The organism is Nocardioides oceani (assembly GCF_030412965.1).
GTDB lineage: Bacteria > Actinomycetota > Actinomycetes > Propionibacteriales > Nocardioidaceae > Nocardioides > Nocardioides oceani.
In genome coordinates, this window is the sequence record NZ_JAUHJQ010000005.1 from 54,136 (window position 1) to 107,583 (window position 53,448).

The window sequence follows — 53,448 nt, forward strand, 5'->3', positions numbered from 1 at the left end:
GGGACGAGGTGGGGGTGGTGTTGGTGGGGGGGGTCCAGGACGTCTCTGCGACCTCGTCCCCCCGAAGGGAGGGGGACGAGGGACGAGGTCGGCTGCTGAGGTCGTCCCCGGCGGCGGGACGAGGTCGGGACGAGGTGGGACGAGGTGGGTTCGGGGTGGTGTGTGAGGGGTGCATCAGGAGGCCTCTCCGGGGTCGGTGGAGGTGGTGTTCGCGGGGCCGTCTGTGGCGTCGTCGGTGTGGTCGTCGACGGTGTCGAGGGAGGGGTCGCCGTCGGCGTAGAACGGCTTGAGGTGGTAGTGCGCGACCTTGCCGCGGGACTCGGCCTTGGCGTGGATGTAGCCGCGGGCGACGAGGAGCTCGAGGGCGAGGCGGATGGTGGTGGCCTTGCCGTTCATGGCGCCTTCGACGGACTTCTTCGACATGCCGGGGTTGGCCTGGACGTAGCGGCTGATGCGTTCCATGACGATGGTCGGTTCGAAGGTGTCGCCCTTGCGGCCGGAGTCTTCGCCGGGTGGAAGGAGGTGGGCGACCAGGACGACGTCGGAGGCGGTGGCATCGAGGGTGAACTCGGCGATCTTGTTGCCGAACGCGGAGCCGCGGACGTGGCCGGGGCGGTCCTTGGCGACCTGGACGGAGGCGAGTCCCCGCTTGCCGCGGCCGAAAGGCTGGAGCATCTTGACGATGTAGGCGGCGCCGTCGATGCCGGCGAGCTTGTGCTGGGCGCCGAGGGCGAAGCGGTCTTGCTTCTCCTTGTCCTTGACGACGTGGTCGATCATCACGACGGCGGGGCCGTGGTCGGCGATCCAGCGGGGGAGGAGGCCTTGGAAGTGGGCGGAGTCCTCGTTGGAGTTGAGGTCGAAGCCGTGGAGGGTCATGGCTTCGGTGACGCCGTCGAGGACGACGAGGCGGGCGTTGGTGATGGCGGGTTCGAACTGGGTGCGGCCGCCGTCGTCGAGGGGGCGGTCGGGGCGGACGTAGGTGAAGTGGTTGCGGATCTGGTCGGGGGTGGCGCCGAGGGCGAGGAGGCGTCCGATGACGCGGTCGGCGCGGTCTTCGAAGTCGAGGAAGGTGACGTTCTCGCTGGCGGCCATGAGCTGGGTGGCGGCGAGGAGGGTGAGCCAGGTCTTGCCGGACTCGGATTCGCCGGAGACGGTGTGGACGGCGCCGTCGTAGAAGAGGAACACGCCGTCGGAGCGCATGAGCATGGTGGGCGGGGGGTCGAGGTACTCGCCGGCGAGGACCTGCTCGAGGTCGACGGGTGACCAGGTGGTGGGGGTGGTGATGGAGGTGCGGGACCCGAAGCGGACGACGGTCTCGTCGAGGCGTTGGAGGGCTTCGCCGAGGTAGTGGTCGATGTCGTCAACGCGGCCGGTGGTGGCGATCTGGGTGAGGCCTTGGCCGAGGTCGCCGACGACGCGGAGGCGGCTGGTGTCGCGGACGATGTTGGCGTGGTGCTCGGCGAGGGCGGGGTTGGTGGGGAGGCCGATGAGGTCGGCGAGCGCCCGGGCGGCGTCGGTGTCGCGGTTGGCGACGAGGCGGGCGTTGAGGGTGACGAGGTCGGGTGGGACGGCGTGCTGCTGGTGGAGCTGGTGCCAGGTGTCCCAGAGGCGTTGGTGGATGGGCCAGTAGAAGTCGTTGGTCTCGAGGATGGTGGCGAGGCGTTCGCCGGGGTGGCCGCCGTCGGGGTCGGGGGTGGCGAGGAGGGCTGCGAGGACGGCCTGCTCGGCGGCTCGGTCTCCGGGTGCTGGGCGGCCACCGGTGGTGGGTGGTCGGTCGTACTCGGGGTCGAAGGGAGGCTCGACCGGGTGGAGGTGACGGGATGGTGGTCCGTCGTGCGTCACGTGGCTGGTTCCCTCGGGGTTGTGCTTCCCGGCCGCTGGTGCGGTGGTCGGGTGGTTCTGTGGTGCTGGGGTGCGCCCGGGGAGCAGGTACGCCTCGCTGCGGGCCGCGTTGACTCCCCGGGCGCGGTCTCAGGCGACTGGGTCGCTGGGGGTGGCGAACGGGGACCCGATGCGGGGGATGTCGGGCCGGTCGTCCGGGTCGGCGTCGTCGGCTTCCTCAAGGGCGAGCTGCTGCTCGGCGGCCTCGAGGTCAGCGTCGGTGAGGAGGCGGACCTCGCCGTCGTCGTCGGTGCCGACGATGGTGTTGCCGCGGGCGAGGACGTCCTTGACGGTGGGCTCGGGGCCGTCGCCGGGCTCGAGGAGCTGGGGGCCGTCCTCGGCGAGCTTGCGCTCGTAGTGGAAGGCGCGGGCGAGGTCGCGGAGGTGGTCCTCGGTGGCGGAGTTGGGGGCGGGCTCGATGGTGAGGATGGAGAGGGAGACCTTCTCGGATCCGTCGAGCTTCTCGGCGCGGCCGGCGGAGACGAGTTCGACGACTGCGACGACCTTCCTGCCGAGGTTGTCGTGGAGGCGCTTGGCGAGGTCCTCGGTGATGCCGGTGCTGTTGCAGCCCTTGGCTGCGATCTGGGCGGTGGTGTCGCTCATGCGGCGGTGTCTCCTGTCGAGGTGGTGATGGGGTGGACGTTGGTGGGGAGGGGTGGGGCGGTGAGGCTGGCCTCGTGTACGGGCGCGAGGACGTAGTGGGGGCTGAGGTCGCAGCGGCCGGTGTCGAGGAGTTCGCGGGCGACGTGGGCGGCGCGGGGCATGGGGATGCCGGCCTTGGTGAGGCGGGAGAGCTGGATGGCGAGGGCGACCTGGTGGTGGTCGTAGAGGCGGGGTGTGTTGCCGGATCCGGGGAAGCGGTCGCCGGTGGGGTTGAGATGGCCGGTGCGGGTCCAGTAGTCGACCTGGCGGTAGGTCAGGTCGGCGACGACGCAGAGCTCGTGGGCGCCGATCATGCTGCGGTCTCCTGTCCGTGGTCGGGGGTGAGGTAGCGGTCGACGCGCCAGCCGGTGAGGCGTTCGAGGTCGGCGTAGGGGCGGCCGGTGGTGGGCCAGCGGCGGACTACCTCGATGCGTTCGGCTCGGGTGGCGTGGGTGTCGACGCCGGAGAGGATCCGGTCGACGACGACGGGGTCGATGTCGGTCTTGCTGCGGCCGCGCTTGTCGTGGCCGTGCTGGGGGTTGGGGTCGCGGTCGATGTCGTCCCAGGCGGCGGGTGAGGCGTAGCCGCGGGCGAGTGCGCGGCGGCGTGCGGTGGCTGAGGGGCCGGGTGTGGTGGCGAGCTGGCGGTAGGCGTTGGCGATGGCGTCGTGGGTGGAGCGACGTACGCGGGGGCGGGCCTTGGCCATGAGCGCGCCGGTCTGGATGCCGGTGAGGTCCTCGAGGTGGCGGTGGGACCAGCCGAGGACGAGGAGTGCCTGGATGCGGCGGAAGGTCCCCGTGTGGGGGATCAGGGGGTCGTCGCCGCGGTAGGTGGTGGTGGGGAGGGTGTTGGGGTCGATCGCTTCGATGCGGTCGCGTACTGCGGTGAGGCAGCGGGTGTTGCCGCCGGCAATCTTGAGGATGAGGGTGTCGCTGAGGCCGGCGTGGGCGGCGATCGAGCGGAGCGACCAGCCGGCTGTCTGGAGGCGGGCGATGTGCTCGCGGGCTGGTGTGGCGTCGGTGGTCCAGGGCTGGTCGGTCACGCCTGGGCCTCCTGCCGGGTGGTGTCGCACAAGACGCAGCGGCCGCGGTGGTTGGACTGCTGGTGGAGGTGCTCGCGCTCGTCGGCGCGGATGACGGACTCCCAGCACTCGCCGCAGGCGACACCGCCGACGGAGTTCCGGCCGCCGGCCTTGTGCTTGAGGCGGCGGCATCGTGCGCGGGCGCGGGCGGCGAGGTCGTGCTCGACGCCGAGGTGGGGGTGGCCGGTGGAACCGGGCTGGCGGACGCGGCCGGATGCGACGCGGCCGCGGCGTACGGCGTCGCCGAGGTTCATCTGGCCGGCGCGGAGTTGCTCCTGCTCCTCGGTGGGGAGAGCGAGGAGCGCGAGGCGGGAGGAGACGTAGACCTGCGTGCGGCCGATGAGGTGGGCGAGCTCGGCGTGGCTGGAGATGCCGTGGTCGTCGCGGAGCTTCGCGAGGGCTCGGCCTTCCTCGACGGGGTCGAGGCCGGCGCGCTGTCCGTTCTCGATGAGCATCGCGGCGAGGACGCGGTCGGGCGCCATGTCGCGGCGTACGACGGTGGGGACGCGGCCCCACTTCAGCTGCTGGGCGGCCGCGAGGCGGCGGTGGCCAGCGACGACGATGAGCCGGCCGGTGTCGGTGTCGCGGCGGGCGATGATGGGCTGGAGCAAGCCCGCGGCGGCCATGGACTTGGCGAGCTCGGTGACGTCGCCGACGTCCTCGCGGGGGTTGTTCGGGTCGGGGTGGAGGTCGGTCACCAGAGCGTCGACGAGCTGTGGTCGCGCGGATGGTGTGGAAGGTGCCGGGCGGGGCGCCGTCGGGGCGGCTCCGAGGGCGGTGTCGAGGGCTTGGTCGAGGCTCATGAGGCGGCGCTCCTGCGGATGTAGTTGTTGACGGTCTGGTTGGACACGCCGACGGCCCGGGCGACGTCGGCGGGGGTCTCGCCGCGGCGAAGGAGTTGCGCGATCTCCTCCTCGCGTGCGGCGGCGTCGGTGGTGTGGACGGGCTCGGCGGCGATGCCGTGCTGACGTCGGATGCGGGCCCGCTCGTTCTCGGTGGTGCCGCCCCAGACGCCGGAGACGTCGTGGGTCAGGGCGTAGGCGAGGCACGCGCGGCGGAAGGGGCAGGGCTTGCAGACGTCGAGCGCGCGGGGGAGCTGGAAGTAGTTCCCCATGGAGCTGCTGCTGACGAAGAACAGCTCGGGGTCCTCGGCTGCGCAGGGCTGGGTGCCGTCGGTGGGCGGATACGGCGCGACGGTGTGTTCGGTGCTCATCGGCTGCCGTCCTGGCGGGCGATGGCTGCGTCGACGTCGTGAGCGTCGATGGAGACGGCGAGCTGGAGGGGCTTGGCGGCGCGCTCGGTGAGGTAGGCGACGGACTCGCGGATCTGCTCCGGGGTGCCGGCGTGCTGACCGGTGGCGAAGCGGAGCAGGCGGACGGTGTGGTTGGCCTCTGTGATGGTCATCGCAGCCCCAGCCCTTCGTGCTGTCGGGCGGCGCTGGGGGCGACGTGCGACCGCTGGTGGTCAGCGGCGTGGGCGTCGGCCGCGCGGCGGTCGGGGCGGATGGTGCGGTCGCCGCAGCTGCAGGTGATGAGGAAGCCGAGGCCGGCCTCGATGCGGGTGACGCGGACCTGGGGGATGGTGGTGGCCATCAGGCGATCTCCTCGATGACGATGTCGACGCCGGCCTCGTCGAGCGCGAGCTCGTGGCCGTGGGCGTAGAACTTGCGGGCGCGGACGTCGACGACCAGGCCGTCGTCGGCCCAGACGGCGGCTGCGGTGAGCGCGTCGAACACGGCGCGCTGGAGCTTGTCGATGTCCTTCTTGTAGGTCGGCTGGGCGTGGAGGAAGCGCTCCTTGATGACCTCGCTGTTGCGGCCGGTGCCGTAGTGCTCACGCGGGCGGTCGAAGGTGAACCGCACCCAGATCCGGACGGGGCCAGTGATGGTCTCGTGGTAGCGGCAGGTGTCCTTCGCGACGGCCTCGACGTGGTTGCGCCACGGCTTGAGGGTCTTGGCGTTGTCGTCGCGGACGCCCCCGCCGAACCGGTTGGCGGTCTTGCTTCCCTGGGTGATCGGGGTGCCGTAGACGCGGATGCCGATGCGCCCGGGCAGGGCGGTGGTGGTCATGGGTGGCTCCGCTTCAGGTGACGGGCGAGGGTGCGGTGGCCGCGGGCGCGGTGGTCGCAGGCCGGGTAGGGGCAGCCGGGGCCGGTGAGGACGTCGGCGAGCCAGGCGAGGAGGGACGTCACGCGATCGCCGCCTCGAGGAGCTGGGCGGCGGTGTTGAGGGCGTCGGCGGCGGTGGGGTAGCCGGCCTTGAGGCAGAGGAGGTCGGCCACGACGGCGGCCAGGACGAGGCCGCGCATCAGCCCTCACCGCCTCGGGTGCTTCCGGGCGGACTGATGTGGTCGCCGAACGCCGCGGCGTTCGCCCACTCGTGCATGACGGTGGCCTCTCGGTAGCCCTTGTGGGGTCCGTCGTGCCCTCGGATCGCGGTACAGACCCAGCCCTCATCCGTGGCCTCGCACGCTGCGAGCCAGGACGGGAGCCGCGCCGCTCCTGCGGTGCTCGGCACTTTCTCGCCCGAGTGAGCCGCTTCCAGGCCGGTCACCGACCCACCCCCAGCACGGCCGCGGCCTGCTCGACCTGGTCCCAGATCGTGTGGTCCCCGCCGTTGTGGTCGGGATGCGCAGCGCGGCGGGCGTGCTTCACGAGCTCGTGTGCGCCCATCACGGCCGCTACGTCGGGGGAGACCCTGCGAGTGGCCTGCTGGCGGAGCAGCGACCACGCGGCCTCGCTGGTCATGTGGCTGGCCGGCATGGCGTGCCCGGCCGGAAGTGCCTTGAACCCGGCGTACTGCTGGCCGGTCTCCACGGCGCCCCACCGGTCCATGTCGCGCAGCGCCTCGAGGGTCAGTGCGATCGCGCGGACGTTGTGCTGCCAGTCGACCTGGCCGTGCCACTTCGCCACGAACTTGTCGCACCGGTGCAGCTGCGGCCCGTGCTTCGACTCGAACGCGACCACCACCGCCGGCGACTCGGCGCGGGCCTTCGCACGGAGCGTGCCGTCGAGGCGGAGGTCCTGCTCGCGGACGTCGACCTCGATGACGACGTCGCGGCCGTCGAGCAGGTCGATCTCCCGCTCGAGCAGCTGCAGCGTCTGCGTCCAGGTCGAGTCGAACCGCGATCCGACGCGGGCGGCGGCCGGCCGGAGCCATGTGCGGTCCGAGAGGGGGCGGGTCGTGTACTTCACGCCGCCACCCCCAGGCCCAGCGCGCGAGCGACGGAGTCCTGCACCGGCCACCCGGCCGACGCCTCGACGTCCGCGGCCTCCTCGACCTTCCCGACCTTCCGGAAGAACGACGCCAGCGACGCCTGCTGCTCCCGCCGCCAGTCCGCCTGGTAGCGGTGCAGCGTCGGCAGCTTCCACCGCGCGATCTCCGGCCAGTCCGCCGCGAGCCGACCCAGCAGCCGGATGCACGCCAGCGCGTCAGCGGCGGCGTCGTGCGCGCCGGTGTGCACGATCCGGTAGTGCGCGCAAAGCGACGTCAGGGTGCGGTCGGTCGACCCGCACCCGCCGCACTTCGTCTTCCCGCCCCGGCAGCCACCGCAGGCGTGGACCCGGTTCTCCGGGTCGCAGCCGGGGTCCTTGTAGCACTGCTTGCGGTAGGGGTCGTACTGCTTCTCGATGACCATGGGGTCGACGACCCCGCGGACACCGCCCGACCGGGTCGAGAGCGGCGCGAGGCCGACACGGGCGAGCTCGGACTCGAGCATCGAGAGGTCGAACGCGGCGTTGTGCACGACGAGGGGGACCTCGACGGACATGGCGGTGTAGCACTGGGACGCCATCTCGGTGATGGCGCCGGCGCGGGTCATCGGCTCGGTGCGGCCGGGGGTGATGCGGACGGCCTCGGCGCCGTTGAGGGCGTCGCGGAGCCGGTCGTTGGTCCAGCCGTGCACGGCGGCGGCCTCGTCGGGGATGTCGCGGCCCGGGTCGAGGAGCCACGACAGGGTGCGGGGTCGCTGGCCGGGGGTGCGGTGGACGATGGAGGCGGTGACGAAGCGGTCGTCGTTGAAGTCGAGTCCGGTGGCCTCGCTGTCGAATGCGACGAGCCTTCCGTCCGGCCACTTGGGCGTGCTGGTCATGCGGACACCTCCGATCGGGGCGCGCGGACGTAGGCCGAGGGGCGGCGGTTCTTCGACTGCTCCGAGGCGGTGGCCCACCGGCAGTTCTCCGGCGTGTAGGGGCCGTCGTTGTCGACGCGGTCGAGGGAGCGGCCCGGGGGCCGCTCACCCATGTCGGTCACGAAGGCCCAGAAGTCGTCCCGCCACCGGTCGCAGATCGTGATGCCGCGGCCGCCGTATCGCGGGTAGGCGTGATGGGTGGGTCGCGTGCAGCGGGCGACCATGTCGAGGTACGACTCGTAGAGCGGGTGGGTCGTCTTGCCGCCCCGCCAGTTCGGGTTGGTCTCGCCTGCCTTGGCGCAGCCGCAGGAGCGGACGTTGCTCGTGAGTTCCTTAGCCCGGACGGTCTTGACGGTGCCGCAGTCGCAGCGGACGCGGACGTTCGGCTGCGGCGCTACGCGGCGCTCGAGGACGACCAGGCGGCCGTACCGCTCGCCGGCCTCGAAGATCTTGCTCGCGATGCGGGCGACCTGGTTCGGGTCGCCGTGCTTCTTCGCGCGCCGATAGTGCGTGCGGCAGAATCCCTTCGCCTTGTGGGGCTCGGAGCAACCGTCGACGGAGCACCTCGTCGTGGCGGTCACGCTGCAACCCCCTTGCGGAGCAGCTCGAGGTAGTGCGTGAGCTCGGTCGCGCCGGCCTCGTCGGGAAGCAACCCGCCCATGCGCCGGGAGAAGTCGTCCGCGGCATCGATGCCGCGCTCGGTCGCCTCCGCGACGACCTCATCCCAGAGCGCATCGGCGTCCTGAGTGGGCTCCGGCGCGGACCCCGGGCCGTCGGAGACCAACTCGGCGTCGACGACATCGTCCGGCGCAGCGGAGCGGTCCCGCTCCAAGGCGTCGATGACGAGAGAGGCCTCGTCCTTCGTGAGGTCGTTGCGGGACGAGACCTCGCGGCCGATGACCCCCGCGACGAAGTCGAGCGCAGGCTGCCGGTCGGTGAGACCCGCCTCGCGCATCGCGGCGCCCATCTTCTTCAGCTGTGCCGACGTGATGCCGTCCGCACCGGCGGCGTCGAGATACAGATCGGGGCGGCAGACCTCGCATTGACCAGAAGCGCAGCACTCGGCGTCGCTACCCTCCCGAACAGGCGAGCCGCTCGGCACGGGGGCGTTCCGCATCGCCTCGCGCATCCGGTCCGCGCTAGACGCTGCGGCCGACTGGGACCGCGGACCCGCCTCGGGCCGCTGCTCGTCGTACGCCGGGATTCCGGTCACAGCGAACGCACGCCGCAGGGCGTGTGCCTCGGCGGCCTTGAGCGCCATCTCCTGCGCGTACTGCTTGTTGCCGCCGTTGACGGAGTACCGACCCGGGTAGGTGAACGGGTGGCCCATGTCCTTGCGGTAGACGCTGACCTTCGCGACCCACTCGCCGTCGACGACGACGGGGTCCTGCTCGACGACGATCCCGTCGAGCTGTCCGGATCGGTGGGCGATGTGCAGCAGCCCGTCCCGGGTGACGTAGACGCCGCCCTTGGGGATGACGATGACGTGCTTGAGGACGGGGTCGAGGTCGTAGCGACGGCAGACCGCGACCATGGCCTGGTCGGCCGGGTTGTTCGGGTTGAGACCGAGGTAGCGGGCGACCTCGCTCGCGTTGTAGTCACCGATCTGGGTGGAGTTGGCCTGCTCGATGGTCATGACGGGTCCCCTTCCAGGGGCAGATCAGCGGTGGACTTGGCGACCTGGTTCAGCTGGAACCCGGTCCTGTTGGGCTGGCGGCGGGCGACCTTGATGCCGCCGCAGGTGGCGAACCGGGTCTCGCCCATGAGGTCGAGGACGGTGGACTTGGCCTGGCGCTCGCGCGTCTCGGCGTCCTTGCGGGCGGCGAGCGCCTCGAGGTACTCGCGGGCGGTCGCCGTCGGAATCTCGACGGCGCTGTCGTCGATGGCGCGGTAGAGCTTGCGGAGCGCGTCGTACGTCGCGGTGGTGCCGTCGAGCGCCGGCGGGCGGTCAGCAGCGACGGAGTCCATGAACGCTCGGCACCGCTGCTCGAGTTCGGTGCCGACCTCGGGGTCGTAGGTGACGCGGTAGAGGGCGAAGTCGAGGAACGCGCCGATGATGGGCACGTCGGTGACGTGGATGCCGGAGACGTGCATCTGCCAGTAGGCCTGGAACAGGTAGTACGTCGGGATCTCGTCGGTGCCGGGCGCGCCCCACTCCTCGAGCTCGCGTGCGGACTTCGCCTCGACGAGCCGGGGCGCGGCAGCGGGGAACGCGACGGCGTCGGGTGTGGCTGCAGCCCACCCGTCCTTGACGTAGAGGGGGTGCACGCGCCACTGGTTCTGGTCGGCTGTGTCGATGCCGTGCTCGTCGGCGTACCACTGCAGGACTGCCGGCTCGAGGTAGTGCCCGCGGGACTGGACGGCGGTCTGGGGTTCCTCGGGGAGCTCGTTGCGCATCTTGTGCCACATCGAGCGGGGGGAGTCCCAGGGTGAGGCGCCCAGGATCGCGGCGACCTTCGATGCGGTCATGAGGCGGAGCCATCCGGGGGAGCCCGGCTGCAGCGCCTCGTCGTGCGCGACGGCGCTCATGCGCACCACGTCCCGAGCTCCGCGATCGCCGGCACGACACCCACACCGGCCAGTGCGGGGTGGATGGCCACGAGCTCCGCGACGGTGCGCAGCGGCTCGGGCTTCCCGCCCCGGCACCACCGCGACGCGCAGTCGGAGTCGAGGTACTCGTGACGGCCGTGGTTGAACGGTCGGCCGCAGTGGGGCAGGCCGGCCTCGATGAGGTCGACCACCGCCTGCGGGTCGGTGCCAGGAACGACCGGGTCGCCGTTCAGGAACGGGTCGCGGGCCGGGGCCCAGCCGGCGTGCTCGGTGGTCATCACAGGACTCCTGCGTCGTGGCGGGCGTCGATGCGGCAATCGACGCAGTGGTCGAGCCGGCAGTCGCCGCAGAGGAAGTTGAGGTGGGTGCACGCCGGCTCGGCGTGACCCGGGCACGGCTCGTTGTCGAGGCAGAGCACGACGTTGCAGTCGGGGGCCTGGCACACCGTGTGGTCGAGGTGGATGACGCCGGTGGCGCGCGCGAGGGCGACGAGGTCCTCGACGCGGCGCTGGCGGCGGCGCTCCTTGCGGTCGGGGTCGTCGAGATAGGCGACCGCGGAGAGGAGGCAGAACGCGATCGCGACGGCGGCGACGAGGGTCCAGTCCTGGGCGGTCATGCCGTCACCGACCGGAGGCGGGCGGTGTCGAGCGCGACGTACCAGAGGTCGACGCGGACGCCGGTGTCGGGCAGCCGGCCGAGGCAGTGGACCTCGCGGGCGCGGCCGCGGGGGGTCTCGATGATCTCGTCGACCTCGATCGACTCCGACCAGGGCAGCATCGAGATGGGGCTGAGCTGGATCTCGATGCGGTTGATCGGGTGGCCGCTGGCGGGGGTGTCGCAGTCGGCGTACAGCGGGAGATCGCGGGTGGCCATGTGAAGCCCGAGGGCCATGAGGCCGTGGGCGACGACGGCGGTTGAGACGGACACCGCGGCGGTGTCGGTGGCGGTGCTGGTCCCCGTCATGGGAGACTCCTTCCAGTTCGTGAACCCCGGTTCTTGCTGTCCAGGCGGGCCGGGGTTCCGGCTTTCTCGGGTGGTGGGTCAGGCGATGCGCTTGGCGCGGCGCGACTGCGCCGACTTGAGCGCGAGGCGCTGGTAGTGCGCGCGGCGCGCGGACTCGGCGCGGATTGCCCGCTCGTCGGCCGCGAGCTTCCGCTCGGGGTCGACCTGGTCCTCGAACTTCCGGGCCATCGCGTCCCGGGCGGCCTGCGTCGCCGCGGACCGGTCCTCGGTGTTCGCCCACCGGGTGCGGGCGGCGATCTTCGCGATCTGGCGACGGTCGGCCTTGGAGGCCGGCACGTTCGTCGGGTAGCCGTCCTCGGGGTTCGTGACGGTCGGGCGCGCCATCAGGCCACGTCCTGCTCTTCGACGACCTCGAACAGGTCCTCAAGGTCGGCCTTGAGGGCGGTGACGAGTGCGGCAATGAACTTCGGGCCGGGCTGCTGCTTGCCGCGGAGGACGCGGGACAGGTTGCCGGCGTCGATGCCCATGGCTTCGGCGAGCGCGGTGTCGGTGGTGAGGCCGACCCAGCGGCGGATCTTGTCCAGCTGGTCGGTCTTGAGTCGCAGAACGGCGGTCATCAACTCCCCTCCTTCCTGGTGCTGTAGGGCCGCCTGACCTGCTGTCTTGCGGCAACACATGGAACATACGTCAACACATAGAACCAGCGCAATACGGCAAAGTAAAGAATTGGAAGGGGGCACCTGCGCAAGCGACAAGGCGGCTTGACCTGCGAAAACACACCGGTTGTCATTCGTGACCTGCCACCTTGCGTCAACGCAAGGCATAGTTGGGACCGTGATGAGCCCGAAACGACGCAATACGGTTCCGGCGTGAGTTGGCAGGCCTACGTCGAGTCCCGGTTGCTGGGAAGGACCCAGACCTCGGTAGCGACCGACGCAGGCGTGTCCCAGGGCACGATCTCGCGCTGGAAGTCAGGGCAACAGAACGCAGACGCGCAGCAGGCGATCGCCTTCGCGAAGGCGACGGGGGACGCACCGCTGCGGGCCCTCGTCGCTGCCGGGATCCTCGAAGAGGAAGACCTCGAGTACCGCCCGGTCGACCCTTCTTTGAACGAGCTCACCGACCGTGAACTCGCAGACGCGATCTACGCCCGGTTGCAGAAGCTACGAGGAGAGGAAGGTGATGGCGATGGAGACGCCGCCCCCACCACGGCCGGGCCGCTGAGCCCGGTGCCTGGCCCCTACGACGAGGACCTCGACAGGCTCGAGGACGAGCGTGAGGAGCGGCCGCCGTACGCCGGCGGCGTCACGTTGCCGTCGGCCGCCCGCAAGAACAAGGAGTAGGCGAGCGGTGTCGGTGGTCGCACTTACGTTCCAGCGCATGTTCGACCGCCGGAAGATTCGCGACCACCGTGGGCATCACCCGTGGCGTGCCATTGGGATGCTCCCCGACTGGCGCGTCGAGTTCACCCGCGACCTGGCACCCGACGAGCTCGGGCTGACCATCCATGCCGAGAAGCGAGTCCTTATCCGCGACGGGCTGACCCAGCACGAGCGCCGGTCCACCATCTGCCACGAGACGGGACATGTGCTGCGAGGCCCGGTCTCCTCATGTCACCAGCTCTACGAGGAGTCGCTCGTCGAACGCCAGGCGTCGCGGCTGCTGCTCCCGTCTGTGAGACGCATCGGCCACACCCTCGCCTGGTACGCCGCGGACTACACCAAGACGGCGTGGGAGATGTGGGTCGACGAGCGCTTGCTCAACGCCCGGCTGTCGACGCTCGCGCCGGCAGACCGACTGTGGCTCGACGAACAGCTCGACACGATCCTGATCTGACCAGCGCCACGAAGGAGACACACGGATGACGGACAGCCCCCCGCGCCGCGCTTGGGATGCCGTGCTCTCCTGGCCTGCCTGGCAACGGGTAGCCGCTGCCCTCGGACTGCTCGTGCTGATCTCTGCGGTTGTACAGCTGCTCGACCGAGACGAGCCCGAGTCGTCGTACCGACCGCCAGTCGACTTCGAGCGGACGGTGGTCTACGAGCTCGAGGGCAGCGTCCGGTACGCCGACATCACAATGACCACTCCTACGGGGATCGAGCAGGTCAGCGGGGACGTGCCGCTGACGAACCGCAACGGGGACCGAGGCCTGGTCATCACCGGGTTCAACTCCGGCGACTTCGTCTCGATCTCTGCCCAGAAGCCGGGGGAGGGCGGGTCGATTACGTGCCGCATCACGATCGACGGACAGGTGGTCTCGGAGAACACCTCGACAGCCGCGTACGGCATCGCCTCCTGCGACGGGACCGCCTGACTGACCATCTAGTTCCATGCACTACGTCGAAGCCGCCGCCGCGTAATCGCAGGTCAGCACAGCGCATAGCAGGCCATTCCTTACAACGAGGTGGTCGGGGGTTCGATCCCCTCTGCGCCCACCACCCTTCCTCTCTCCGCTTCCTGCGTCCCGCGGTGATTTTGCCAATCCGGGAGCCGTTGCTGGCCGAACCCTGTGTGGTGCGCCTCACGTCGGGGCGTCCGCGACCCCTGGGAGGGCACGCATGAGCGACACCAACAGGAGGAAGTTCCTCGCCGCGACGGGAGCCGGAGCGGCGGTGGGGGCGGTGGCCCTGACCACCGGCTCGGCGTCGGCCGCCGAGGCGAGGCTGCGCAGCACCAGCGCGAAGGACCGCGTCGTCGCGGTCGTCGAGGACCACCGCTCGAGCGAGCTCACGCTGCTCGTCGGTGAGCGCGAGGTCGTCGTCCGCGACCGCGACCTGGTCACCCGCATCCTCAACGCAGCGGGAGGCGAGTGATGTCCTCCCACCGCGAAGCACCCGAGATCGCCAAGGACCCCGTCGCCGACGGCACCGACGTCTACGCGTTCGTCAACCCCGTACGGCCCGACCGGGTCGTGCTGATCGCCAACTTCATCCCGCTCCAGAAGCCCGACGGCGGCCCGAACTTCTACGAGTTCGGCGACGACGTGCTCTACGAGATCCACGTCGCCAACAAGGGCACCGCGGAGTCCGACATCCGTTACCAGTTCCGCTTCTCGACCAAGGTCCGCAACCCCCGGACCTTCCTCTACAACACCGGCCCGATCACCGACATCGCCGACGAGACCTGGAACCGCCCGCAGACCTACACGATCACCCGGATCAAGGACGGCAAGACGCAGGTCATCGGCCGCGACCTGCCCTGCCCGCCGGTCAACGTGGGGCCGCGCAGCACGCCGGACTACGCCAAGCTCTCCCGGCAGGCCACGCACGACCTCGCCGGCGGCCGCAAGGTGTACGCCGGGCAGCGGGCCGACGCCTTCCACGTCGACCTCGGCTCGGTCTTCGACCTCGGCGCGCTGCGGCCCTTCAACGAGGCGCACCTGATCTCGATGCCGAACATGGGCGGGGTCAACTCGGTCCAGTCCTACAACGTCCACACCATCGCGCTGCAGGTCCCGATCCGCGAGCTCACCCGCGACCGGTCCAAGCCGACCGACCCGCTGGACCCCAAGGCCGTCGTGGGCGTCTGGGCCACGGCCAGCCGCCGCAAGGGCCGGGTGTGGAACGCCAAGCAGGGCAGGTACGTCGACAACGGGCCCTGGGTGCAGGTCTCGCGACTGGGCAACCCGCTGTTCAACGAGGTCATCGTGCCGATGGCCGAGAAGGACGCGTGGAACGCCGCCCCGCCGAAGGCCGACCGCCGCTACGCCAAGTACGTCGACCGCCCCGAGCTCGCCGGGCTGCTGCCGGCGCTCTACCCGGGGGTCTTCCCCAACCTGGCGGCGTACGACAAGCCCCGCGCGGACCTCAACGCCATCCTGCTCACGGGCATCCCCGAGGGCGTCGTGCCGGGCTTCCAGAACTACACCGGGCCGACCCCCGCGGACATGCTGCGGCTCAACCTCGCGGTGCCGCCGACCCCTGTCGCGGAGCAGAACAAGCTCGGCCTGGTCGGTGGTGACGCCGCCGGCTTCCCCAACGGCCGCCGGGTCGGGGACGACGTGGTGACCATCGAGCTGCGGGCCGTCGCAGGGCTGACGATCCCGCTGGTCGACCCGTCCTTCACGCCCGACGACGCCGCCTCGGCGGTCGAGGACGGCACGACGGACACCAACGCCGACCGCCCGGAGCGGTTCCCGTTCCTCGGTCTGCCGGGTGGCGGCTACCAGACCCAGCCGGGCACGACGCAGGCCGCCTCGTGAGCGTGGCGACCCACGACCACCCGCACGGTCACCACCACGAAAGGCACCACCACCACCACGAAGAGGAGAACCCCTTCGCCGGTCAGGGCTCGGTGCTGCTCGACATCGGTGGGGACGTCGGCGCGCTGGTCGTGGAGGCGCCGCGCACGATGCTCGGCGTCGAGGTCGAGATCCGTCCGGCGGGCGAGCGCGGGCTCGAGCACCTGCCGCACGTGGCGGTCGTCGACCGTCCGTTGGCCGGCGGCGGCGTCGTGCCCTCGCTGGTCTTCGGGGAGCTCGGGGCGGGGACCTACGAGCTCTTCGTCAAGGGCACCCGGGACGTCCACCTCGTCGTGGACGTCCGCGGGGGAGAGGTCACCTGGGCGGCCTGGGCCCGGTGACCTCGCCGCTCGTCCCCGGCACCGCGGTGCCGGGGACGAGCGGTCCATGAGGGCCCTCTCATCCGCGGCTCACCCTCGCCTCACCGCGCGTCGGCAGGCTCGGCTCGTCAGCACGACACCGACGAGGGGACGAGAGATGAGCAAGCTGGTGAGGACCGGGGTCCTGGCGGTCGCGGGCGGGGTGAGCGCGGGCCTGATCGCCTGGGGCGCGCCGACGGCGTTCGCGGACGACGACGGGAGCGCGTTCCAGCGCAAGGACGACAGCCCCGACGTCGTCATGGCCGTCGACGACGACGATGACGACGACACCAACGACCAGACGGGCACGGACACCGGGGCGAGCAAGTCGACGCGCGACGGCACGAACAGCCGGTTCACCAAGGTCAGCCGTGACCGCGACAAGAGCCGCAGCGACCTGACGCGGGACTGGACCCGCGACGGCGGCGACCGCACCCGCGACTGGAGCAAGAACAAGACGAACGACGCCTCGCGCAACGACACGCGGGGTCGCTGACCGATGGCCCGGGACAGCTGGGACCTGACCCAGGGGGACGCGATCACCCCCGAGCTGACCGCCGTGAAGCTGCTCGGCGGCGGATCGTCGTACGAGGCGTTCCTGGCCTTCGACGACGTCACCTACGCGCCGGTGGTGGTCAAGGTGCTGCGTCCCGGGCTGGTCGCGGACGCCTCGGCCCGGCGCGGACTGCGCCGCGAGGTCGAGGCGCTCGCGACCGTCAACCACCCGGTCGTCGTGCGGGCGCTGCGCCACGACCTCGACGGCGACCGGCCGCACCTCGTGCTCGAGCAGCTCGACGGCCCACGGCTGTCGACGCTGGTACGGCGCTACGGCCCGCTGCAGGAGCAGCAGTACCTCCCGCTCGCGATCGAGGTGGCCTCCGCGCTGCACTACCTGCGCCACCTCGGCTGGGTGCACCTCGACGTCAAGCCGAGCAACGTGATCATGGGGGCGCCGGCCCGGCTGATCGACCTGTCGGTGGCGCGCCCGCTGGCCGATGCCGAGGCGCTCAGCTGGACGATCGGCACCGACGCCTACCTGGCCCCCGAGCAGGCCCATCCGCCGACCACGGGCACCCCGGGCCACGCGAGCGACGTGTGGGGCCTCGGCGCGACCCTGTTCGAGGCGGTCGCGGGGCACCGGGCCTTCGCGGACGCCGACCCCGACGCGCGCGACCTGCGCGACCGCTACCCCCAGCTGTGGGCCGACCCGCGGCCGCTGCCGGACCGGGTGCCGCACGAGGTGGTCAAGGTGGTGGGCGCGATGCTCGAGCGGGACCCGGCCGACCGGCCGCTGCCGCACGAGGTGGCCGAGGCGCTCGAGCCGGTGCTGGACCGGCTGCCCCGGGCGCGCCTCGGTGGCCTCCGCACGCGCTGAGCCGGTCTCAGGAGGTCACGACGACCCGCTTCAGCAAAGCCCCCTCGGGTGCCCGGGCGACGAGCCGGCGGGCCGCGGCGACGTCGTCGGTCGCGACGACGAGCTCGAGGGGGCCGCGCCCGCCGATGCGGGCACCGCGCAGGCCGACGCTGTCGTCGACGCGGAGGGCGAGCGCCTCCCGCGCCGACGTCACGCGAAGGTCCTCGTTGACGCTGTCCCGCACGAGCAGGAACGCGCCGGCCTCCGCCGCCACCAGGTCGACGTCCGCGGCGTCGTCGTACCGGTGGGCCCACGCCAGCACCCCGTCGAGGCCCGCCGACGGCACCAGGTCGACGCTCACGCCGGGCAGGACGGGGTAGGCCTCGCGCCGGTAGGCCAGGACGTCCTCGTCGCGGTGCGCGTCCACCAGGTCCTCCACGGCGTCCCCGGTGACCCGCACGCCCTCCCCGGTCGCGAGCACCACGTCGCGCGGACCGTCCAGGGCGACGGTGACCGAGACGAGATGGCCGTCCTCGACCGCCTCCGCGTAGGCGTCGAAGACCGCCCGCACCTGTGCCGCCGACGCGTCGGCCGCCACCCGCACGTCCACCCTCCTCGGCGGGTCGCCGAGGGGCAGGTCGTCGTCGGCCACGTCCTCCTCGGTCACGCGGACCCCGAGGACGCCCGGCTCGCCGGCGACCTGACCGGCCAGCTCGTCCGACGACGGGGCGCACGCGCCCAGCAGCAGGAGGGCGGTGGCGGTCGACGCCGCCGACCGGAGCGAGGCGGCCATGCCGCTCAGGCGTCCTCGAGGGCGTCGCCCGCGCGCTCGGGCAGGCCCCACGTGGCCGCTGCGGCCAGGGCGAAGAACGCCGCAAACACCGCGAACAGCCCGGTGCTGCCGCTGCCGGCGTCCAGCAGCCACGGCACCGAGAGCGGGGCGAGCACCGAGGCGATCCGACCGAAGCCGGCCGCGGCGCCCGCGCCGGTGGCCCGCAGCGTCGTCGGGTAGACCTCGGGCGTCACGGCGTACAACGCGCCCCACGCCCCGAGGTTGAAGAACGACAGCGCCATGCCGGAGGCGATGATCGCGGCCTCGCCGTCGGCACGGCCGAACAGCACCGCCGCGACGGCGGACCCCACCAGGAACGTCGACAGGGTCGCCCGGCGGCCCCAGAGCTCGACGAGCACCGCGGCGGCGGCGTACCCCGGCAGCTGCGCGAGCGTGATGACCAGCGTGAACCCGAAGGAGCGCACGAGGTCCATCCCGTCGGCCACCAGGAGCGACGGGATCCAGATGAACGCGCCGTAGTACGAGAAGTTGACGCCGAACCACACCGCCCACAGGGCGGCGGTGCGCCGGGCGTGGGGGCGCCCCCAGACCGCGAGCGGGCCGGGCGTCGGCCCGTCGGTCGCCGGCAGCGGGGCAGCGGGCGTCGGGTCGGCCGGGGGACTCGGCGGAGCCGGGACCCCGGCGGCCGCCTCGAACCGACGGACGGCGGCCTCGGCCTCGTCGTGCCGGCCGCGCCGCTCGAGGAAGCGCACCGACTCGGGCAGGCCGCGGCGGACCACGACGGCGTACGCCGTGGGGAGGGCGCCGATCGCGAGCGCCCACCGCCAGCCGTCGTCGGAGGCGGGGACGACGTAGTAGCCGATGAGCGCCGCGAGCACCCACCCCACCGCCCAGAACGACTCGAGCGCGACGACGACCCGGCCGCGGATCCGGGCCGGCGCGAACTCGCTGACCAGCGTGCTGGCCACCGGCAGCTCGGCGCCGAGGCCGAGACCGATGAGGAAGCGGAAGACGAGCAGCGCGCCGACCGACCACGACAGCGCGGCCGCCCCGGTCGCGAGCCCGTAGACCAGGAGGGTCAGGGCGAAGACCTGGCGCCGGCCGACCCGGTCGGCGAGCAGGCCGCCGAGGGTGGCGCCGACGGCCATCCCCACGAAACCGATGCTCGCGATCCACGACAGCGTCGTCGGGCCGAGGTCCCACTGGACCGCGAGGGCGGCCATGACGAAGCTGATCAGGCCGACGTCCATGGCGTCGAGCGCCCAGCCGACGCCGGAGCCGGCCACGAGGCGACCGTGCTCGCGGGTGAACGGGAGGGCGTCGAGCCGTTCGCTGCGGGTGGGCACGCGCGGACCGTACCCAGTCGGGGGCCGGCCGGACCGGGATCAGCGCTCGAAGCGGTATCCCATGCCGCGGACGGTGGCGATCGTGCCGGCGCCGAACTTGCGGCGGAGGTACCCGACGTACACGTCGACGACGTTCGAGCCCGGGTCGAAGTCGTAGCCCCAGACGTGGTCGAGGAGCTGCTCGCGGGAGAGGACCTGGCCGGCGTTGAGCATGAAGATCTCGGCGAGCGCGAACTCGCGTGCCGACAGGTCGACCTCGCCGCCGGCCACGGTGGCGCGGCGCGTCCGCAGGTCCAGGCGTACGCCGCCGGCCTCGACGGCGTCGCGCGACCCCCCGCCGGCCTGGGCCTTCTCCTGGGCCTGCCGCAGCCGCAGCCGGATCCGCGCCTGGAGCTCGGCGAAGCGGAACGGCTTGGCCATGTAGTCGTCCGCGCCGCCCTCCAGCGCGCTGACGGTGTCGGTGACCGAGTCGCGCGCGGTCAGCACCACCACGGGCATCCGCGACCCCTGCGCCCGCAGCAGGCCGAGCAGCTCCTGGCCGTCCATCCCGGGCAGGCCGAGGTCGAGCACCAGGAGGTCGTGGCCGCCCGAAAGCGCCTCGTCGAGCCCGCGCGGGCCGTCGGCGACGACGGTGGTCTGGTGGCCGTCGGCGCGCAGGCCCTTGGCCAGGAACGAGGCGATCCGCGCCTCGTCCTCCACGATCAGGATGCGTGCCACCGGACCTCCTCAGACGACCACGGACGGGGGGAGCGTGATGACGAAGCGGGCGCCGTGCGGCGGGGCCGGCCGGTCGTGCTCGACCGTGACCGTGCCGCCGTGGGCGGTGACGATCGCCTCGACGATGGAGAGGCCCAGGCCGAACCCCTCGTCCTCCTGGCGCACCGAGCTGCGCCCGAACCGCTCGAAGACGGTGGCCCGGTCGGCCTCGGGGACGCCCGGGCCGCCGTCGCGGACCCACAGCCGCACCTCGCCGGTGTCCGCGGCGGACGACCCCAGGGCGACCTCGTCGCCCGGTGCGGTGTGCTTGACGGCGTTGTCGGCGAGCTGGAGCAGGGCCTGGGTGAGCCGCTGCCCGTCGACCCGGACGACGACGTCCGCGGCGCCGTCGAGGCGCCAGTCGCGGTCGCCGAGCCCGCGCACCTTGGCGAGGACGTCCTCGGTGAGCTCGCCGAGGTCGACCTCGGTGGGGAGCACGAAGTCGGGCCGGTCGGACTTCGCGAGCAGGATGAGGTCGCCGACGAGGCGCGCCATCCGGTCGATCTCGTCGAGCAGCAGCGCACGGGTCTCGGCGACGTCCGCGGGGTCCTCGACGTCGACCAGCTCGAGGTGGCCGCGGAGGACGGTGAGCGGGGTGCGCAGCTCGTGGCCGGCATCGTCGAGGAAGCGGCGCTGCTCGACGAACGCGGTCTCCAGCCGGTCCAGCATCCCGTTGAGGGTGCGGGTGAGCGCGGTGATGTCGTCGTTGCCGGACTCGGGGATCCGGCGCGAGAGCTCGGTGCCGCGCAGGTCGTCGGCGGTGCTGCGCAGCACGCGCAGGGGCGCCAGCAGCCGGCCGGACTGCCACGCCGCGACCGCGACCACCAGCAGCGTCAGCAGTGCGGCGACGACGGCGTAGGTGCGCATCGTGCCGAGCAGCTCGGACCGGTCCTCGTCGAGGTAGACCGCCACGAGGAGGGCGCCCTCCTGGCCGCCCTGGCGGACCGGTTGGGCGGCCACCAGCACCCGCCCCTGCGCCGTGTCGACCCGCGCCGACCCGCCCGCGGCGACCAGCGGCCGGGCGGCCGCCAGGAACGCCCGGTCGCGGTAGAGCGGGTCGTCGCCGGGGAAGCGCGCGACCGGGGCGTCCCCGACCCACCCGATGAGCGCCTCGTCGTCGTCGGGGACGTTGCGGGAGAGGAACAGCCGCAGCAGCGCCTCGATGGTCGCGAACGGCTGCCCGGTCGTCGGGTCGATGCCGTCGCCCTTGAGCCGCGCGAACTCGTCGAGCTCCTGGTCGACCTCCTCGACCGTCTGCGCCTCGACCCGCTGCGACTCCACGGCGTAGACCAGCAGGCCCGCCGCGCTGAGGGCGCCGAGCACCAGGAGCGCGACGGTCGTGGTGATCCGCGCGCGCACGGAGAACCCCGTGCGCGCGGCCCGGGGTCCGGTCGGGGCGGGCACGTCGTTCAGTCGTCGTCCCCGCGGTCGTCCCCGCGGTCGTCCCCGCGGTCGTCGTCGCGCTCGTCCTCGTCGATGTCGTCGGGCTCCGGGCTCACGACCGGTACGTCGCCGGGACCGCCGTCCTCGGTGCCGCGGCCGCTCGGGCGGCCGCCGTCCGGCGTCGGCGACGGGGAGGGACGCGGGCTGAGCGTGGTGCCCGGCGAGGGCGGCCGGGACGGGGCGTCCTGGATGACGATGACCTCGCGCGGGGCGGGGTCCTCGGCGCTCGACGCGGCGAGCGACCCGGCGACGTACCCCCCGACGGGCAGGACGACCGCCAGCGCGAGGAGGGACTTCCACAGCGGGCTCATGGTGACCACGATCCTGCCCGACGATGGGCGGGCGGTGAGACCACCATGAGAGGACTCTCACCGGGAAGGGCCGCCGGATGCGCAGGCGGGGGCCGGGTACCCGGGGAGGACCTGTCCCCGCAACCCGAGGAGTCACCCGTGGCCGACGCGCCGCACCACGACCAGCTTCCGCTTCCCGACTACGACCACCTGCCGGTGGGTCCGCTCGAGGGCCGCATCCGGTCGATCGACGGAGCCGGGCTCGAGGCACTGCTCGCCTACGAGCGCGCGCACGCCGACCGGGTCCAGGTGGTCCAGCTGCTGGAGAACCGGCTCGAGGCCGTCCGCGGCGGCGCGCCCCTCTCGGGCGGGTCGCCGCTGGCGAACGCCCCCGAGGCCGACCCCGGTCCGCAGACCGGGGCGCAGGGCGGTGCCTCGCTCACCGAGGGGCCGGCGATGAACCCGCCGTCCCAGGGCGTGCCGACGAACCCCGCCCAGCCGCGCTGAGCGGGGCCCGCCGCACCGCTGGCCGGCGGGGGCCCGTCACACCGTGACGGGCTTCCCGCCGGTGACGGCGATGACCTCCCCGGTGATGTAGCTGGCGTCCGCGGAGGCGAGGAACACGAACGCCGGCGCGACCTCGGCCGGCTGCCCGGCCCTCTGCAGCGGGGTGTCCTCGCCGAAGGTCTCGACCTTCTCCTCGGGCATCGTCGCCGGGATGAGCGGGGTCCAGATCGGGCCGGGCGCCACCGCGTTGACGCGGATGCCCTGCTCGCCCAGCTGCGCGGCCAGGCCGCGCGTGAAGTTGGCGATGCCCGCCTTGGTGGTCGCGTAGTCGAGCAGCGGCACCGACGGCGAGGACGCCTGCACGGACGTCGTGTTGATGATCGACGAGCCCTCGCCCAAGTGGGGGAGCGCCATCTTGCACAGCCAGAACATCGCGTAGATGTTCGTCTTCATCACCCGGTCGAGCTGCTCGGTGGTGATGTCGGCGATGCCGCCGGGCTGCGACATCTGGTACGCCGCGTTGTTGACCAGCACGTCGATCCGGCCGAGCTCGCGGACCGCCGTGTCGACCAGCTCCCGGCAGGCCTCCTCGGAGGTCAGGTCGCCCGGCACGGTGACCGCGCGACGCCCCGCCTCCTCGACGAGCCGGGCGGTCTCCCGGCCGTCCTCGTCCTCGCCCTCGAGGTAGGCCAGCACCACGTCGGCACCCTCCCTGGCGAAGGCCAGCGCGACCGCGCGACCGATCCCGGAGTCGCCGCCGGTGATCACCGCGACCTTGTCCTTCAAGCGGTCGCTGCCGCGGTAGCTGCGCTCCCCGTGGTCGGGCTCCTGGCCCATCTCCCGCGTGACCGACTCCTCCGATCCCGGCGGGGGGAGCTGCTCGCCCTCGGTGTCGGGCTGCTCGTGGGCGCCGTGCTTCTCGCCGAGGTCGCTCTCGCTCATCGGTCCGTCCTCTCGTGGGGGGTGTTCAGGAGTCCTGGCTGCCGACGGTCGGCTGGTCCCAGCGCAGGAGCGCGGCGACCGGCTCACCGCCCATCGCCTGGTGGGGGCTCACGGTGACCGAGGCGTCGGTGAGGACCGCGGCGGCGATCAGGGCCTGGTCGGCGCGCAGCGGCTGGGCGGGGACGCCGTCGCCGAGGTGGAGTCCCTCGTACTTCGACGGGTCCAGCTCGACCTCCGCGGCCTTGGTCGGGTCGAGCAGGAGGGTGTCGACCTGCCCGCGGACGAAGGCGTCCGCGACGTCGTCGATCCCGCTGGCGACGGCCTCGCCGCGACCCAGCCGCTCGCGCAGCTCGTGGACGGCGCCGAGCCGGCGCTGGACGACCTGCTCCATCAACGCCTCGCGGATCGCCCGCTGCAGCGCCTCGTCGCCGCCGTCCTCGGCGCGCTGGCCGCTGCTGAGCTCGACGACCTCGGCGGGCGAGCCCTCGAGCTTGTCCTTGACCATGCCCTTGGACTGCGGGTCGCCGGCGAGCAGCACCAGGCGGTGGCCCGCGCGGACGTGCGAGGTGATCGCGTCGACGACCTCCTCGGCGCTGTCGCGCCAGGCGTTCTCGGCTCGCAGCTCGTAGTGCTTCTGGGCCCACCCGCCGACCGAGACCTTGTTGATGTCGTCGGCGCGCTGGTCGTCGACCTCGATGCTCTGCTCCTCCAGCGCCGTCGGCACGTCGGAGACGTGCACCGCCACGTCGCCACCGGTGTGGTCGACGACCGCCAGCACGAACGACACCGTGCTGTCCCGGTGCTCGACCCAGGCGGCGAGGTCCGGCAGCGGGCCCCACGTCGCGACCGGCTGGTCGACCTGGACCGAGGCCACCTCCTCGAGCACCACGCCGTCGGCATTGGCGACCACGAGCCGGCCGACCGGCGCCGGCTGGTCGGCCGGCTCGGACAGCACGCGGGTCACCGTCTCGACGACGGCGTCGTCGGCGCCCTGCTCGCGCAACTGGTCGGCGGCGGCACGCACCCGGAGCTCGTGTTCGTGCTCGCCGTTCTCGGTGCCGTGGCTGACGTCGACGAACGCGGTGGCGAAGGGCCCGGCCGCCTGCTTGATCTTGCTGAAGTCGGTGGTGTCCATGGGTCGACGGTTCCCCGCCGCCGCTGCCGGATACGGCGGCCGACCGTGCCCGACGGCACCGGCCTAGAGTGGCCCACGCCACGTCGTACGCGTCCGCTCTGGAGGTCCCGTGCTCGTCCCGTTCAGCGTCTCCGACTTCATCGACCGAGCGGTCACGGTCTACCCCGACCGCACCGCCGTCGTCGACGAGCCGCAGCAGCCTGCGCCGTCGCTGGGCACGCCGACGTACCGCGAGCTCGGCGACCTCGCCGCGCGCCAGGCCGCGCACCTCGACGAGCTCGGCATCGGCGTCGGCGAGCGGGTGGCGGTCGTCAGCCACAACAGCGCCCGGCTGCTCGGCTCGTTCTTCGGGGTCGCCGGGTCCGGCCGTGTGCTGGTGCCGGTGAACTTCCGGCTGCGCCCCGACGAGGTGCGCTACATCGTCGAGCACTCCGGCGCCCGCGCGCTCTACGTCGACCCCGAGCTCGAGGACGCGCTCGGCGGGGTCGTCGCCGAGCACCGGTTCACGCTCGGCCACGACGAGGACCTGTACGCCGCGCCCGGTGCGACGCCGCGGGCGTGGGAGCCCGACGAGAGCGCGACGGCGTGCATCAACTACACCTCGGGCACGACCGCCCGGCCCAAGGGCGTGCAGATCACCCACCGCAACATCTGGGTCAACGCGGTCACCTTCGGCCTGCACGCCGGCCTGACCGACCGCGACGTCTACCTGCACACCCTCCCGATGTTCCACGCCAACGGCTGGGGCATGCCGTTCGCGACGACCGGCCTGGGCATCAAGCAGGTCGTCATCCGCAAGATCGACGGCGCGGAGATCCTCCGTCGCGTGCGCGACCACGGCGTGACCGTCATGTGCGCCGCGCCGGCCGTCGTCGCCGCGGTCCTCGACGCGCTGCCGACGTGGGAGGGCGAGGTGCCCGGCCGGGACCGCGTCCGGATCATCGTCGCCGGCGCACCGCCGCCGACGCGCACGGTCGCGCGGGTCGAGGAGGAGCTGGGCTGGGAGTTCATCCAGATCTACGGCCTCACCGAGACCTCGCCGCTCCTGACGGTCAACCGGACGCGCGCGGAGTGGGACGACCTCTCCGCCGAGGAGCGCGCCGCCAAGCTGGTGCGGGCCGGCGCGCCCGCCCTCGGCGTACGGCTCTCGACGGGGCCCGAGGGCGAGGTGCTCGCCCGGTCGAACGTCGTCATGGACGGCTACTGGGAGCAGCCCGAGGAGTCCGCGACAGCGCTCGACGGCGGGTGGTTCCACACCGGCGACGGCGGCACGATCGGCGACGACGGCTACCTGACGATCTCGGACCGCAAGAAGGACGTGATCATCACCGGCGGCGAGAACGTCTCCTCCATCGAGGTCGAGGACGTGCTGTTCTCCCACCCCGCGGTCGCGGAGGTCGCCGTGATCGGCGTCCCCAGCGAGAAGTGGGGCGAGACGATCAAGGCCCTCGTCGTGCTCGCCGAGGGCGCGTCGGCCACCGAGGCCGAGCTGATCGCCTGGTGCAAGGACAAGGCGGCGGGCTACAAGGCGCCGACGTCGGTCGAGTTCCGCGAGGAGCTCGCCCGCACCGCGACCGGCAAGCTGCAGAAGTTCAAGCTGCGCGCGGAGTACTGGCAGTCCCAGGAGCGCCAGGTCAACTAGCCCCGCCGTCGGTCGGCCGCGGGGGTGACCTCGCCGGTCAACGGGTCGACGACGTCGCCCGGCCGGTCGACCAGGATCGGTCCGACCACGGCCCGGTCCTCGACGACCTCGCCCGGCTCCACGACGTGCTGGCCCGCCCAGACCTCGCCCGCCTCGAGCGCGGTCGTGCGGGACCCCAGGAACGCGTACGTCGTCGGGTCGAGCAGCAGCTCCGAGCGGACGCGCATGCCGTCGGCGCCATCGCCCTCGAAGGTGATGGCGACGACGGCGCGACCGAGCAGGTCCGGCGGGGCGTCCAGGTCGACGTCGACCCCCGGGATGGTGGCCAGCGCCCGGAACAGGTCGGCCAGCGTGGGGGAGGGCAGGAGGCGTCGGGCGAGGACGTCGGCGACGGCGTCGAAGTCGCGGGCGGCCGCCGAGTCGCCGTCGGGGTCGGCGAGCTCGCTGTCGGCGAGGGCGTCGAGCAGCGCGTCCGGCGCCGAGGGCAGGGCCGTTGCGGCGTCGTAGTCGGACTCGGGCGTCGCGTTCCGTGCGAGCAGCTCCGGCTCGACCGTGGCGACGGAGACGTCCGACAGGTCGTCGGAGGACGCGTCGGCGTACCTGCTGCCGTCGAAGGTGACCCACCCGTAGCCCCGCAGCGCGGGATCCGGGTCGAACGGGACGCCCGGGGCGGTGGTGGCAGCCGTGGAGTAGTAGAGCCACTGCCGGTCGCCGGGACGAGGTGCGCCGGCGGCCTTGACCGTGGTCGCGGCCCGCTCGAGGAGCGCGGCGGCTCGGCTCGGCGGCGCGGCGGGCCCGGACTGGAGCGCCACGAGGGTGCCCGTGGCCACGACGACGGCAGCAGCCGCCAGCCACGGTGTGGTCCGGCCCCGGCGGGCGGATTCGACGGCGGCGGCCGCGGTGCCGGCGGTGCCGGCGGCGGCGAAGTCGATCGGGGGCAGGGGGTGCTCCGCCGGGGCGTCCGAGCGGAAGGACCGGACGAGGTCGAGGTCGCTCATGAGCGGGTCTCCTGGGAGTCGAGCGGGAGTGAGGTCGGGGCGGCGTCGGGGGCGGTCGCGGGCACGTCGGGCGGGCGTCCGGGAACGTGGTCGGCGACGGCCTCGCGCACCTTGCGGCGGGCGCGGTGCAGCCGGGAGCGGACGGTGCCGACCGGGAGGCGCAGGGCCTGGGCGACCTCGTCGTAGGTGAGGTCGGCCCACGCCACCAGCAGCAGCGTGTCCCGGTCGCCCGGGGAGAGGGACGCGAGCGCCTCCGCGAGGGGCCGGCTCAGTGCCTCGGCGGCCAGCCGTTGGTCGGCCCGCTCGACCCAGGAGTCCGCGACCTCGTCGACGCCGGTCCGGGCCAGCGCCCTGAGCGCCCGGACCTCGGCTCGCCGGTGCCGGGCTGCGAGGTTGCTGGCGATGCCGTAGAGCCACGGCCGGGCGTGCGGCGCCCGGGCGGCGTCGAACCTGTCGCGGACCCGGAACGCCGTCGTGAAGGTGTCGGCCGTGAGGTCGTCGGCGATGTCGACGCCCAGACGACGGGCGAGGTAGCGGTGGATCGCCGGCCCGTGCCGTGCGTACAGGTCACCGAACTCGGACGGGTCCACCACCGACGCGGCGATGATCTGGGCGTCCGAGCGCACGGGATCGATGGGGATCACGACCTCTGTTGCCCGCTGGACGCCTGCGGGTTCACGCCTCGCCCGGTCCTGGGCAGCGTCGCCCTGCGGGGGCCGGCCGTGCGAGCACCCGTGGAGCCTAGGCCGGCGGCGGTCGTCCGCGAGCCGCGAGCCGGGGCCGGGGGTCGCTGTCGGCTCACGGGGTTTCGACAACGCTCGCTGGCGCTCGCTGCTCAACCGGCGGAGGGTCGGCCGCGAGCCGCGAGCCGGGGCCGGGGGTCGCTGTCGGCTCACGGGGTTTCGACAACGCTCGCTGGCGCTCGCTGCTCAACCGGCGGGGGTGGGCCGTGAAGCGCGACCCGGGGCCGGGGGGTCGCTGTCGGCTCACGGGGTTTCGACAACGCTCGCTGGCGCTCGCTGCTCAACCGGCGGGGGTGGGCCGTGAAGCGCGACCCGGGGCCGGGGGGTCGCTGTCGGCTCACGGGGTTTCGACTCGCTCGCTGGCGCTCGCTGCTCGACCGCGGGGGTCGTCCGGCGACGGCGGCGGATCACCTGCGGGGCGCGGGGCACCGGCGGGCCATGACCGAGCAGAGCAACGAGGACCTGTCGCCGCTGGACCTCTCGGAGGTCGCCGACGAGTCGGCGGAGGAGTCGACCGGGCACGAGCGGGCGATCGTGGGCGACGGGCCCGGCGGGGACACCGTGCCGGAGGACGACGCGCAGTAGCGCGCGACGACCCCGGTCGACGGCAGAGGCGTCAGCCGCGGACGTCGAGGACGACCTCGAACTCCAGCAGCGAGGCGCCGGTGGAGACCGGGCCACCGGCGGGGGCGCCGGCGTGCGCGGCACGGGCGTCGCCGTCGCGCCAGGCCTCGAACGACGCGTCGTCCTCCCAGTGCGTGACCACGAAGTAGCGGTCCTCGCCGGCGACGGGGCGCAGCAGCTGGAAGCCGAGGAAGCCGGGCGTGCCCTCGACGGCGCCGGCGCGGGCGGCGAACCGCTTCTCGAGCTCGGGACCGGCCTGCGGGGGGACGGAGATGGCGTTGATCTTCACGACGGGCATGGTCCCGAGCCTAGGGAGGGCCCGGCGATAGCCTGACGCGGTGCCCGCCCTGAAGGACGTCGTCGACCTGCTGCACACGTGGTACCCGCCGGCCACCGCCGAGGCCTGGGACGCCGTCGGCCTCGTGCACGGCGACCTGGCGGCGCCGGTGGCGAAGGTGATGCTCGCCGTCGACCCCACCGAGCTCGTCGCGCACGAGGCCGCCGCGTGGGGCGCCGACCTGCTCGTCGCGCACCACCCGCTGTTCCTCAAGCCCGTGCACGGCTTCACGACGGAGACGCCGAAGGGCCGCACGCTGACCACGCTCAGCCGCGCGGGGTGCGCGCTCCTGGCGGCGCACACCAACGCCGACCAGGCCGTTGGCGGGGTCTCGGAGTCCATGGCGCTGGCGCTCGGCCTCACCGACCTCCGCCCGCTGGTGCCGGCGCCGGCCGCGCCGCTGGACAGGCTGACGGTGTTCACGCCGGCCGACAGCGCGGACGCGGTCCGCGCCGCGCTCGCCGAGGCCGGGGCCGGGCAGCTCGGCGACTACGACCAGGCCTCGTTCACCAGCGCGGGGGAGGGCCGCTTCCGGCCGCTGCCCGGCGCGGACCCGACCATCGGCGAGGTCGGGCGAGCCGAGGTGGTCGACGAGGTGAGCATCCAGGTGGTCCTGCCGCGCGGGCGGCGTACGGCGGTCGTCCGGGCGCTGCTCGCGGCGCACCCCTACGAGGAGCCGGCGTACGACGTCGTCGAGGTCGCCGACCCCGGGACCGCGACCACCGGCACCGGGCGGGTGGGCGAGGTCGCGCCGATGACCCTGCGGGCGTTCGCCGAGCGGGTCCGCGACGCACTGCCGGCGACCGCCCACGGCGTGCGCGTGGGCGGCGACCCCGACCGGGAGGTACGTCGCGTGGCGCTCTGCGGCGGGGCCGGCGACTTCCTGCTGGACCGGGTCCGGGGGAGCGACGTCGACGTGTACGTGACCAGCGACCTGCGTCACCACCCCGCGGCCGAGTTCCTGGAGCACGGCGGCCCGGCGCTGGTCGACGTGGCGCACTGGGCGGCGGAGTGGACCTGGCTGCCGGTGCTCGAGAGGCGGCTCCAGGCGGCCCTGGGCGGTACGGTGAGCACCCGCGTGAGCACGACGTCCACCGACCCGTGGACCTTCCGCGCCTGACCCCATCTGAACAAGGAGTGTTCCGCTGAAAGCCGACCCCGCCGCCCAGCTCGCGCTGCTCGAGGTCCAGGAGATCGACGCCCGGCTCGACCAGCTGCGCCACCAGCGGTCCCACCTGCCCGAGCTCGCCGAGATCGCCGACCTCGAGGCCAGCCGGAAGGGCGTCGACGACCAGGCCCGGGACGCTCGGATCCTCGTCGACGACCTGACCGCGGAGCAGGCCAAGGTCGACGCCGACGTCGAGGCGGTCCGCACGCGCCGCACCCGCGACCGCGACCGGATGGACCAGGGACTGGTCAGCAACCCCAAGGACCTCGAGCGGATGCAGCGCGAGCTGGAGTCCCTCGAGCGCCGGATCGGGTCGCTGGAGGACGACGAGCTCGAGGTCATGGAGAAGCTCGAGGAGGCGCAGCGCGCGCTGGCCCACCTCGACGAGCAGCTCCGGGCGCACGACGAGCGGCTGGCGGCGCTGGCCGCCGAGCGCGACCGCCGCTTCACCGAGATCGACGCCGAGCTCGCGACCGTCGAGGGCGGCCGCGGCGCGAAGGTCGAGGGCGTCCCCACCGACCTCCTCGCCCTCTACGACAAGCTGCGGGCCAGCAAGGGCGGGGTCGGCGCCGCCGAGCTGCGCGCCCGCCAGTGCGGCGGCTGCCGGCTGACGCTGGACAACGCCGAGCTCGCGGTCATCGCGCGCACCCCGGTCGACCAGGTCGTCCGGTGCGAGGAGTGCTCGCGGATCCTCGTGCGCACGCCCGAGTCGGGGCTGTGACGCACCACGACTCGGTCGTCGTCGAGGCCGACGGCGGGTCGCGCGGGAACCCCGGCCCGGCGGCGTACGGCGCCGTGCTCAAGGACGCCACCACCGGTGCGGTCATCGCCGAGGACGGCACGACGATCGGCCGGGCGACCAACAACGTCGCGGAGTACTCCGGCCTGATCGCCGGCCTCAGGCTCGCCGTCGAGCACGCACCCGGCGCGACGGTCGAGGTCCGGATGGACTCCAAGCTCGTCGTCGAGCAGATGTCGGGCCGCTGGAAGATCAAGCACCCCGACATGCAGCCGCTGGCCGCGGAGGCCAAGCAGCTCGCACCGGCCGGCACGACGTACACCTGGGTCCCGCGCGCCCGGAACTCCCACGCCGACCGGCTCGCGAACGAGGCGCTCGACGGTCTCCGCTCGGGCGTGACGGTCGCGGGGGAAGAGCCCGACGAGGACTCGCTGATCGAGGAGATCGAGAGCCCCGACGCGGCCGCCGCGGGCGACCCGCCCGCCTCCGTCCAGTCGCAGGCACGCGGCTGGTCGGCTGGCACCGGCGCGCCGACGACGCTCGTGCTGGTGCGCCACGGCGTCACCGCGCACACCAAGGAGAAGCGGTTCTCCGGCGGGCTCGCCAGCGCCAACCCGGGGCTCAGCGAGGAGGGCCGGGCCCAGGTCCGGTCCACCGCGGACTGGCTCAGCCCGTTGGCCGAGCGGGTCGACGCCGTCGTCGCGAGCCCGGTACGCCGCACCCGGGAGTCCGCCGAGATCGTCGCGGAGGTCCTGGGTCGCCCGCTGCAGGAGGAGCCCGGCTTCGCCGAGATGGAGTTCGGCTCGTGGGACGGGCTGACCTTCGGCGAGGTCGCCGAGCGGGACAAGGCCGGCCTCGACGCCTGGCTGGGCTCGCTCGACGTCCCAGCCGGCGGGGGCGAGTCGTTCCGCGCCGTCGAGGAGCGGGTGCTCGCGGGGCTCGACCGCGTGCTGGACGCCCACGCCGGCCGCACGGTCGTGGTGGTCAGCCACGTCACGCCGATCAAGACGCTCGTCGCGCACGCGGTCCAGGCGCCGCTGGACGCGGTGTTCCGCATGGAGCTCACGCCGGCGTCGGTGACGGTGCTGTCGTTCTACCCCGAGCCCGACGGCCGCGGCCGGCGCGGCTCGATGCGGCTCTACAACGCCCTCCCGCCCGGAAACGGCGTGGTGGACGAGCTCGGTCGCTGGTAGACAACCGCGGGTGCTCGCCCGCCACCACCAGGTCGCCCTGCTGGACCCGACCCTCACCCGGGTCCTGACCGTCCCGACCGAGGCCGGTCCGCGCCTCGTCGCGCTCGAGCACCGGTGGCCCGACCACCGGGACCTGGTCGCTGCGGTCGGCGACCCCGGCGCGTTCGTCGCGGGGCCGCCGTGGCGCGAGGACGACGGCACGATCACCAACGTGCTCGTCGGCGACGGGGGCACCGACCGGAGCGACGCGACCTGGTGGCCGCTCGACGACCTCACCCCGCTCGGGCTCCGCCCGGGGCAGGAGGCCGGGCTGCGCCGTGCGGTCGCCGAGCGCCTCGACGGCGCGCCCGACGACGGCCGCTCGGCCTGGTGGCTCCCGGGCTGGCGGGAGCAGGTGACCGCGTGGCTCGACGAGGTGCTCCCGCTGCACGGCCACGCCCGGTCCGGGGACCCCGAACCGGTCAAGGTGTGGAGCCTCTCGGCGGTCCTGCGGCTGCCGGTCGAGGCGGGCGAGCTGTGGTTCAAGGCGACGTGCCCGGGCTTCCACGACGAGCCGGCCCTGACGCAGGCGGTCGCCGGCCTCGCCCCGGACCTGCTCCCGCGCGTGCTCGCCGTCGAGCCGACCGGTCCTGGATGCTGATGGAGCCGCTGCCGCGCGCCGAGGACGCCACCCCGGCCGAGGACGCGCCGGTGGTCGCCCGCGCCCTGGCCCGCCTGCAGCTCGAGACGCTCGGGCACACCGCGGACCTGCGGAGCGCAGGGCTCCCCGACCGTGGTCTCGAGGCGACGGTCGCGGGCCTGCGGACGGTGTGCCGCGACAGCGTCGAGCGGGCGTGGATGAGCGAGGAGCAGCAGGCTGCCGCCGTCGAGCTGGAGCCGTGGCTCGTCGAGCAGTGCCGGACGCTGTGGTCGGCCGGCCTGCCCGACACGCTCGCGCACGGCGACCTGCACCTGGGCAACGTCTCCTGGGACGGCACCCGGCCGGTCCTCTACGACTGGACCGACGCCTGCCTGACCCACCCGTTCCTCGACGCCCGCCACCTCGCCGACAGCGCCGCGGAGACGGGCGGCGAGGAGGCGCGGACCGCGGTGTGGGAGGCGTACGCCGAGGCGTGGCGCGCGGCGTACCCGGGGGTCGACGTCGATGCCGCCTGGGCTCGCGTGCGGGCGGTCGAGGCGGCTTTCCAGGCGATCAGCTACGAGCAGATCTACCGCGCCCAGCCGGAGCGCTCGCGCTGGGAGCTGGCGACGGTCGTCGTGGGGATCCTCGACAAGCTCGCCGGCGTCAGGGCCGAGCAGGCCGCTACAGCTCGCTGACGACCACGTCGAGCTGGGTGCCCTTCGCGGTGGGCTCGCCGACCTCGACGGTCCACCCGAGGTCGCGCAGCACCTCGGCGAGCGCGGCCGGCGTGCGCGGGTCGCGGCCGTCCTCCAGCAGCGCCCGGACGATCCGGCCCTTGGTGGCCTTGTTGAAGTGGCTGACGACCTTCCGCGTGTCACCGACCTCGTGCAGCACGCGCACCGTCGCGGTGCGGGCGGCGAGGTCCCGCTCGGGCCGCCAGAACGCGACGTACGTCGTGCTGCGCAGGTCCACCAGCAACCCCCGGCCGAGCGCCTCGGCGACGGCCGGTGCGAGCGCCTCGCGCCACACGCCGGCCACCGGGCCGAGACCGGGCAGCGAGACGTCGCCGGAGAGGCGGTACGCCGGGACCCGGTCGCCGAGGCGGACCATCCCGAACAGGCTGGAGACCACCGCGACCCGCGTGCCGGCACGCCGCTTCGCGCCCGCGCTCAGCGTGGTGGCGTCCAACGCGTCGTACACCACGCCGGAGTAGACCCGGTCCGCGCGCGCCGTCGCCGCGTCGCGCAGCAGCGCGTTCCGCTCGACCAGGTCGGCCTGCGAGGGGCCGAGCCCGAGCACCGTCACCGCCTCGGCCGCGTTGCCGGAGCAGAGGCCGACGAGCGCGGTCAGCACCCGCTCCCGGGCGTCGGTGAGGACCGGCGAGGAGAGCCCGGCCAGGTCGAGCGGTGCGCCTCGGCGCGGGGCGGTCTTGCCCTCGCTCGGCGGGAGCAGGATCAGCACCGGCCTAAGGTACGAGCATGCCGAGCAACCGCGTGGTCCGGGTCCGCACGAGGCAGGACGGGGTGGCGGCCGCCCGCCTGCGGGAGGGGATCGAGGCGATCCGGGAGGAGCTCGGCGTCACGCCGGACTTCCCGCCCGAGGTCGAGGAGGCAGCCGCCCGCGCGGCCGCCGCGCCGCGCCTCCCGGAGCTGGACCGGACGGACCTGCCGTTCGTCACCATCGACCCCGAGGGCTCGATGGACCTCGACCAGGCGCTGCACATCGAGCGCGCGCCGGAGGGGGACGCGGACGGCGGGTACGTCGTCCACTACGCGATCGCGGACCTGCACGCGTTCATCAGCCCCGGCGACCCGGTCGACGAGGAGTCCCACCGGCGCGGGGAGACGCTCTACGGCGCGGACTCCAAGATCCCGCTGCACCCGAAGGTGATCTCCGAGGACGCCGGCTCCCTGCTGCCCGACCAGGTCCGGCCGGCCCTGCTGTGGACGATCCGCGTCGACGCCCAGGGCGAGGGCACGGCCGTCCACGTCGAGCGCGCGCTGGTCCGCTCGCGGCGCCGGCTGACGTACGTCGAGGCGCAGGCCGCGGTCGACGACGGCACCGCCGAGGAGGTGCTCGTGCTGCTCGGCGAGGTCGGTCGGCTCCGCATGGCCCGCGAGGCGGCCCGCGGCGGGGTGTCGCTGCCGCTGCCCGAGCAGGAGATCGACATCGAGGGCGACCACTGGCGCCTCGAGCTGCGCCGCCAGCTGCCGGTCGAGGAGTGGAACGCGCAGATCTCGCTGCTCACCGGCTTCGCGGCCGCCTCGCTCATGGTCTACGCCCGCGTCGGGCTGCTCCGCACCCTGCCGCCGCCGGACCCGCGCGACGTGCAGCGGCTCCACCGCACCGCCCGCGCGCTCGGCATCGAGTGGCCGGCCGAGCAGCTCTACCCCGACTTCATCCGGTCGCTGGACCCCGAGCTTCCCCACCATGCGGCGATGGTGGTGGCCTCGACCCGGCTGCTGCGGGGGAGCGGGTACGTCGCTCTCGACGGCGAGGTCCCCGAGCAGCCGCTGCACGCGGCGCTCGCCTCGGAGTACGCCCATGTCACCGCGCCGCTGCGGCGGCTGGGGGACCGGTACGCCGGCGAGGTCTGCCTCGCGCTGTGCGCCGGCACGGAGGTGCCGGACTGGGTCCGCGAGCGGCTGCCCGGCCTGCCCGCGACGCTCCAGGGGTCCGGCCAGCGCGGCAACCGCTACCAGCGCGCGGTCGTCGACCTCGTCGAGGCCGGCGTGCTCGCGCCCCGGGTCGGCGAGGTGTTCGCCGGCGTCGTGGTCGACGTCGACGAGGACGACCCGCGCGCGGGCGACGTCGCGGTCGAGGCCGTCGCCGTCGAGGCGCGGGTCACCGCGACCGAGGACCTGCCGCTCGGGACCGACGTACGCGTCCGGCTCGTGACCGCCGACGTCGAGTCGCGCCGGGTCGCCTTCGAGCTGGTCGAGGACGCGGCTCAGGCGTAGCGCAGCACCTGAAGGAGCACGATCAACGACAGCACCACCACGCAGGTCACGGTGTAGGACCACAGGTCTGATCCCTCGTCCTGCGGTGACGTCATCTGCCCTCCCGGGGCTCGTCGGCTGTGGCAGGCTCAACGACGCTCGGGCGCACCGGTGACGCCCGACCGACATCGGAGGCCCCGTGCTCCCTCGCCCGCCCGCCCGGCTCGCAGCGCTGCTCGTCCTCCTCGTCGGCCTGACCGGCGTCGGGGTGGTGCCCGCGGGCGCCGACGGGGACCGCCGGACCCCGGTCGCGACCCGCGAGGTCCAGTCGGCGCGCGCCGCCCTGGCCTCCGCGCAGGACGCGCTCGCCGGTGACGGCCGCGAGGTGACGATCGCGCTGCGCGACCTCGCGTTGCAGCGGTCGCGGCTCACGGGCTCCGACCGCGCGGCGGCCGACCGCATCCTGGCGCGGCCCACCGACGGCCCGCTCGACCCCGACGGCTACGGCCTCTTCGCCGACCCGCAGCGGGCCTGCACCGCCGTGTGCGTCCATTGGGTCGAGAGCGGCCGGCACGCCGTGCCGAGTGCGGACGCCGACACCGACGGGCGGCCGGACTACGTCGAGCGCGCGCTCGCGGTCCTGACCAAGGTCCACCGCACCTACGTCCGCGCCGGCTACCGGCCGCCGAACGGCGACGGCTCGCTGGGCGGCGACAAGCGCCCCGACGTCTACCTCGCCGACATCGGCAGCCAGGCGATCTACGGCTACTGCACCTCCGACGAGGACATCCCCTCCGGCGGTCCCTTCGACGTGTGGGCCTACTGCGTCCTCGACAACGACTACGACCCCGCGCAGTTCCCCCAGAACAACCCGCTCGACAACCTGCGCGTCACTGCGGCCCACGAGTACTTCCACGCCGTCCAGTACGGCTACGACGCCGCCGAGGACAGCTGGCTGCTCGAGGCGACCGCGACCTGGGCCGAGGACGAGCTCTACACCGACGTCGACGACAACGTGCAGTACCTCGGCCAGTCCCCGTTGAGCCAGCCGCGCGCGTCCCTCGACGTCTCCGGCGGCCTGCAGATGTACGGCGGCTGGGTGTTCTTCCGCCACCTGACCGAGCGCTTCCCGCGCGCCAAGGGCGGCCTGCCCACCTTCGTCCGCGACGTGTGGCGCCAGGCCGACGGCAGCCGCGGCGCCCCGGACCGCTGGTCGGTCCAGGCCGTCGACCGGGTCCTGCGCAAGCGGGGCACCAGCCTGCGCGCGGCGTTCGCGCGCTTCGCCGCGGAGAACCGCCGGGCCCGCACGACGTACGCCGAGGGGCGGGCCAACGACTACCCGAACGCGCCGCTGGCCGACCGGGCGGTCCTCGGGCGGGGCGCGTCCACCGGCTGGGGCTCCCTGCGGCTGGACCACCTCGCCGCCTCCACCATCCGCGTCCGCCCCGGTGCGGGCGTGCCGCGCTCCGGGCGGCTCTCGCTGCAGCTCGACCTGCCGTCCGCCGCCCGCGGCGGCACGGCCGTGGTGACCAGCAAGCCGCGCGGCGGGTCGGTGCGGACCCGCCTCGTGCGCACCGACCGCGACGGCGACGCCACCCTGCGGGTGCCGTTCGGGTCGACGGCGTGGGTGGAGGTCACGCTGGCCAACACGAGCAGCCGCTACCGCTGCTGGCAGGCCACGTCGTTCGCGTGCATGGGCCTCCCGCTCGACGACGGGCGCGAGTTCCGGGTCCGGGCGACCGCCGGCCGCTGACCGCCGGCCGCTGACCGGCGGCCCCACCCGGCTGCTCACCAGGGGAGCGCGTCAGCGGCGCACCAGGCGGCGTACCGCCCAGGCCGCGCCGAGCGCGCCGGCCACCCACGGCGCACCGTTGACGACCGGGTCGATCGCCTGGTGGCGGATGTCGGAGCGCCCCTGGCCGAACCGCGAGCCGCCGTGCCGCAGCTCGGCGCGGATGCCGGTCTCGGTGACGGGGTTATCGGGCCGCAGGGTGGCGAAGGACCGCACGACGTGCTCGGTGACGTCGACCCGGTCGGCGGCGAGGAGCAGCAGCCAGTGCATCGCCTTGCCCTCGCTGTGCCGGCGGTAGGCGTAGCGCCGGACGGCCCCGGAGAGGCCGTGCAGCGGCTGCGCCGTGCCGAAGACAGGGGTCAGCATCCCGTGCTCGATCGAGCGCTCCCGCTCGCCGTGCTCGGGCTGCGGCTCGGGCAGGTCCCAGTGGGCGCCGGTGTCGGCGGCGACCTCGCGGGGGTACGACGGCCGGTCGGCCGGGTCGAGGTCGGCGCCCCATCCGGGGATGCGGGCCCGCAGCTGCTCGGGCGTCTCGGGCAGCGGCGGCTTGCGGTGGGTGTAGACCGGCGGGTGCTCGGTGTCGGTGCGCTCCATGACGGTCCTCTCAGCTCGCGTCGGGGATGATGACGGTCTTGATGCAGCCGTCGAGCTTGGCCGAGAACAGGTGGTAGGCCTCGTCGATGTGCTCGAGCGGGATGCGGTGCGTGACGATGTCGCTGGGCTTGAAGTAGCCGTTCCTGACGTGCTCGAGGAGCCGCGGCCACTGGCGCTTCACGGGGCACTGGTTCATCCGCAGGGTGAGCCCCTTGTTGAGGGCGTCGCCGAACTTCACCGAGCTGAACATCGGCCCGTAGGCGCCCACCACCGAGATCACGCCGCCCTTGCGGGCCCCGTCGATCGCCCAGTTCAGCGCGACGGGCGACCCGCCCTGGAGCTTGAACCGGGCGGAGGTGAGGTGCTGGGTCATGTTGCCGTCGGCCTCCGCGCCGACCGCGTCGATGACGGCGTCGAAGCCGAGGTGGTCCGTCTGCCTCTTCATCTCCAGGACGACGTCGTCGACCTCGGTGAAGTTGATCGTCTCGGCGTGCGCGAAGGTGCGCGCCTTCTCCAGCCGCTCGGGCAGCTGGTCGATCACCACCACGCGCCCGGCGCCCATCAGCCATGCGCTCCGCGCGGCGTACAGCCCAATCGGGCCGGCGCCCAGCACGGCGACGGTGTCGCCCTCGGCGATCTCCGCGAGCTGGGCACCGAAGTACGCCGTCGCGAGCGCGTCGGTCATCAGCAGCGCGTCCTCGTCGTCGAGCCAGTCGGGGATGACCGAGGGGCCGACGTCGGCGAACGGCACCCGGACCAGCTCGGCCTGCCCGCCGTCGTACCCGCCGGTGGTGTGGGAGTAGCCGTAGATCGCGCCGACCGCCGTGGCGTTCGGGTTGACGTTGTGGCAGTTGGAGTAGAGGCCGCGGGCGCAGAAGAAGCAGGACCCGCAGAAGATGTTGAACGGCACCATCACCTTGTCGCCGACCTGCAGGTTCTGCACCGAGGAGCCGATCTCCTCGACCACGCCGATGAACTCGTGGCCGAACGTGTGGCCGACCCGGGTGTCCGGCATCATCCCGTGGTAGAGGTGCAGGTCGGACCCGCAGATCGCGGCGCGGGTGACGCGGACGATCGCGTCGTTGGGGTGCTCGATGCGCGGGTCGGGCTTCTCCTCCACGCGCACGCGGTAGGGGCCGCGGTAGACCATCGCTCGCACGGTGGTGCTCCTGTCGACGGGGGGTGGGGTGGCGGCGGGGTACCCGCCTGCCGGGACCGGCAGACAGGACCGGGCCGGGTTGCGCCGTTCGGTCACGGGGGCGGGCCGCTTCGTGGGACGATCGCTCGTCGACGAGTCCCGAGGGTGGCGTGGTGGAGATGCGGTCGAGCACGGCCGAGGGGCGTGCGACGCCTGCCCTCGACGAGGACACCGACCGGCTGCGCTGGGAGGTCGCCGTCGCGGCCAGCGGGATCGGCGCGTTCGACTGGGACCTCCTCACCGGTGAGCTGCGCTGGGACGACCGGGTGCTCGAGGTCTTCGGCCTCGACCGGGCGACCTTCAGCGGCACGATCGAGTCCTTCGACGCCGCCGTCCACCCCGAGGACCTGCCACGCGTCCAGGCGGCCCAGGCGCTCGCCATCGAGGGCTGCCGGGAGTACGCCGCGGAGTACCGCGTGCTGCGCCCCGACGGCGAGACCCGATGGGTGGTCGCGCGCGGCCGCGCGGTGCCCGGTCCCGACGGGCGCGCCGCCCGGCTGCTGGGCGCCGCCTTCGACAACACCGCCGTGCAGGACGGCGAGGCCCGCGTGCAACGCGTGCTCGAGGCCATGCCCACCGCGTTCTTCCACCTCGACCACGAGTGGCGCTTCACCTACGCCAACCGCGTCGCGCACGGGCTCCTCGGCAACGTCACCCAGCGCCTGGTCGGCGGTGTGCTGTGGGAGCTGTTCCCTGCTGCCGTGGGCGGCGACTTCGAGCGCCACTACCGGGCGGCGGCCGCGACCGGTGAGCCGGTGACGTTCGACGCCTACTACCCGGCCCCCCTCGACGCCTGGTACGAGGTGCGGGCCTGGCCCACGCCGGACGGGCTGTCGGTCTACTTCAACGACGTCACCGACCGCCACGCCGCCCAGCTGCTGCTGGCGCGCGACGGCCGGCGCACCGCGCTGCTCGCCGCGGCCTCCGAGGCGCTCACCAGCACCCTCGACCCCGAGGTCGGGGTCGGCCGGCTCGCCCAGGTCCTCGTGCCCGAGGTCGCCGACTGGTGCGTGGTCACGCTCGTCTCCGACGCGCCCCGCGGCGGCTGGCGCGAGCGGCTGCGCGACGTCGGGTGGTGGCACCGCGACGCGGCGCGCCGGCCGATGCTCGACCGGTACGCCGAGATGCGGATCCCGTCGCTGACCGACGCCTCGTTCGTCGCCCGCGCCCTGGCCGCCGAGGAGGCCCTGCTCGTCTCGTCCGGTGCGACCGCCGCGATCGAGCGGGTGCTCGCGCCGGGGGAGGCCCGCGCGCTCGTCCAGCAGCTCGAGCCCGGCTCCGCGGTGATCGTCCCGCTGCGCGGCCGCGGCCGCACCGTCGGGCTCGTCTCGCTCTTCCGCGGCGCCGACCGCGCGACCTTCGACGAGGACGACCTGGCGCTCGTGCAGGAGGTCGCCGTCCGCGCGGGCGTGCACGTCGACAACGCCCGGCTCTACGCCGAGCAGCGCGACCTCGCCGCCGCCCTGCAGCGCAGCATGCTCACCGCGCCGCCGGAGTCCGAGACGCTCGAGGTGGTCGTGCGCTACGAGGCGGCCGCCCAGGCCGCGCAGGTCGGCGGCGACTGGTACGACGCGTTCCGCCAGGCCGACGGCTCGACGGTCGTCGTCATCGGCGACGTGGTCGGCCACGACGTCGCCGCCGCGGCCGCCATGGGGCAGATCCGCAGCCTGCTGCGCGGCATCGCGGTGCACACCGGTGACGGACCGGCCGCCGTGCTCCACGGCGTCGACGAGGCGATCGAGGTGCTCGACCTCGCGACGACCGCCACCGCCGCGATCGTGCGGTTCGAGCCCGGCGCCGAGCCCGGCACCACCCGGGTCCGGTGGTCCAACGCCGGCCACCCGCCGCCGGTCGTGGTCGACGAGCACGGGCAGGTGCACTTCCTCGCCGAGGACGAGGCCGGCCTGCTGCTCGGACTGCAGCCCGACCCCGACCGCGCCGAGTCCGTGGTCGAGCTGCGCCGGGGGGCGACGGTGCTGCTCTACACCGACGGCCTGGTCGAGCGTCGCGACCAGTCGATCGACGTCGGCCTCGCGCTGCTCGCCGAGCGGCTCGGGGCGCTGGTCCGCGAGGAGCGCGACCTCGAGTCGTTCAGCGACGAGCTGCTGCTCCGGATGCTGCCGTCCCGCCGCGAGGACGACGTCGCGCTGGTCGCCGTCCACCTGCGCTGAGCGGCGGCTCGCGTCCGGGCACCGACCGATGCGGGGCGCGACCCGGGGACCCCATGCCGGCCCCCGAGCCGCGCCGGCGCCGACGTCGCCGCAGAAGGGTGAGGCTCACCCTCGCTGGCGGCGTCGGACGTGGGTCCCGTAACCCTCAGCGGTCGATGGATACCCACCCGCAGGTAGGTGATCTAAAGAGGGCTCTGTCCGGGCCCCGTCCGGGCGTTCCACGAGAGCTGGTCCGGGCGCTCGGTCACCCCGTCCCGGCCGGCCCGTCGAGGTCGAGGTTCGACGCGTCGTCGTCGGTCACGAGCACCACCCGCTCGTCCGCGAGCGGCACCAGTCGGACCGCGTCGACGTCGCTCCCGCGCTCGGCCAGGACCATCTCGTTGGTCATCCGCCCGTCGGCCAGCCGGAGGACCGAGACGTACCCGGTGCGCCCGCGGCTGACGACGGTCACCACCGTCCGGCGCCCCGGCAGCCAGGTCAGCTGGCGCGGGTCGGCCGACGCGCCGGCGTACGAGCCGGGGGCGTAGTCGACGGTGTCCCGACGGCGCACGGCGGTGAGGTCGGTGACGTCGAAGAGGCCGGCCTGGGCGCCCCAGCCGCGGCTGCCACGCGGTCCGGGGACGAGGCCCTGGCCGATGCCCAGCATGCGGCGCTCGCCGAGCGGGTGGAGGTAGGAGCTGAACCCAGGGATCTTCAGCTCGCCGAGCACCCGCGGCCGCGCCGGGTCGGAGAGGTCGATCGTGTGCAGGGGGTCGACCTGGCGGAAGGTCACGAGCACGGCCAGGTCGTCGAACCACCGGACGGCGGTGATGTCCTCGCGCGGGGCGATGCCGTCGAGCCGCCCGACCTCGAGAAGCTCCTCGCCCTCGCGGCGCAGGGTCACCACCGCGTTGCCCGGCCCGGTCTCGGAGGTGGGGGAGAGGGCCAGCCGGAGCACCCCGTCGACCTCGTCCATCGCCCAGCGGTCACGGAGGGCGCCGTCGACGCGCCCGGCGCCGGCGTACCGCGTGCCGATGCCGTCGAGCGCGAAGTCGAAGACCTGCGTCGTCCCGTCGCCAGCGGGGAGCACCATCCGCCTGCTGGTGCAGGTGGCGCACCCCCAGGCCCAGGGGTCCGTGCCGGCGCCGGAGGTGGCGAGGTAGAGGTGGTCGGTCGAGGAGTACGTCGTCGAGGCGTCGGCCGCGACGGCGGTGACGTCCCACGCGGCGACGTCGTTCGCGGCGAACCCGAGCACGGTGGTCGTGCCGAGCGGCGCGGTCGTGCTCGGGACGGCGACGTCGGCGCAGTCGGAGAGCTGCTCCTCGGGGCCGCGGTCCACCGAGGCCCGGGGCAGCCAGTCGGCGACGGTGGTGTCGGCGACGATCGCCCGGTTGCGCCGCTCGGCCTCGGCGGCGGTGACGCCGCGACGACGGTCCGGCCGGACGAAGTCGAGCTCCGGCAACCCGGTCGAGACGACCAGCCGGAGGTCGTCCCCGTGCTGGCGCGCGCTCACGACCGGCGAGGTGAGGTCGACGCGCGTGCCCGCCTGCATGGCGGCCGGGTCCGCCACGTCGACGGTGAGGACCCGGGAGGGGGCCACCGCCACGACGGTGTCGCCGGCCAGGAGGATCTCCGCCTCGGTCATCCCGGGCAGGGCGACCGAGGCGATGCGCTCGACCTCCGGTCCGGTGACGTCGTACGACGTCAGCAGGCCGCGGCTGAGGCGGTAGAGCACCTCGCCGTCGGTCTTGACCAGGTCCGGCTCGTCGACGCCGGCCTCCTGGACGTTGGTGCCGGTGTCGCTGCTGGTCGCGCGCGTCACCTTCGCGGACACGGCGGGGAGGGGGGAGGCAGCCCGCGCCACTCCCGCGAAGTCCCTGGTCAGCCGGGTGAGGACGGGGTAGGTGTCCCAGCCCCAGGGGCCCACGAGCGCCTGTCCGGCGTCCACGTAGTGCTCGAGCAGCACCTCGCAGGAGCCGGCCGCGACGAGGGCGCCGGAGAACTCGGCGACGCTGCCGCGGTCGTCCGCGCCCGGGGTGCCCGGCCCGGGGTCCTGCGGCCCACCGCTCACCTGGGTGCCCGCGACGAAGGCTGCGGCCAGCGCACCGAGGGCGACCACCGTGCCGGCGGAGCGGAGCAGGGGACGCCGGCGGGACCCGCGCTGCTCGCGGCGGGCGGCGCGGAGGATGCGGTCGGTGGGGGCGGGTCCGACGGGCACGTCGTCCCAGAGGCGCTCGAGGTCGGTCACGGGTGGGTCCTCCCGGTCAGGTCGGCGAGGTGGTGGTCGGTCGCGAGCTGGGCCAGCGCCCGGGAGAGCCGGCTCTTGACGGTGCCGGGCGCCACGTCGAGCGCGGCGGCGGTCTGGGCCTCGGTGAGCTGGACGAAGTAGCGCAGCACCACCACGTCGCGGTTGACCTTGCTCAGCCCGCCGAGCGCGCGGTGCACGGCGTCGGTCACCTCGACCGCGCCGTGGGGGTCGTGCCCGCGGCCCGTGCGGTCGTGCGGCACGTCCGCGTGGGAGCGCTCGCGACGCCAGGGACGGCGGTGGCTGTCGCGGACGGTGTTGACCAGCATCCGGTAGACGTAGGCCTCCCGGTTGTCGGCGCCGGTCACCTTCGCCCACGACCGGAAGCACTTGACCAGCGTGGACTGCGCGGCGTCCTCGGCGTCGGCGAGCGAGCAGCCGAGGAAGACCGCCGCCCGCACCAGCGTCGGCCACGCCTCGTCGGCGTACGCCGCGAACTCCGTCTCGTCCATCACGGGGTAGACGCGGCCCGGGGCGAGCGCGGTTCCGTCCGACCCGGACTTCCTGGCACTAGCGTGCCGGGGTGCGCCTCAAGCCCGGACGACCCGACCTGCACCGGCACGCCTCCCGCCACGACGTTCCGCCCGCGGCGGAGGGCGTGCTCGGGGTGACGTTCCTCGGCGTCTCGACGCTGCTGGTCTCCGACGGCACCTCCGCGGTGCTCACCGACGGCTTCTTCTCCCGGCCGGGGCTGCTGCAGGTGGGGATCGGCCGGATCGCCCCCGATCCCGCGCGGATCGACACCGCGCTGGCCCGCGCGCTCGGCGACGCCGGGGTCGACCGGCTCGAGGCGGTCGTACCGGTGCACAGCCACTACGACCACGCGCTCGACTCCGCCGTCGTCGCCGAGCGGACCGGCGCGCTGCTCGTCGGCGGCACCTCCACCGCGAACGTCGGTCGCGGCGGCGGGCTCGCCCCCGACCGGGTCCGCGTCGTCTCGTCCGGCGACACGCTCACCTGCGGCTCGTTCACGCTGGCCTTCGTGGCATCGGCCCACTGCCCGCCCGACCGCTTCCCGGGCACCATCGAGGCACCCGTCGTGCCGCCGGCCCGCGCGGCGGCGTACCGCTGTGGTGAGGCGTGGTCGATCCTGCTCACCCACGTCCCGTCCGGGCGGACCGCGCTGGTGCAGGGGAGCGCGGGGTACGTCGCCGGGTCGCTCGCCGGCCACCGGGCCGACGTCGTCTACCTCGGCGTCGGGCAGCTCGGCGTGCAGCCCACGGCGTACCTCGAGGCGTACTGGGAGCACACCGTCCGCGCCGTCGGCGCGCGTCGCGTCGTGCTGACCCACTGGGACGACTTCTTCCGGCCGCTCGACCGGCCGCTGCGCGCGTTGCCGTACGCCGGCGACGACCTCGACGTCACCATCCGCACGCTCGACCGGCTCGCCACCGCCGACGGCGTCACCGTGCACCTGCCGACGCTGTGGCGGCGCGAGGATCCTTGGTCGGGGCTGCCCGGCTGACCGCTCAGTCCGCGGCGCGCTCGCAGTAGAGCGAGACCACCATGTCCCCGGACAGGTCCGGGAAGCCGGTCGTGTGGTTGAGCACCGTCCAGCCGTCGTCGAGCATCGTCAGGACGCTGTCGGGAAGCTCGAAGGCCGTCGCGGTGCCTGCGGTCGGCATCTCCGCCGCGGTGATCCGGACCAGGACGAGTCGGCGTTCGGTCATGCCGCGAGCCTACGGACGCCGCCCCTCGAGGATCGCGCGGGTCGGCTCGTCGGCCGGGAAGAACGCCTCGATCGCCAGCTCGGAGAGGGTCACCTCGCGCGGGGTGCCGAAGACCGTGGTCGTCGAGATCAGGGACAGCACCGTGTCGGCCCCGACCCGCAGCCGCAGCGGCACGACGAGCGACGCCGCCGGTGCGGGGTCCACCCGGCCGTCGCGGGCCAGCTCGAGCAGTGCGCCGACCCCGGCGTCCCCGCTCGCCTCGTGCTCACGCCGGAGGCGCTCGGCGAGGTGGGCACGCCACTCGGGGAGGTTCACGATGCGGGGCGCGAGCCCCCGCGGGTCCAGCGACAGGCGGATGACGTTCACCGGAGGCGCGAGGACGTCGTCGTCGAGGTCGCCGAGCAACGCGTAGAGCGCGTCGTTCGCCGACACCAGGTCCCAGAGCCGGTCCAGCACGAGCGCCGGGTAGGGCTCGTGCGCCCGCAGGATCGTCTCCACGGCCGCGCTCACCTCCGCCATCGGCGGGTCGCCCAGGCGGTGCTCGGGGTGCGCGGGGGCGTGGCCGGCGGCCAGCAGCACGCGGTTCTGCTCACGCAGCGGCACGTCGAGGTGCGCGCAGAGCCGCAGGACCATCGCGGGTGTCGGCCGGCTCCGCCCCGTCTCGATGTAGCTCAGGTGACGCGTCGAGACGTCCGCGCGGCTGGCCAGGCCGAGCTGGGAGAGGTGCCGTCGCTCCCGCCACTGGCGGATCAGGGCTCCCGCCGGCGCGTTCACCCTCCCGACGCTAGCGGCGGCACGCCGGTCCCGCCATGACCTCCGACGTCATCGACGCCGTCACCTCCACCGCGGTGTCATCGACGCCCACCCCGAACGACAGGAGACCGACATGCACACCACCGAGACCGACCCGCGCACGGCTCGCGCCTACGCCGTGGCCTACCTCCGCGACGTCAGCGTCGGGCCGGCGATCATCGACTACCTCCAACGCATCGACGAGTCGATGGCGCCGTACGGCGGTCGGTTCCTCGTGCACGGCGGCGCCCTCACGCCGCTCGAGGGCACGTGGGACGGCGACGTCGTGGTCCTGGAGTTCCCCGACGTCCGGACGGCGCAGGACTGGTACGCCTCGCCGGCCTACCAGGCGATCCTTCCGCTCCGCACGGAGAACTCCTCCTCGATCGCCTGCGTCGTCCAGGGCGTCCCCGTGGGCTACCGCGCCACCCACAAGCTCGACGAGCTCGTCGGTCGAGGCGCCACCGCCTGAGCGGGCTCGTCCGCCGCGCACAAGGCCGAACGTCGGTCCACGAGCCGACGACGCGCGGGCACGCCTGTGCCCCGCCGACTGCTCGCTTCGGCGGGGTGCGGGCTGGGTGGCTATGGCTGGGGAGGACCGGGTGGCGGCTCGGGGCCGAGGTCGTGGGTGCCTCGGTGGTCGACGCGATAGGTGAGGCCGGTCGGACTGCGCCACTCGTAGGTCCCCGGCGCTGGTGACTGCTGTGACCAACCGGCGTGGGTCTTGGCGCGGTGGTGCCTGCGGCAGAGGGGCGCGATGTTCTCGGTCGCCGTGGGGCCGCCCCTCGAGTGGGGTACGACGTGGTCGTCGTCGACCTTGCTGTTGGCGTGGGCGGGTCGGGTGCACCACGGGAAGACGCAGTGGTGGTCGCGGAGCCGGGCCTGCGTCGAGAGCCGGTCGGGGACCTCGTAGGCCTCGACGTGGATGCGCTCGGCCAGGTCGACGATCGGCTTGACGGTGATGGTCTTGCCGGCGTCACTGCGGGCGGCTCTTGTGCACCAGTCGGCCAGCTGGCTGGTGAGCACGAACCCGCGCGTGTTCTCCACGCGGGTGAGCGGATCCAGGGCCCCGTCGGGGTGCTGGTGGACGTGGACCACGAGGGGCTTGGGGTCGGTGTCGAACTCCAGGCTCAGCTGGCGCCGCGCCATGTCGCCCAGCGCAACCGACCGGCGGGCGTCGAGGGTGTCGGTGCAGCCGAGTGCCTCCAAGCGGGCGGCGCCCTTGGTGAGTGCGTCGTCGAGGTCGAGGGCGTCGGCGAGGTCGAGGGTGGCCCAGACGTCGACGTGTCCGTCGAAGGAGACCTGGCGGGACTGGATGGTCACGTGCCGGGCCTCAGCGCGTTCGGTCGCGACGCGTTCGGCCTCCTCGGGGTCGAACCGGACCAGCGCCTCCTCCAGCAGCCGCTCCAGGGCAGCCGGCCCGATGGTCGAGGCGACCGGCGCGACGTGGGTGTCGACGAACGCAGCGCCCTTCTTCGGCAGGTGCAGCGTGCGGCGGGCCAGCGAGCGGGCTTTCCACGCGGGCAGGTCGAGGTCGGTGACCTTCTTCCACAGTCTCGGGAGGCGGTAGCGCAGCTCCAACGCCTCGGCCAGGTACGCGCGGCCGGCGTCCTCCGACTTCCCGAGACCGGCAGCGAACTCCACGACCGCGAACTCGGTCACGAACGGACCACCCTCGCCGGCGAGGCAGACGGGCTTGTCGCCGAACCCTCGAAACACCGACCAGGTCGCTGCCTCGTCCAACGACTCCGCGGGGTGCAGCACGCACCACTGGACGGCTGCCTCGAGGAGTCGGGCCTCAGCGGCGTTCGCGGCTTTCTGCTCCTGGCGCGCGAGGCTCAGCACGTCGGCTGGGGTGTCCAGCGGGTGCTCGAGCGTCGCGGTCAGGGCCATGCCTCATTCTACTCGAACGCGTGTTCGATAGCAATGGTCGGTGCACAGCTCTTCGCGACGGATGTGGCCGAGGGCGGCGGCCAGAAAGCCGGCAGCGGACCGCAACCCACGGCGTACCCGGCCCCGTAGCTGCCAAGGACCTCAACCACCCACCGCCCGCAGGTCGGAGGTCGGCTGGCGGGGGTTTCGACACGCTCGCTTGCGCTCGCTGCTCAACCAGCGCGTGGTCAGCGGGCCGGCAGTGGACCGCGACCACGGCGTACCCGGCCCCGTAGACGCCAAGGACCGCAACCACCCGCGGCCCGCAGGTCGGAGGTCGGCTGCCGGGGGTTTCGACACGCTCGCTGGCGCTCGCTGCTCAACCAACGCGTGATCCGCGAGCCGGGAGCGGGCCGCGACCACGGCGCACCTCGCCCGGTAGCTGCCAAGGACCACAACCACCCGCGGCCCGGAGGCCGAAGGTCGGCTGCCGGGGGTTTCGACACGCTTGCTGGCGCTCGCTGCTCAACCAGCGGGGAGCCGGGAGCGGACCGCGACCAACGGCGCACGCCACCCCGTAACTGCCAAGGCCCGCAACCACCCACGGCCCGCAGGTCGGAGGTCGGCTGGCGGGGGCTTCGACACGCTCGCTGGCGCTCGCTGCTCAACCAGCGCGGAGCCGGCAGCGGACCGCGGCCAACGGCGTGCCTCGTCCTATAGCTGCCAAGAGCCGCAACCACCCACGACCCGCAGGCCGGAGGTCGGCTGGCGGGGGTTTCGACACGCTCGCTTGCGCTCGCTGCTCAACCAACGAGTGGTCCGGGAGCGCCGGCGGCGGACCGCAACCCACGGCGTACCCGGCCCCGTAGCTGCCAAGGACCTCAACCACCCGCGGCCCGCAGGTCGGAGGTCGGCTGCAGGGGGTCTCGACGCGCTCGCTGCTCAACCAGCGGGAAGCCGGCAACGGACCGCAACCCACGACGTACCTGGCCGCGTAGCTGCCAAGGGACCGCAACTACCCACGGCCGCAAGGCCGGAGGTCGGCTGCCGGGGTTTCGACACGCTCGCTGGCGCTCGCTGCTCAACCAGCGAGTGGTCCGCGAGCCAGGAGCGGACCGCGACCCACGACGTACCTGGCCGCGTAGCTGCCAAGGACCGCAACCACCCCCGGCCCGCAGGCCGAAGACCGGCCACCGGGGGTGTCGACCCGCTCGCCGGCGTTCCCTGCTCGACCAGCGAGAGTCGGCCGCTCAGTCCCGCACGAGCGCGCTGGGGGAGAGGTCGCGGTGGTGTCCGACGCCAGCGATGGCGAGGGTGATCTCGAGCTCGGCGAGGAGCGTGCGGAGCATGTGCCGGACGCCGGCCTCCCCTCCGAGCGCCAGGCCGTGCACGTACGGCCGGCCGATGACGACGGCCTCGGCCCCCAGGGCCAGTGCCCGGTAGGTGTCGGTCCCCGTGCGGACGCCCGAGCCGAACAGCACGGCGAGCTTGCCGCCGACGGCATCCGCGATGCGCGGCAGGGCGGTGATCGTCCCCGCGGCGGCGGGACCGCGGCGCCCGCGCTCGTTCGAGACGACGATGCCGTCGAGACCACGGTGGACCGCCCTGCGCGCGTCCCGCACGTCCTGGATGCCGCCGAGGACGATCGGACCGTCCCAGGCCCTGCGGATCGCTGCGAGCGCCTCCCAGCCCTGCCCGGGCTGCGGGGGAGAGATCACGAGGTGGGTGCACCCGCTCACCCGCGCGCGGGTGAGCAGCACGGGGTCGGGGCCGCCCCGGTCCGGCCAGTCCAGGCCGAACCAGCGCTGGCCGGTGAGGGCAGCCACGGCGACCTCCTCGAGCGAGGTGCTCGCACGTGAGGAGTGGACGTAGGTGAGCCCCAGCCCCGCTGCCGCGCGGGCCGAGGCGATCTCGCCGGCGGGGTGCGCCTCGGTCTGGCCACCGACCGGGCCGAGGATGACCGGGGCCGGCATCGTGACGCCGAGCACCGTCGTGCCGAGGTCACGCTCGGCGCGGTCCACGAACATCCGCGGGACGATCCGCCACGCGGACAGCGCACGCGCGTTCGCTCGTACGGCGGCGGCGCCGCCCGCCCAGGCGAGCAGGTGCCGCCGCGCGGCCTCGGACAGCACCTCCGCCGCGGCGGCCTCGAGGTCGGACAGGTTCGTGGTGAAGATCGGCGTGATGCCGGCCGTCATCCCGGCGAGGTAGATCTCTGACTGGTAGCTGCCGAACGGTGCGCCCGGGCCGACGGGGAGCGGCGACTCCGGTGACTCCGGTGACTCCGGTGACTCCGGTGACTCCGGCGACCTCGGCGACCTCGGCGACCTCCCGGGGACGCCGGGAGTCGCACGGGCCGGCGCCACCACCGGGCGCGCGGCCGACGCGGGCGACGCGAGGAGGCCCGCGGCGGCAGTCGCTGCGGCAGTCGCGGCGGCCACCTCGAGGAACTGGCGACGAGTGTGCTCGGACATGTCTGGTCTCCGCTTCAGCGCACGCGGGTCAGGGCGGAGCGGGACAGGGCGCGGTGACTGCGGAGACCCGCCTTGCGGACCTCCTCCTCGAGCTCGTCGACGAGCCTCCGCATCACCGTGCGGGTGCCCCGCTGTCCGTCCAGTGCGAGGCCGTACAGGTAGGGCCGGCCGACCAGCACCGCGTCGGCGCCGAGCGCCAGCGCCTTGAAGGCGTCGCGGCCCGTGCGGATCCCGGAGTCGAAGAGGACGGGCATCGTGCCGCCGACCGCCTGGACGATCGGCCCGAGCGCGTCGAGCGACGCGATCGCCCCGTCGACCTGGCGTCCGCCGTGGTTCGAGACGACGATGCCGTCGATCGCGTGCTCGACGGCGAGCTCGGCGTCGCGCGGGCTCTGGATCCCCTTGAGCAGCACCGGCCCGTCCCAGTGCTCGCGGACCAGCGGCAGCTGCTGCCAGCCCAGGCCAGGATTCTGGAAGACGCCCGAGAACGCGATGCCGGCCGGCAACGCGGCGAGCTCTGCCGGCACGGGCATGTGCTTGCGCCGGAAGACCGGGTCGCTCGTGTAGTTCGCGATGCCCTTGTTCTCGAGGAAGGGCGAGTACCCGAGATCGAGGTCGATCGGCCGCCAGCCGAGCAGCGTCGTGTCGAGCGTGATGACCAGGTGGGTGTAGCCGGCCGCCCTCGCGCGGCGCAGGAAGGACACCGCCAGCTCGTCGTCCGTGGGCCAGTAGAGCTGGTACCAGCGCGAGCCGTCGCCGTTGGCGGCCGCCACCTCCTCCATCGGGTAGGCGCCCTGCGTCGAGTGCAGGTACGTCAGCCCGAGCTCGGCCGCCGCGCGGGCGCTGGCGAGGTCGCCGTCCGGGTGCGCGAGCGTCTGCACGCCGACCGGCGCGAAGAGCACCGGCGCGGGCATGCGCGTGCCCAGGATGGTGGTGGAGAGGTCGACCTCCGCCGGCTTGCGGCCCCGGTGCCGCTTGATCCTCCAATGCCGGAACGCCCCGGCGTTGGCGCGCGTGGTGTCCGCGTCCCCCGCCCCGGCACGGATGTAGGCGAGGGCCTCGGGGCTCAGGCTGTCGGCGGCTTGCGCCTCCAGCTGCGAGAGGTCGCCGGGGATGGTGCCGGCGGCGACGGGCGGCGTCATCGCGGAAGATTATTCGGAGCAGCCGAGCACGGGCAAGGTCTCTCGGGGGACGGTCGGGTGCCTGGCTTGATGCGGACGGGCTGGCCTGTAGGCCGGGTTCTGTCCCCGGGCCCCTCGCGGGGCGTCGGGGGGCGACCATCCATCTACGAGCGCCGTTGCCGACGCCCTCCAGCGGTCTACCCGTGCACTCGGGCGGGCAGCCCTCGGACGTGCACGCGTCGCGGGCGGACCCGCGACTTCTTGACCTTGCTCCGGGTGGGGTTTGCCGAGCCGGCCCGGTCGCCCGGGTCGCTGGTGGTCTCTTGCACCACCGTTTCACCCTTGCCGCCCGGCCGGAGCCGGGTGGCGGTCTGTTCTCTGTGGCACTTTCCCGCGGGTCACCCCGGGTGGGTGTTACCCACCACCCTGCCCTGTGGAGCCCGGACCTTCCTCGCCGCACCCGGAGGTGCGCCGCGGTCGCCCGGCCAGCCCGTCCGCGGGCCAAGGATCGCACACCGCGAGGGTCGGCGCGCGACGTAGGTTGGGGACATGGAGGAGCCGACGCACCAGCCGAACCAGGAGCCGCACGAGCTGAAGGCGCCGCCGCTGGTCTTCCCGGGCCAGCGCGGCCACGAGTCGGCGTACCGCACCGCCCACGACCTGCTCGCCCGCCGTGCCCCCGTCGAGGCGCTCGAGGTGATCGAGCCCGCGCTGGAGCAGGAGCCGAGCAACACCGGCCTGCGGTCGCTGCGCGCGTGGGCGTTCCTGCTGCGGGCGCAGCTGGGGCGTGCCGAGGAGGAACTGGCGTCGCTGGTGGCCGAGAACCCCGACGACGACTGGGCGCGGCACGCCCTGGGCCGTGCGCTGGAGCGGCAGGCGCGGCTGGTCGAGGCGCTGCCGCACCTGCGGCTGGCGGCCGCGATGAGCGGCGACCCCGAGCACGAGGTCGCCGTGCTCCGGGTGGAGCGGCGCCTCGCCGAGACCGGCCAGGCGTCGTACGACGACCTGACCTGAGCGCGCGGGTACCTTCGGGCCATGAGCGAGCCCGAGGAGTACTGGTTCTGCGTCAAGCACCACCGCGTCGAGACCAAGGACAACCTGTGCCCGAGCCGGCACCGGCTCGGTCCCTACCCCTCGGCCGCCGAGGCGGAGCGCGCGCTGGAGAAGACCCAGGAGCGCAACGAGGCCTGGGACAACGACCCCGACTGGAACGACGACGCCGACGCCGCCCCGGGTGACGCCGGCAGCGGGGACTGAGGCTTGGCTCTCTCCCGACGCCGCAGGGTCCGCCCGCAGCGGTCGGACGTGGTCTCGCCCCGCCCGTTCATCGGCATGGGCCTGGTCGCCACGGCGTTCTTCCCGTACGCCGCGAGCGGGCTCCTCGCCCCGTGGTGGGCGGTCGTGCTGTTCGTCCTGGTCTGGCTCGGCGCCTTCGCGCTCGCCTGCGCGTGGTGGACCCCGCACCCCGACCGCCTGCCGTGGCTCGGCGCGGGCACGCTCGTGCTGTGGTTCGCCCTGGTCACCGCCGGCGGCGTCCTCCTCGGCTGGGGCGGCTGACCGCCGGGGTCATCCCCGCCGGGGCAGCCCGAGCCGCCGCACGACCTCCTCGGCGGCCTCCGCCGCGGACAGCGCCGAGGTGTCGAGCCGGGTGTGCGGGTGGTCGAGCGGGAACGGCTGGTCCGGCCCGGTCGAGAGGACCTGCTGCTCGTGGGAGTCGAGCAGGTGTGCCCGCGCCCAGGCGGTGTCGCGCTTGGAGGGCTTCGCGGCCAGCCGCTCCGGCGTGCCCTCGCGCGCCAGCCGCGTGTCGAGGTCGGACCAGAGCTCGACGAAGTCGACCCGCCCGCCCGCGGCCGGCACGGGTGCGACCAGCTCCTCGACGTACGCCGCGTCGCGCGGGTCGTCGAGCAGCCAGACGTAGGTGAACACCAGGCCGGGGAGGTCGGCGGCGACCGCCTCCTCGATCACCCGCCGGCGGAACTCCTGCTTGAGCGTCTCGAACGGCGGCGTGCCCCAGTCGAAGACCTCCAGCAGCGGCTCGATCGTGGCGTGGTTGTGGAACAGGCGGT

General features: G+C 73.6%; 65 protein-coding genes and 1 other RNA gene (1 of these 66 only partly in view). 24 read left to right on the forward strand and 42 right to left on the reverse strand.

Annotation, left to right across the window (positions count from 1 at the left end):
• Positions 1-174: 174 nt before the first annotated feature.
• The 20 genes from QWY28_RS13345 to QWY28_RS13440 form a co-directional block, all read right to left on the reverse strand.
• Complete coding sequence (locus QWY28_RS13345) at positions 175-1,842, reverse strand: DnaB-like helicase N-terminal domain-containing protein (protein ID WP_300953045.1); 1,668 nt, start codon at positions 1,840-1,842, stop codon at positions 175-177.
• Positions 1,843-1,971: 129 nt separating this feature from the next.
• Positions 1,972-2,484 (reverse strand): hypothetical protein, encoded by a 513-nt coding sequence (locus QWY28_RS13350; protein WP_300953046.1) that lies wholly within the window; start codon positions 2,482-2,484, stop codon positions 1,972-1,974.
• Positions 2,481-2,837 carry a MerR family transcriptional regulator gene (locus QWY28_RS13355; protein ID WP_300953047.1) on the reverse strand — a complete coding sequence of 119 codons (357 nt, stop codon included), beginning with the start codon at positions 2,835-2,837 and terminating at the stop codon, positions 2,481-2,483. The genes QWY28_RS13350 and QWY28_RS13355 overlap by 4 nt, the downstream gene beginning before the upstream one ends.
• A complete protein-coding gene (locus QWY28_RS13360) occupies positions 2,834-3,565 on the reverse strand; it encodes a hypothetical protein (protein ID WP_300953048.1) in 732 nt (243 codons plus the stop codon). Before QWY28_RS13360 ends, QWY28_RS13355 begins: the two co-directional genes overlap by 4 nt.
• A complete protein-coding gene (locus QWY28_RS13365) occupies positions 3,562-4,407 on the reverse strand; it encodes a ParB/RepB/Spo0J family partition protein (protein ID WP_300953049.1) in 846 nt (281 codons plus the stop codon). The genes QWY28_RS13360 and QWY28_RS13365 overlap by 4 nt, the downstream gene beginning before the upstream one ends.
• Entirely contained in the window at positions 4,404-4,817 is a 414-nt protein-coding gene (locus tag QWY28_RS13370) for a WhiB family transcriptional regulator (RefSeq protein ID WP_300953050.1), read from the reverse strand. Before QWY28_RS13370 ends, QWY28_RS13365 begins: the two co-directional genes overlap by 4 nt.
• A complete protein-coding gene (locus tag QWY28_RS13375; protein WP_300953051.1) occupies positions 4,814-5,008 on the reverse strand; it encodes a hypothetical protein in 195 nt (64 codons plus the stop codon). The genes QWY28_RS13370 and QWY28_RS13375 overlap by 4 nt, the downstream gene beginning before the upstream one ends.
• Entirely contained in the window at positions 5,005-5,196 is a 192-nt protein-coding gene (locus QWY28_RS13380) for a hypothetical protein (RefSeq protein WP_300953052.1), read from the reverse strand. Before QWY28_RS13380 ends, QWY28_RS13375 begins: the two co-directional genes overlap by 4 nt.
• Positions 5,196-5,672, reverse strand: coding sequence for a RusA family crossover junction endodeoxyribonuclease (locus QWY28_RS13385; RefSeq protein WP_300953053.1), 477 nt, complete (start codon positions 5,670-5,672; stop codon positions 5,196-5,198). Before QWY28_RS13385 ends, QWY28_RS13380 begins: the two co-directional genes overlap by 1 nt.
• Positions 5,669-5,794 carry a hypothetical protein gene (locus QWY28_RS13390; protein WP_300953054.1) on the reverse strand — a complete coding sequence of 42 codons (126 nt, stop codon included), beginning with the start codon at positions 5,792-5,794 and terminating at the stop codon, positions 5,669-5,671. The genes QWY28_RS13385 and QWY28_RS13390 overlap by 4 nt, the downstream gene beginning before the upstream one ends.
• A gap of 357 nt (positions 5,795-6,151) precedes the next feature.
• Entirely contained in the window at positions 6,152-6,796 is a 645-nt protein-coding gene (locus tag QWY28_RS13395; RefSeq protein ID WP_300953055.1) for a hypothetical protein, read from the reverse strand.
• Positions 6,793-7,692, reverse strand: coding sequence for a 3'-5' exonuclease family protein (locus tag QWY28_RS13400; protein ID WP_300953056.1), 900 nt, complete (start codon positions 7,690-7,692; stop codon positions 6,793-6,795). The genes QWY28_RS13395 and QWY28_RS13400 overlap by 4 nt, the downstream gene beginning before the upstream one ends.
• Positions 7,689-8,312 (reverse strand): hypothetical protein, encoded by a 624-nt coding sequence (locus QWY28_RS13405; protein WP_300953057.1) that lies wholly within the window; start codon positions 8,310-8,312, stop codon positions 7,689-7,691. The genes QWY28_RS13400 and QWY28_RS13405 overlap by 4 nt, the downstream gene beginning before the upstream one ends.
• A complete protein-coding gene (locus QWY28_RS13410; protein ID WP_300953058.1) occupies positions 8,309-9,367 on the reverse strand; it encodes a recombinase RecT in 1,059 nt (352 codons plus the stop codon). The genes QWY28_RS13405 and QWY28_RS13410 overlap by 4 nt, the downstream gene beginning before the upstream one ends.
• A complete protein-coding gene (locus QWY28_RS13415) occupies positions 9,364-10,260 on the reverse strand; it encodes a YqaJ viral recombinase family protein (RefSeq protein WP_300953059.1) in 897 nt (298 codons plus the stop codon). The genes QWY28_RS13410 and QWY28_RS13415 overlap by 4 nt, the downstream gene beginning before the upstream one ends.
• Complete coding sequence (locus QWY28_RS13420) at positions 10,257-10,559, reverse strand: hypothetical protein (protein WP_300953060.1); 303 nt, start codon at positions 10,557-10,559, stop codon at positions 10,257-10,259. Before QWY28_RS13420 ends, QWY28_RS13415 begins: the two co-directional genes overlap by 4 nt.
• Entirely contained in the window at positions 10,559-10,897 is a 339-nt protein-coding gene (locus tag QWY28_RS13425) for a hypothetical protein (RefSeq protein WP_300953061.1), read from the reverse strand. The genes QWY28_RS13420 and QWY28_RS13425 overlap by 1 nt, the downstream gene beginning before the upstream one ends.
• Positions 10,894-11,244 (reverse strand): hypothetical protein, encoded by a 351-nt coding sequence (locus QWY28_RS13430; RefSeq protein ID WP_300953062.1) that lies wholly within the window; start codon positions 11,242-11,244, stop codon positions 10,894-10,896. Before QWY28_RS13430 ends, QWY28_RS13425 begins: the two co-directional genes overlap by 4 nt.
• 78 nt (positions 11,245-11,322) lie before the next feature.
• Positions 11,323-11,628: a hypothetical protein gene (locus QWY28_RS13435; RefSeq protein WP_300953063.1), complete on the reverse strand. Its 306-nt coding sequence runs from the start codon at positions 11,626-11,628 to the stop codon at positions 11,323-11,325.
• Complete coding sequence (locus QWY28_RS13440; protein ID WP_300953064.1) at positions 11,628-11,861, reverse strand: helix-turn-helix domain-containing protein; 234 nt, start codon at positions 11,859-11,861, stop codon at positions 11,628-11,630. The genes QWY28_RS13435 and QWY28_RS13440 overlap by 1 nt, the downstream gene beginning before the upstream one ends.
• A gap of 252 nt (positions 11,862-12,113) precedes the next feature.
• Here QWY28_RS13440 and QWY28_RS13445 point away from each other — a divergent pair, with 252 nt between their 5' ends.
• From QWY28_RS13445 to QWY28_RS13480, 8 genes are all read left to right on the forward strand, one after another.
• Positions 12,114-12,587: a helix-turn-helix domain-containing protein gene (locus tag QWY28_RS13445; protein WP_300953065.1), complete on the forward strand. Its 474-nt coding sequence runs from the start codon at positions 12,114-12,116 to the stop codon at positions 12,585-12,587.
• 37 nt (positions 12,588-12,624) lie between these two features.
• On the forward strand, positions 12,625-13,080 hold the full coding sequence (locus QWY28_RS13450; RefSeq protein WP_300953066.1) for an ImmA/IrrE family metallo-endopeptidase: 456 nt from the start codon (positions 12,625-12,627) through the stop codon (positions 13,078-13,080).
• 25 nt (positions 13,081-13,105) lie between these two features.
• A complete protein-coding gene (locus tag QWY28_RS13455; protein ID WP_300953067.1) occupies positions 13,106-13,558 on the forward strand; it encodes an MmpS family transport accessory protein in 453 nt (150 codons plus the stop codon).
• A 244-nt stretch (positions 13,559-13,802) separates the two neighbouring features.
• Complete coding sequence (locus tag QWY28_RS13460; RefSeq protein ID WP_300953068.1) at positions 13,803-14,057, forward strand: twin-arginine translocation signal domain-containing protein; 255 nt, start codon at positions 13,803-13,805, stop codon at positions 14,055-14,057.
• A complete protein-coding gene (locus QWY28_RS13465) occupies positions 14,057-15,445 on the forward strand; it encodes a DUF4331 domain-containing protein (RefSeq protein WP_300953069.1) in 1,389 nt (462 codons plus the stop codon). Before QWY28_RS13460 ends, QWY28_RS13465 begins: the two co-directional genes overlap by 1 nt.
• Complete coding sequence (locus tag QWY28_RS13470) at positions 15,442-15,825, forward strand: hypothetical protein (RefSeq protein ID WP_300953070.1); 384 nt, start codon at positions 15,442-15,444, stop codon at positions 15,823-15,825. The genes QWY28_RS13465 and QWY28_RS13470 overlap by 4 nt, the downstream gene beginning before the upstream one ends.
• 136 nt (positions 15,826-15,961) lie before the next feature.
• The gene (locus QWY28_RS13475; RefSeq protein WP_300953071.1) at positions 15,962-16,339 is read left to right on the forward strand and encodes a hypothetical protein; all 378 of its coding nucleotides are present in this window, start codon (positions 15,962-15,964) and stop codon (positions 16,337-16,339) included.
• A 3-nt stretch (positions 16,340-16,342) separates the two neighbouring features.
• Positions 16,343-17,218, forward strand: a complete 876-nt coding sequence (locus QWY28_RS13480; protein WP_300953072.1) for a serine/threonine-protein kinase — start codon at positions 16,343-16,345, stop codon at positions 17,216-17,218.
• Positions 17,219-17,225: 7 nt separating this feature from the next.
• Here the strand turns inward: QWY28_RS13480 and QWY28_RS13485 are convergent, their stop codons facing one another.
• The 5 genes from QWY28_RS13485 to QWY28_RS13505 are packed head-to-tail and all read right to left on the reverse strand — an operon-like array spanning position 17,226 to position 21,846.
• Complete coding sequence (locus QWY28_RS13485) at positions 17,226-17,990, reverse strand: hypothetical protein (RefSeq protein WP_300953073.1); 765 nt, start codon at positions 17,988-17,990, stop codon at positions 17,226-17,228.
• Positions 17,991-17,995: 5 nt separating this feature from the next.
• On the reverse strand, positions 17,996-19,336 hold the full coding sequence (locus QWY28_RS13490) for an MFS transporter (RefSeq protein WP_300953074.1): 1,341 nt from the start codon (positions 19,334-19,336) through the stop codon (positions 17,996-17,998).
• A 39-nt stretch (positions 19,337-19,375) separates the two neighbouring features.
• Positions 19,376-20,053: a response regulator transcription factor gene (locus QWY28_RS13495; RefSeq protein WP_300953075.1), complete on the reverse strand. Its 678-nt coding sequence runs from the start codon at positions 20,051-20,053 to the stop codon at positions 19,376-19,378.
• Between the two features lie 9 nt (positions 20,054-20,062).
• Positions 20,063-21,496, reverse strand: coding sequence for a sensor histidine kinase (locus QWY28_RS13500; RefSeq protein WP_300953076.1), 1,434 nt, complete (start codon positions 21,494-21,496; stop codon positions 20,063-20,065).
• 5 nt (positions 21,497-21,501) lie between these two features.
• A complete protein-coding gene (locus QWY28_RS13505; protein WP_300953077.1) occupies positions 21,502-21,846 on the reverse strand; it encodes a hypothetical protein in 345 nt (114 codons plus the stop codon).
• Positions 21,847-21,984: 138 nt separating this feature from the next.
• On the opposite strand from QWY28_RS13505, the gene QWY28_RS13510 reads away from it, so the two are divergent.
• Positions 21,985-22,332 (forward strand): DUF8129 domain-containing protein, encoded by a 348-nt coding sequence (locus QWY28_RS13510; protein WP_300953078.1) that lies wholly within the window; start codon positions 21,985-21,987, stop codon positions 22,330-22,332.
• Between the two features lie 36 nt (positions 22,333-22,368).
• Here QWY28_RS13510 and QWY28_RS13515 read toward each other — a convergent pair whose 3' ends face one another.
• Entirely contained in the window at positions 22,369-23,274 is a 906-nt protein-coding gene (locus QWY28_RS13515) for an SDR family oxidoreductase (RefSeq protein ID WP_300953079.1), read from the reverse strand.
• 25 nt (positions 23,275-23,299) lie between these two features.
• The gene (locus tag QWY28_RS13520; RefSeq protein ID WP_300953080.1) at positions 23,300-24,409 is read right to left on the reverse strand and encodes a baeRF2 domain-containing protein; all 1,110 of its coding nucleotides are present in this window, start codon (positions 24,407-24,409) and stop codon (positions 23,300-23,302) included.
• A 109-nt stretch (positions 24,410-24,518) separates the two neighbouring features.
• On the opposite strand from QWY28_RS13520, the gene QWY28_RS13525 reads away from it, so the two are divergent.
• A complete protein-coding gene (locus tag QWY28_RS13525; protein ID WP_300953081.1) occupies positions 24,519-26,051 on the forward strand; it encodes an AMP-binding protein in 1,533 nt (510 codons plus the stop codon).
• Here QWY28_RS13525 and QWY28_RS13530 read toward each other — a convergent pair.
• Both QWY28_RS13530 and QWY28_RS13535 read right to left on the reverse strand, forming a co-directional pair.
• A complete protein-coding gene (locus tag QWY28_RS13530) occupies positions 26,048-27,049 on the reverse strand; it encodes a CU044_5270 family protein (protein ID WP_300953082.1) in 1,002 nt (333 codons plus the stop codon). The genes QWY28_RS13525 and QWY28_RS13530 overlap by 4 nt on opposite strands.
• Positions 27,046-27,693, reverse strand: a complete 648-nt coding sequence (locus QWY28_RS13535; RefSeq protein ID WP_300953083.1) for an RNA polymerase sigma factor — start codon at positions 27,691-27,693, stop codon at positions 27,046-27,048. The genes QWY28_RS13530 and QWY28_RS13535 overlap by 4 nt, the downstream gene beginning before the upstream one ends.
• A 537-nt stretch (positions 27,694-28,230) precedes the next feature.
• Between QWY28_RS13535 and QWY28_RS13540 the strand changes: the two genes are divergently transcribed.
• Positions 28,231-28,377, forward strand: coding sequence for a hypothetical protein (locus QWY28_RS13540; RefSeq protein ID WP_300953084.1), 147 nt, complete (start codon positions 28,231-28,233; stop codon positions 28,375-28,377).
• Positions 28,378-28,408: 31 nt separating this feature from the next.
• Here QWY28_RS13540 and QWY28_RS13545 read toward each other — a convergent pair whose 3' ends face one another.
• Positions 28,409-28,714, reverse strand: coding sequence for an antibiotic biosynthesis monooxygenase family protein (locus tag QWY28_RS13545; RefSeq protein WP_300953085.1), 306 nt, complete (start codon positions 28,712-28,714; stop codon positions 28,409-28,411).
• Positions 28,715-28,754: 40 nt separating this feature from the next.
• Between QWY28_RS13545 and QWY28_RS13550 the strand changes: the two genes are divergently transcribed.
• The 5 genes from QWY28_RS13550 to QWY28_RS13570 all read left to right on the forward strand — a co-directional run bounded on the left by QWY28_RS13550 (position 28,755) and on the right by QWY28_RS13570 (position 33,170).
• Positions 28,755-29,873, forward strand: a complete 1,119-nt coding sequence (locus QWY28_RS13550; RefSeq protein ID WP_300953086.1) for a Nif3-like dinuclear metal center hexameric protein — start codon at positions 28,755-28,757, stop codon at positions 29,871-29,873.
• 73 nt (positions 29,874-29,946) lie between these two features.
• Positions 29,947-30,642: a zinc ribbon domain-containing protein gene (locus QWY28_RS13555; RefSeq protein ID WP_439117256.1), complete on the forward strand. Its 696-nt coding sequence runs from the start codon at positions 29,947-29,949 to the stop codon at positions 30,640-30,642.
• Positions 30,639-31,853, forward strand: coding sequence for a bifunctional RNase H/acid phosphatase (locus QWY28_RS13560; RefSeq protein ID WP_300953088.1), 1,215 nt, complete (start codon positions 30,639-30,641; stop codon positions 31,851-31,853). The genes QWY28_RS13555 and QWY28_RS13560 overlap by 4 nt, the downstream gene beginning before the upstream one ends.
• Positions 31,854-31,863: 10 nt before the next feature.
• Positions 31,864-32,493: a hypothetical protein gene (locus QWY28_RS13565; protein ID WP_300953089.1), complete on the forward strand. Its 630-nt coding sequence runs from the start codon at positions 31,864-31,866 to the stop codon at positions 32,491-32,493.
• Complete coding sequence (locus tag QWY28_RS13570; RefSeq protein WP_300953090.1) at positions 32,487-33,170, forward strand: phosphotransferase family protein; 684 nt, start codon at positions 32,487-32,489, stop codon at positions 33,168-33,170. The genes QWY28_RS13565 and QWY28_RS13570 overlap by 7 nt, the downstream gene beginning before the upstream one ends.
• Here the strand turns inward: QWY28_RS13570 and yaaA are convergent.
• A complete protein-coding gene (gene yaaA, locus QWY28_RS13575) occupies positions 33,157-33,936 on the reverse strand; it encodes a peroxide stress protein YaaA (RefSeq protein ID WP_300953091.1) in 780 nt (259 codons plus the stop codon). The genes QWY28_RS13570 and yaaA overlap by 14 nt on opposite strands.
• Before the next feature lie 17 nt (positions 33,937-33,953).
• Here yaaA and QWY28_RS13580 point away from each other — a divergent pair, with 17 nt between their 5' ends.
• Together QWY28_RS13580 and QWY28_RS13585 are read left to right on the forward strand one after the other, a co-directional pair.
• Positions 33,954-35,435 carry an RNB domain-containing ribonuclease gene (locus tag QWY28_RS13580; RefSeq protein WP_300953092.1) on the forward strand — a complete coding sequence of 494 codons (1,482 nt, stop codon included), beginning with the start codon at positions 33,954-33,956 and terminating at the stop codon, positions 35,433-35,435.
• A gap of 178 nt (positions 35,436-35,613) precedes the next feature.
• Positions 35,614-37,167, forward strand: a complete 1,554-nt coding sequence (locus QWY28_RS13585) for an MXAN_6640 family putative metalloprotease (RefSeq protein WP_300953093.1) — start codon at positions 35,614-35,616, stop codon at positions 37,165-37,167.
• 51 nt (positions 37,168-37,218) lie between these two features.
• Here QWY28_RS13585 and QWY28_RS13590 read toward each other — a convergent pair whose 3' ends face one another.
• Positions 37,219-37,800, reverse strand: coding sequence for a hypothetical protein (locus QWY28_RS13590; protein WP_300953094.1), 582 nt, complete (start codon positions 37,798-37,800; stop codon positions 37,219-37,221).
• Positions 37,801-37,810: 10 nt separating this feature from the next.
• A complete protein-coding gene (locus tag QWY28_RS13595) occupies positions 37,811-38,950 on the reverse strand; it encodes a zinc-dependent alcohol dehydrogenase (RefSeq protein ID WP_300953279.1) in 1,140 nt (379 codons plus the stop codon).
• 167 nt (positions 38,951-39,117) lie between these two features.
• Between QWY28_RS13595 and QWY28_RS13600 the strand changes: the two genes are divergently transcribed.
• A complete protein-coding gene (locus QWY28_RS13600; RefSeq protein ID WP_300953280.1) occupies positions 39,118-41,169 on the forward strand; it encodes a SpoIIE family protein phosphatase in 2,052 nt (683 codons plus the stop codon).
• A 244-nt stretch (positions 41,170-41,413) separates the two neighbouring features.
• Here QWY28_RS13600 and QWY28_RS13605 read toward each other — a convergent pair whose 3' ends face one another.
• A complete protein-coding gene (locus tag QWY28_RS13605) occupies positions 41,414-43,396 on the reverse strand; it encodes a beta-propeller domain-containing protein (RefSeq protein ID WP_300953095.1) in 1,983 nt (660 codons plus the stop codon).
• Positions 43,393-43,905, reverse strand: coding sequence for an RNA polymerase sigma factor (locus QWY28_RS13610; protein WP_300953281.1), 513 nt, complete (start codon positions 43,903-43,905; stop codon positions 43,393-43,395). Before QWY28_RS13610 ends, QWY28_RS13605 begins: the two co-directional genes overlap by 4 nt.
• 71 nt (positions 43,906-43,976) lie before the next feature.
• Here QWY28_RS13610 and QWY28_RS13615 point away from each other — a divergent pair, with 71 nt between their 5' ends.
• The gene (locus tag QWY28_RS13615) at positions 43,977-44,918 is read left to right on the forward strand and encodes an MBL fold metallo-hydrolase (RefSeq protein ID WP_300953096.1); all 942 of its coding nucleotides are present in this window, start codon (positions 43,977-43,979) and stop codon (positions 44,916-44,918) included.
• Between the two features lie 4 nt (positions 44,919-44,922).
• On the opposite strand, the gene QWY28_RS13620 is transcribed toward QWY28_RS13615, so the two are convergent.
• Positions 44,923-45,123, reverse strand: coding sequence for a hypothetical protein (locus QWY28_RS13620; RefSeq protein WP_300953097.1), 201 nt, complete (start codon positions 45,121-45,123; stop codon positions 44,923-44,925).
• Between the two features lie 9 nt (positions 45,124-45,132).
• On the reverse strand, positions 45,133-45,897 hold the full coding sequence (locus QWY28_RS13625) for a helix-turn-helix transcriptional regulator (protein WP_300953098.1): 765 nt from the start codon (positions 45,895-45,897) through the stop codon (positions 45,133-45,135).
• 112 nt (positions 45,898-46,009) lie between these two features.
• Here QWY28_RS13625 and QWY28_RS13630 point away from each other — a divergent pair, with 112 nt between their 5' ends.
• On the forward strand, positions 46,010-46,387 hold the full coding sequence (locus QWY28_RS13630; protein WP_300953099.1) for a DUF1330 domain-containing protein: 378 nt from the start codon (positions 46,010-46,012) through the stop codon (positions 46,385-46,387).
• A gap of 110 nt (positions 46,388-46,497) precedes the next feature.
• On the opposite strand, the gene QWY28_RS13635 is transcribed toward QWY28_RS13630, so the two are convergent.
• From QWY28_RS13635 to rnpB, 4 genes are all read right to left on the reverse strand, one after another.
• Complete coding sequence (locus tag QWY28_RS13635) at positions 46,498-47,808, reverse strand: HNH endonuclease signature motif containing protein (RefSeq protein WP_300953100.1); 1,311 nt, start codon at positions 47,806-47,808, stop codon at positions 46,498-46,500.
• 1,229 nt (positions 47,809-49,037) lie between these two features.
• On the reverse strand, positions 49,038-50,261 hold the full coding sequence (locus tag QWY28_RS13640) for an alpha-hydroxy-acid oxidizing protein (protein WP_300953101.1): 1,224 nt from the start codon (positions 50,259-50,261) through the stop codon (positions 49,038-49,040).
• Positions 50,262-50,275: 14 nt separating this feature from the next.
• Positions 50,276-51,403, reverse strand: a complete 1,128-nt coding sequence (locus tag QWY28_RS13645; protein WP_300953102.1) for an alpha-hydroxy-acid oxidizing protein — start codon at positions 51,401-51,403, stop codon at positions 50,276-50,278.
• A 72-nt stretch (positions 51,404-51,475) separates the two neighbouring features.
• Positions 51,476-51,875: RNase P RNA component class A (gene rnpB / locus QWY28_RS13650), an RNA gene on the reverse strand.
• A 56-nt stretch (positions 51,876-51,931) separates the two neighbouring features.
• Here rnpB and QWY28_RS13655 point away from each other — a divergent pair.
• From QWY28_RS13655 to QWY28_RS13665, 3 genes are read left to right on the forward strand one after another with little or no spacing between them, the layout of a single operon-like run.
• Complete coding sequence (locus tag QWY28_RS13655; protein WP_300953103.1) at positions 51,932-52,396, forward strand: tetratricopeptide repeat protein; 465 nt, start codon at positions 51,932-51,934, stop codon at positions 52,394-52,396.
• 21 nt (positions 52,397-52,417) lie between these two features.
• A complete protein-coding gene (locus QWY28_RS13660) occupies positions 52,418-52,639 on the forward strand; it encodes a hypothetical protein (RefSeq protein ID WP_300953104.1) in 222 nt (73 codons plus the stop codon).
• A 48-nt stretch (positions 52,640-52,687) separates the two neighbouring features.
• Entirely contained in the window at positions 52,688-52,939 is a 252-nt protein-coding gene (locus tag QWY28_RS13665) for a hypothetical protein (protein ID WP_300953105.1), read from the forward strand.
• 9 nt (positions 52,940-52,948) lie between these two features.
• On the opposite strand, the gene QWY28_RS13670 is transcribed toward QWY28_RS13665, so the two are convergent.
• Positions 52,949-53,448, reverse strand: the 3' portion of a protein-coding gene (locus tag QWY28_RS13670) for a hypothetical protein (RefSeq protein WP_300953106.1). 79 nt of this gene lie beyond the right edge of the window; 500 of the gene's 579 nt are visible here — the last part of the coding sequence; its start codon lies off the right edge, out of view; it ends in the stop codon at positions 52,949-52,951.

Excerpts from the sequence above, each read along its gene's own strand:
- QWY28_RS13350 (WP_300953046.1), bottom strand. The coding sequence starts at position 2,484 with ATGAGCGACACCACCGCCCAGATCGCAGCCAAGGGCTGCAACAGCACC.
- QWY28_RS13355 (WP_300953047.1), bottom strand. The coding sequence starts at position 2,837 with ATGATCGGCGCCCACGAGCTCTGCGTCGTCGCCGACCTGACCTACCGC.
- QWY28_RS13365 (WP_300953049.1), bottom strand. The coding sequence starts at position 4,407 with ATGAGCCTCGACCAAGCCCTCGACACCGCCCTCGGAGCCGCCCCGACG.
- QWY28_RS13370 (WP_300953050.1), bottom strand. The coding sequence starts at position 4,817 with ATGAGCACCGAACACACCGTCGCGCCGTATCCGCCCACCGACGGCACC.
- QWY28_RS13375 (WP_300953051.1), bottom strand. The coding sequence starts at position 5,008 with ATGACCATCACAGAGGCCAACCACACCGTCCGCCTGCTCCGCTTCGCC.
- QWY28_RS13380 (WP_300953052.1), bottom strand. The coding sequence starts at position 5,196 with ATGGCCACCACCATCCCCCAGGTCCGCGTCACCCGCATCGAGGCCGGC.
- QWY28_RS13385 (WP_300953053.1), bottom strand. The coding sequence starts at position 5,672 with ATGACCACCACCGCCCTGCCCGGGCGCATCGGCATCCGCGTCTACGGC.
- QWY28_RS13400 (WP_300953056.1), bottom strand. The coding sequence starts at position 7,692 with ATGACCAGCACGCCCAAGTGGCCGGACGGAAGGCTCGTCGCATTCGAC.
- QWY28_RS13410 (WP_300953058.1), bottom strand. The coding sequence starts at position 9,367 with ATGACCATCGAGCAGGCCAACTCCACCCAGATCGGTGACTACAACGCG.
- QWY28_RS13415 (WP_300953059.1), bottom strand. The coding sequence starts at position 10,260 with ATGAGCGCCGTCGCGCACGACGAGGCGCTGCAGCCGGGCTCCCCCGGA.
- QWY28_RS13420 (WP_300953060.1), bottom strand. The coding sequence starts at position 10,559 with ATGACCACCGAGCACGCCGGCTGGGCCCCGGCCCGCGACCCGTTCCTG.
- QWY28_RS13425 (WP_300953061.1), bottom strand. The coding sequence starts at position 10,897 with ATGACCGCCCAGGACTGGACCCTCGTCGCCGCCGTCGCGATCGCGTTC.
- QWY28_RS13430 (WP_300953062.1), bottom strand. The coding sequence starts at position 11,244 with ATGACGGGGACCAGCACCGCCACCGACACCGCCGCGGTGTCCGTCTCA.
- QWY28_RS13435 (WP_300953063.1), bottom strand. The coding sequence starts at position 11,628 with ATGGCGCGCCCGACCGTCACGAACCCCGAGGACGGCTACCCGACGAAC.
- QWY28_RS13440 (WP_300953064.1), bottom strand. The coding sequence starts at position 11,861 with ATGACCGCCGTTCTGCGACTCAAGACCGACCAGCTGGACAAGATCCGC.
- QWY28_RS13450 (WP_300953066.1), top strand. The coding sequence starts at position 12,625 with ATGTTCGACCGCCGGAAGATTCGCGACCACCGTGGGCATCACCCGTGG.
- QWY28_RS13455 (WP_300953067.1), top strand. The coding sequence starts at position 13,106 with ATGACGGACAGCCCCCCGCGCCGCGCTTGGGATGCCGTGCTCTCCTGG.
- QWY28_RS13460 (WP_300953068.1), top strand. The coding sequence starts at position 13,803 with ATGAGCGACACCAACAGGAGGAAGTTCCTCGCCGCGACGGGAGCCGGA.
- QWY28_RS13465 (WP_300953069.1), top strand. The coding sequence starts at position 14,057 with ATGTCCTCCCACCGCGAAGCACCCGAGATCGCCAAGGACCCCGTCGCC.
- QWY28_RS13475 (WP_300953071.1), top strand. The coding sequence starts at position 15,962 with ATGAGCAAGCTGGTGAGGACCGGGGTCCTGGCGGTCGCGGGCGGGGTG.
- QWY28_RS13480 (WP_300953072.1), top strand. The coding sequence starts at position 16,343 with ATGGCCCGGGACAGCTGGGACCTGACCCAGGGGGACGCGATCACCCCC.
- QWY28_RS13485 (WP_300953073.1), bottom strand. The coding sequence starts at position 17,990 with ATGGCCGCCTCGCTCCGGTCGGCGGCGTCGACCGCCACCGCCCTCCTG.
- QWY28_RS13505 (WP_300953077.1), bottom strand. The coding sequence starts at position 21,846 with ATGAGCCCGCTGTGGAAGTCCCTCCTCGCGCTGGCGGTCGTCCTGCCC.
- QWY28_RS13515 (WP_300953079.1), bottom strand. The coding sequence starts at position 23,274 with ATGAGCGAGAGCGACCTCGGCGAGAAGCACGGCGCCCACGAGCAGCCC.
- QWY28_RS13520 (WP_300953080.1), bottom strand. The coding sequence starts at position 24,409 with ATGGACACCACCGACTTCAGCAAGATCAAGCAGGCGGCCGGGCCCTTC.
- QWY28_RS13530 (WP_300953082.1), bottom strand. The coding sequence starts at position 27,049 with ATGAGCGACCTCGACCTCGTCCGGTCCTTCCGCTCGGACGCCCCGGCG.
- QWY28_RS13540 (WP_300953084.1), top strand. The coding sequence starts at position 28,231 with ATGACCGAGCAGAGCAACGAGGACCTGTCGCCGCTGGACCTCTCGGAG.
- QWY28_RS13545 (WP_300953085.1), bottom strand. The coding sequence starts at position 28,714 with ATGCCCGTCGTGAAGATCAACGCCATCTCCGTCCCCCCGCAGGCCGGT.
- QWY28_RS13570 (WP_300953090.1), top strand. The coding sequence starts at position 32,487 with ATGCTGATGGAGCCGCTGCCGCGCGCCGAGGACGCCACCCCGGCCGAG.
- QWY28_RS13580 (WP_300953092.1), top strand. The coding sequence starts at position 33,954 with ATGCCGAGCAACCGCGTGGTCCGGGTCCGCACGAGGCAGGACGGGGTG.
- QWY28_RS13590 (WP_300953094.1), bottom strand. The coding sequence starts at position 37,800 with ATGGAGCGCACCGACACCGAGCACCCGCCGGTCTACACCCACCGCAAG.
- QWY28_RS13595 (WP_300953279.1), bottom strand. The coding sequence starts at position 38,950 with ATGGTCTACCGCGGCCCCTACCGCGTGCGCGTGGAGGAGAAGCCCGAC.
- QWY28_RS13600 (WP_300953280.1), top strand. The coding sequence starts at position 39,118 with ATGCGGTCGAGCACGGCCGAGGGGCGTGCGACGCCTGCCCTCGACGAG.
- QWY28_RS13610 (WP_300953281.1), bottom strand. The coding sequence starts at position 43,905 with ATGGACGAGACGGAGTTCGCGGCGTACGCCGACGAGGCGTGGCCGACG.
- QWY28_RS13620 (WP_300953097.1), bottom strand. The coding sequence starts at position 45,123 with ATGACCGAACGCCGACTCGTCCTGGTCCGGATCACCGCGGCGGAGATG.
- QWY28_RS13630 (WP_300953099.1), top strand. The coding sequence starts at position 46,010 with ATGCACACCACCGAGACCGACCCGCGCACGGCTCGCGCCTACGCCGTG.
- QWY28_RS13635 (WP_300953100.1), bottom strand. The coding sequence starts at position 47,808 with ATGGCCCTGACCGCGACGCTCGAGCACCCGCTGGACACCCCAGCCGAC.
- QWY28_RS13640 (WP_300953101.1), bottom strand. The coding sequence starts at position 50,261 with ATGTCCGAGCACACTCGTCGCCAGTTCCTCGAGGTGGCCGCCGCGACT.
- QWY28_RS13645 (WP_300953102.1), bottom strand. The coding sequence starts at position 51,403 with ATGACGCCGCCCGTCGCCGCCGGCACCATCCCCGGCGACCTCTCGCAG.
- QWY28_RS13655 (WP_300953103.1), top strand. The coding sequence starts at position 51,932 with ATGGAGGAGCCGACGCACCAGCCGAACCAGGAGCCGCACGAGCTGAAG.
- QWY28_RS13660 (WP_300953104.1), top strand. The coding sequence starts at position 52,418 with ATGAGCGAGCCCGAGGAGTACTGGTTCTGCGTCAAGCACCACCGCGTC.